Source organism: Pseudoalteromonas rubra, from assembly GCF_000967655.1.
Classification (GTDB): Bacteria; Pseudomonadota; Gammaproteobacteria; order Enterobacterales; family Alteromonadaceae; genus Pseudoalteromonas; species Pseudoalteromonas rubra_A.
This window is the reverse complement of record NZ_JXYA01000036.1, coordinates 1-57671: the sequence shown is the minus strand read 5'-3', so window position 1 is coordinate 57671 and position 57671 is coordinate 1. Positions and strand designations below refer to the sequence as shown.

Annotated in this window: 43 protein-coding genes (1 of these 43 running past the window's edge); 23 read left to right on the top strand and 20 right to left on the bottom strand. The window is 50.8% G+C overall.

What is annotated here, in order from left to right; genetic code table 11:
* The 3 genes from TW77_RS15230 to TW77_RS15220 all read left to right on the top strand — a co-directional run.
* Window positions 1-2068 carry the 3' portion of an ATP-binding protein gene (locus TW77_RS15230; RefSeq protein ID WP_046005840.1) on the top strand. Its footprint begins 89 nt before the window's first position, so 2068 of the gene's 2157 nt are visible here — the last part of the coding sequence; the start codon falls outside the window, past its left edge; the stop codon is at window positions 2066-2068.
* Window positions 2069-2206: 138 nt separating this feature from the next.
* Complete coding sequence (locus TW77_RS15225; protein ID WP_046005839.1) at window positions 2207-5536, top strand: amidohydrolase family protein; 3330 nt, start codon at window positions 2207-2209, stop codon at window positions 5534-5536.
* Window positions 5537-5811: 275 nt separating this feature from the next.
* Window positions 5812-9120: a methyl-accepting chemotaxis protein gene (locus TW77_RS15220; protein WP_046005838.1), complete on the top strand. Its 3309-nt coding sequence runs from the start codon at window positions 5812-5814 to the stop codon at window positions 9118-9120.
* A 61-nt stretch (window positions 9121-9181) separates the two neighbouring features.
* Here TW77_RS15220 and TW77_RS15215 read toward each other — a convergent pair whose 3' ends face one another.
* Together TW77_RS15215 and TW77_RS15210 are read right to left on the bottom strand one after the other, a co-directional pair.
* On the bottom strand, window positions 9182-9967 hold the full coding sequence (locus tag TW77_RS15215) for an amidohydrolase (RefSeq protein ID WP_046005837.1): 786 nt from the start codon (window positions 9965-9967) through the stop codon (window positions 9182-9184).
* Window positions 9955-11049 carry a methionine aminotransferase gene (locus tag TW77_RS15210; RefSeq protein WP_046005851.1) on the bottom strand — a complete coding sequence of 365 codons (1095 nt, stop codon included), beginning with the start codon at window positions 11047-11049 and terminating at the stop codon, window positions 9955-9957. The genes TW77_RS15215 and TW77_RS15210 overlap by 13 nt, the downstream gene beginning before the upstream one ends.
* 572 nt (window positions 11050-11621) lie before the next feature.
* Between TW77_RS15210 and mtnK the strand changes: the two genes are divergently transcribed.
* On the top strand, window positions 11622-12824 hold the full coding sequence (gene mtnK / locus TW77_RS15205; protein WP_046005836.1) for an S-methyl-5-thioribose kinase: 1203 nt from the start codon (window positions 11622-11624) through the stop codon (window positions 12822-12824).
* A gap of 7 nt (window positions 12825-12831) precedes the next feature.
* Here mtnK and TW77_RS15200 read toward each other — a convergent pair whose 3' ends face one another.
* The gene (locus TW77_RS15200; protein WP_046005835.1) at window positions 12832-14595 is read right to left on the bottom strand and encodes a DUF885 domain-containing protein; all 1764 of its coding nucleotides are present in this window, start codon (window positions 14593-14595) and stop codon (window positions 12832-12834) included.
* A 320-nt stretch (window positions 14596-14915) separates the two neighbouring features.
* Here TW77_RS15200 and TW77_RS15195 point away from each other — a divergent pair, with 320 nt between their 5' ends.
* From TW77_RS15195 to TW77_RS15140, 12 genes are all read left to right on the top strand, one after another.
* Window positions 14916-15923 (top strand): GGDEF domain-containing protein, encoded by a 1008-nt coding sequence (locus tag TW77_RS15195; protein ID WP_046005850.1) that lies wholly within the window; start codon window positions 14916-14918, stop codon window positions 15921-15923.
* 141 nt (window positions 15924-16064) lie between these two features.
* Window positions 16065-16820, top strand: a complete 756-nt coding sequence (gene ubiE, locus TW77_RS15190; protein ID WP_046005834.1) for a bifunctional demethylmenaquinone methyltransferase/2-methoxy-6-polyprenyl-1,4-benzoquinol methylase UbiE — start codon at window positions 16065-16067, stop codon at window positions 16818-16820.
* Window positions 16821-16842: 22 nt separating this feature from the next.
* Entirely contained in the window at window positions 16843-17460 is a 618-nt protein-coding gene (locus TW77_RS15185) for a ubiquinone biosynthesis accessory factor UbiJ (RefSeq protein ID WP_046005833.1), read from the top strand.
* A gap of 10 nt (window positions 17461-17470) precedes the next feature.
* Entirely contained in the window at window positions 17471-19081 is a 1611-nt protein-coding gene (ubiB, locus tag TW77_RS15180; RefSeq protein WP_046005832.1) for a ubiquinone biosynthesis regulatory protein kinase UbiB, read from the top strand.
* A gap of 60 nt (window positions 19082-19141) precedes the next feature.
* A complete protein-coding gene (tatA, locus tag TW77_RS15175) occupies window positions 19142-19387 on the top strand; it encodes a Sec-independent protein translocase subunit TatA (protein ID WP_046005831.1) in 246 nt (81 codons plus the stop codon).
* Between the two features lie 12 nt (window positions 19388-19399).
* Window positions 19400-19726 (top strand): Sec-independent protein translocase protein TatB, encoded by a 327-nt coding sequence (gene tatB / locus TW77_RS15170; protein WP_235414376.1) that lies wholly within the window; start codon window positions 19400-19402, stop codon window positions 19724-19726.
* A gap of 18 nt (window positions 19727-19744) precedes the next feature.
* On the top strand, window positions 19745-20491 hold the full coding sequence (gene tatC, locus TW77_RS15165) for a twin-arginine translocase subunit TatC (RefSeq protein ID WP_046005829.1): 747 nt from the start codon (window positions 19745-19747) through the stop codon (window positions 20489-20491).
* Window positions 20484-20975, top strand: coding sequence for a hypothetical protein (locus TW77_RS15160; RefSeq protein ID WP_046005828.1), 492 nt, complete (start codon window positions 20484-20486; stop codon window positions 20973-20975). Before tatC ends, TW77_RS15160 begins: the two co-directional genes overlap by 8 nt.
* Window positions 20976-21764, top strand: a complete 789-nt coding sequence (locus tag TW77_RS15155; RefSeq protein WP_046005827.1) for a TatD family hydrolase — start codon at window positions 20976-20978, stop codon at window positions 21762-21764.
* Complete coding sequence (locus tag TW77_RS15150; protein WP_046005826.1) at window positions 21764-23605, top strand: sensor domain-containing diguanylate cyclase; 1842 nt, start codon at window positions 21764-21766, stop codon at window positions 23603-23605. Before TW77_RS15155 ends, TW77_RS15150 begins: the two co-directional genes overlap by 1 nt.
* Before the next feature lies 1 nt (window position 23606).
* A complete protein-coding gene (gene hemB / locus TW77_RS15145) occupies window positions 23607-24617 on the top strand; it encodes a porphobilinogen synthase (protein WP_046005825.1) in 1011 nt (336 codons plus the stop codon).
* Window positions 24618-24758: 141 nt separating this feature from the next.
* The gene (locus TW77_RS15140; protein ID WP_046005824.1) at window positions 24759-27491 is read left to right on the top strand and encodes an ExeM/NucH family extracellular endonuclease; all 2733 of its coding nucleotides are present in this window, start codon (window positions 24759-24761) and stop codon (window positions 27489-27491) included.
* A gap of 105 nt (window positions 27492-27596) precedes the next feature.
* Here TW77_RS15140 and TW77_RS15135 read toward each other — a convergent pair whose 3' ends face one another.
* The 3 genes from TW77_RS15135 to TW77_RS15125 all read right to left on the bottom strand — a co-directional run bounded on the left by TW77_RS15135 (window position 27597) and on the right by TW77_RS15125 (window position 31987).
* Window positions 27597-28019 carry a hypothetical protein gene (locus TW77_RS15135; protein ID WP_046005823.1) on the bottom strand — a complete coding sequence of 141 codons (423 nt, stop codon included), beginning with the start codon at window positions 28017-28019 and terminating at the stop codon, window positions 27597-27599.
* A gap of 269 nt (window positions 28020-28288) precedes the next feature.
* Window positions 28289-30376: an elongation factor G gene (gene fusA / locus TW77_RS15130; protein ID WP_046005822.1), complete on the bottom strand. Its 2088-nt coding sequence runs from the start codon at window positions 30374-30376 to the stop codon at window positions 28289-28291.
* Between the two features lie 309 nt (window positions 30377-30685).
* The gene (locus TW77_RS15125; RefSeq protein WP_046005821.1) at window positions 30686-31987 is read right to left on the bottom strand and encodes a GntP family permease; all 1302 of its coding nucleotides are present in this window, start codon (window positions 31985-31987) and stop codon (window positions 30686-30688) included.
* Window positions 31988-32115: 128 nt separating this feature from the next.
* Between TW77_RS15125 and TW77_RS15120 the strand changes: the two genes are divergently transcribed.
* Complete coding sequence (locus tag TW77_RS15120) at window positions 32116-32997, top strand: hypothetical protein (RefSeq protein WP_046005820.1); 882 nt, start codon at window positions 32116-32118, stop codon at window positions 32995-32997.
* A 9-nt stretch (window positions 32998-33006) separates the two neighbouring features.
* Here TW77_RS15120 and TW77_RS15115 read toward each other — a convergent pair whose 3' ends face one another.
* Entirely contained in the window at window positions 33007-33708 is a 702-nt protein-coding gene (locus TW77_RS15115; protein ID WP_046005819.1) for a hypothetical protein, read from the bottom strand.
* Window positions 33709-34557: 849 nt separating this feature from the next.
* The gene (gene ylqF / locus TW77_RS15105; RefSeq protein WP_046005817.1) at window positions 34558-35511 is read right to left on the bottom strand and encodes a ribosome biogenesis GTPase YlqF; all 954 of its coding nucleotides are present in this window, start codon (window positions 35509-35511) and stop codon (window positions 34558-34560) included.
* 201 nt (window positions 35512-35712) lie between these two features.
* On the opposite strand from ylqF, the gene TW77_RS15100 reads away from it, so the two are divergent.
* Window positions 35713-36252: a YaeQ family protein gene (locus tag TW77_RS15100; RefSeq protein ID WP_046005816.1), complete on the top strand. Its 540-nt coding sequence runs from the start codon at window positions 35713-35715 to the stop codon at window positions 36250-36252.
* Between the two features lie 30 nt (window positions 36253-36282).
* Window positions 36283-36888, top strand: a complete 606-nt coding sequence (locus TW77_RS15095) for an alpha/beta hydrolase (protein ID WP_046005815.1) — start codon at window positions 36283-36285, stop codon at window positions 36886-36888.
* On the opposite strand, the gene TW77_RS15090 is transcribed toward TW77_RS15095, so the two are convergent.
* Both TW77_RS15090 and TW77_RS25965 read right to left on the bottom strand, forming a co-directional pair.
* Window positions 36882-37091 carry a hypothetical protein gene (locus TW77_RS15090; protein WP_010384994.1) on the bottom strand — a complete coding sequence of 70 codons (210 nt, stop codon included), beginning with the start codon at window positions 37089-37091 and terminating at the stop codon, window positions 36882-36884. The genes TW77_RS15095 and TW77_RS15090 overlap by 7 nt on opposite strands.
* Window positions 37092-37375: 284 nt before the next feature.
* The gene (locus TW77_RS25965) at window positions 37376-37498 is read right to left on the bottom strand and encodes a hypothetical protein (RefSeq protein WP_275041936.1); all 123 of its coding nucleotides are present in this window, start codon (window positions 37496-37498) and stop codon (window positions 37376-37378) included.
* Window positions 37499-37562: 64 nt separating this feature from the next.
* Here TW77_RS25965 and TW77_RS15085 point away from each other — a divergent pair, with 64 nt between their 5' ends.
* Window positions 37563-38030 carry a Dps family protein gene (locus tag TW77_RS15085; protein WP_046005814.1) on the top strand — a complete coding sequence of 156 codons (468 nt, stop codon included), beginning with the start codon at window positions 37563-37565 and terminating at the stop codon, window positions 38028-38030.
* A 64-nt stretch (window positions 38031-38094) separates the two neighbouring features.
* On the opposite strand, the gene TW77_RS15080 is transcribed toward TW77_RS15085, so the two are convergent.
* The 7 genes from TW77_RS15080 to TW77_RS15045 all read right to left on the bottom strand — a co-directional run bounded on the left by TW77_RS15080 (window position 38095) and on the right by TW77_RS15045 (window position 51570).
* Window positions 38095-40152 (bottom strand): S9 family peptidase, encoded by a 2058-nt coding sequence (locus TW77_RS15080; RefSeq protein ID WP_046005813.1) that lies wholly within the window; start codon window positions 40150-40152, stop codon window positions 38095-38097.
* A gap of 158 nt (window positions 40153-40310) precedes the next feature.
* A complete protein-coding gene (locus tag TW77_RS15075) occupies window positions 40311-43466 on the bottom strand; it encodes an efflux RND transporter permease subunit (RefSeq protein ID WP_046005812.1) in 3156 nt (1051 codons plus the stop codon).
* 15 nt (window positions 43467-43481) lie between these two features.
* Window positions 43482-44648: an efflux RND transporter periplasmic adaptor subunit gene (locus TW77_RS15070; protein ID WP_046005811.1), complete on the bottom strand. Its 1167-nt coding sequence runs from the start codon at window positions 44646-44648 to the stop codon at window positions 43482-43484.
* A gap of 88 nt (window positions 44649-44736) precedes the next feature.
* Window positions 44737-47130 carry an ABC transporter permease gene (locus tag TW77_RS15065; RefSeq protein ID WP_046005810.1) on the bottom strand — a complete coding sequence of 798 codons (2394 nt, stop codon included), beginning with the start codon at window positions 47128-47130 and terminating at the stop codon, window positions 44737-44739.
* Window positions 47131-47144: 14 nt separating this feature from the next.
* Window positions 47145-47861, bottom strand: a complete 717-nt coding sequence (locus TW77_RS15060; RefSeq protein ID WP_046005809.1) for an ABC transporter ATP-binding protein — start codon at window positions 47859-47861, stop codon at window positions 47145-47147.
* A gap of 55 nt (window positions 47862-47916) precedes the next feature.
* The gene (locus tag TW77_RS15055; RefSeq protein ID WP_046005808.1) at window positions 47917-49161 is read right to left on the bottom strand and encodes an efflux RND transporter periplasmic adaptor subunit; all 1245 of its coding nucleotides are present in this window, start codon (window positions 49159-49161) and stop codon (window positions 47917-47919) included.
* Between the two features lie 279 nt (window positions 49162-49440).
* On the bottom strand, window positions 49441-51570 hold the full coding sequence (locus TW77_RS15045) for a calcium-binding protein (protein ID WP_046005806.1): 2130 nt from the start codon (window positions 51568-51570) through the stop codon (window positions 49441-49443).
* Window positions 51571-52163: 593 nt separating this feature from the next.
* Between TW77_RS15045 and TW77_RS24360 the strand changes: the two genes are divergently transcribed.
* The 3 genes from TW77_RS24360 to TW77_RS15030 all read left to right on the top strand — a co-directional run bounded on the left by TW77_RS24360 (window position 52164) and on the right by TW77_RS15030 (window position 54800).
* Complete coding sequence (locus tag TW77_RS24360) at window positions 52164-52496, top strand: helix-turn-helix transcriptional regulator (protein WP_239398590.1); 333 nt, start codon at window positions 52164-52166, stop codon at window positions 52494-52496.
* 507 nt (window positions 52497-53003) lie between these two features.
* Window positions 53004-53141: a hypothetical protein gene (locus tag TW77_RS25215; protein WP_156158685.1), complete on the top strand. Its 138-nt coding sequence runs from the start codon at window positions 53004-53006 to the stop codon at window positions 53139-53141.
* 495 nt (window positions 53142-53636) lie between these two features.
* On the top strand, window positions 53637-54800 hold the full coding sequence (locus TW77_RS15030) for a tetratricopeptide repeat protein (protein ID WP_046005804.1): 1164 nt from the start codon (window positions 53637-53639) through the stop codon (window positions 54798-54800).
* Between the two features lie 260 nt (window positions 54801-55060).
* On the opposite strand, the gene TW77_RS24355 is transcribed toward TW77_RS15030, so the two are convergent.
* The 3 genes from TW77_RS24355 to TW77_RS15015 form a co-directional block, all read right to left on the bottom strand.
* A complete protein-coding gene (locus TW77_RS24355; protein WP_052713213.1) occupies window positions 55061-55564 on the bottom strand; it encodes a CC0125/CC1285 family lipoprotein in 504 nt (167 codons plus the stop codon).
* Window positions 55565-55743: 179 nt separating this feature from the next.
* On the bottom strand, window positions 55744-56565 hold the full coding sequence (locus tag TW77_RS24350; RefSeq protein WP_052713212.1) for a hypothetical protein: 822 nt from the start codon (window positions 56563-56565) through the stop codon (window positions 55744-55746).
* Window positions 56562-57410 carry a hypothetical protein gene (locus tag TW77_RS15015; protein WP_156158684.1) on the bottom strand — a complete coding sequence of 283 codons (849 nt, stop codon included), beginning with the start codon at window positions 57408-57410 and terminating at the stop codon, window positions 56562-56564. The genes TW77_RS24350 and TW77_RS15015 overlap by 4 nt, the downstream gene beginning before the upstream one ends.
* Window positions 57411-57671 lie beyond the last annotated feature (261 nt).

Here is a 57671-nt window from a genome sequence, read left to right as displayed (position 1 = left end):
AGACACCCCCGGCACGGTGTTATACATTTTTTATCCTATGGTGTTGTTTGCCGGCATTATTGGGTTTGCGCTGCACAGCCATTTCCAGCAGTGGCAGACCATAGGGGTCGCCAACGGTCTGTTGTTTGCGGCATCCATGCTCCATTGCTGGGCGATCAGCCAGTTTCTTGGTGTCCGGGACAAAGCCTTTCAGTTTTATCTGATTATCACCGGGATATTGTTTTGCGCCCTGGTCTATTTCAGCGCCGTTGCACCGGGGCTCAGACAGCGCATCCTGATCTCCGATCTCCAGCATATCGCCGAAGCATTATTGCTGCTGTACTATTTTATCCGCTATGCCCATCCCCTGTATCCCAATGGCAGCATCGTCTATCTCATTGTGCTGAGCTTTATTCTGTGTGTGTTTACCGGCCGTACCTTATTAATGGGTGAGATCAACCATGCTAACCTCCTCGACAGCCCCTGGTTCACCATCACGCTGTTTTTCAATGGCGTACTGGCCCCCATTTTTTACGCCACCGGGATGGCCATACTATGTAACGAGCGGCGCGAACATAACCTCAATCGCCTGACTGAAAAAGCCCAGCAAGACCTGGAGATCCGCGGTTTGTTTCTGTCCACCGTCAGTCATGAGATCCGCACACCTCTCAACGGGATACTGGGCAGTGCGCAACTGGTGCTTAACCGTATTGGAGATCAGGCCAGCAAAGCCTACTGCGAAGCCATTATTAATTCTGCCGAGTCCCTCAATTTACTCATCGACAAGGTACTCGACTACGCCAGTCTGGAGCAAAGTGACGAGGTGCTGGCTGCCGAAGACATTGAATTTAAAAGCTGGCTGAACAACCTTTGCCTGCTGATGACCCCAATGGCCGAGCAGCGCGGGCTCACCTTTACGCTGGTATACGACATGCCCGAGCAGGTTTGCTATTACTGTGACCAACAAAAACTGCGCCAGATCCTGCTCAACCTGGTCGGTAACGCCATCAAGTTTACCGATCAAGGTGAGGTCAAGATCTGTGTCGAGCTGGTCAAAGAAGGGAATATGGAGCACCGGGTGCGTTTTAGCGTGATAGATACCGGCCCTGGCATTGAAGAAGAGGACATAGAAAAACTCACCGAGCCTTATGTGCAAAGCAGTGCCGGAAAAACCAAAGGCGGCACCGGTCTGGGACTGGCTATCACGGCACGTTTGCTGGATAAAATGGGCAGCCAGCTGGAGATCATTAGCGAGCTGGATAAAGGCAGCTCCTTCAGCTTTGACTTAACCTTAACCGTCGGAGAACTCAGCCTGGTTGAAAAGCGCCATCATAATGTCGACTACGCAACCGGTCTGGACGTTCTGTTGGTTGAAGACTTAGACCTCAATCGCAAGATTGCCATCGAATTTATGGCCATTGATGAGCACAGGATCAAGCTGGCCAACGATGGTCAAAGTGCCATTGAGCAGCTCACTAAGCATGCCTTTGATGTGGTGCTGCTGGATATGAACCTGCCAGATTTAACGGGTCAGGAGGTGCTCAAGCGCCTCAAAAACATAGCACATAAAAATCGCCGTACGCCGTTCTTAGCCTTTACCGCCAGCCTCAGCCCGGAAGAAATTAAGGAGTATCTGGCACTGGGGATCCGCGACGTTGTGGGTAAGCCAATCAAACAAGATAAACTGCGTCAGGCCATCAGTAACTCACAAAAAGCGCAAACGCCGGACATCAGCGTCGAGCTCAGTGACACTTTATATGATGAAAGCGCGGTCGCGTCGCTCAGTGGCTTTAGCGAAGATGAAGTGTCGTCGATTTATAATGAATTTGTGTTATCCGCACGCACTAAACTGCGCCACATTCAGCAGCTACTGGATGAGGACGATCAACAGTGCATCAAACTCTTGCACCGCCAGGCCAGCACGGCCTTGCAGCTTGGCTTTAATCGCTATGGCCTGACGCTTAAGAAAATTGAACGCCGACTGCTGGACAAGAAACGCTGTGACGAGGAGCTGGCAGATGCCATGGTCTTGTGGCAACAGAGCCTGGAAGCGTATTTGCAGTATGTGCGCCACCAGACCGTCGGCTGACACAAGAGGCCTAAAAGCAAACGCACAAAGCGGTACTTTTATCGCCACAAAGTCGACTTTATGGGAAAATTTGTTCATCCTAGCTGACACAGGGTGCCTGACTACCCAGATAACAAGAAATCTGAAGGAAATTTCACTATGACACTACTTAAATCGCCGCTGGCCATTGCCATCGGTGCCGCCATGATTGGCCTGAGCACGCCTAGCGTAGCAGCCACCACAGATAAAGCAGACGCTGCCAGCACTAAAGAGTGGAGCGTGCTGAACCCGCCGGGTGACAAGCAAACCATTACCATAGACACCAATGAAACCACCTGGAGTAACCTGGATGTCAGTCCGGATGGACAATCCATTATCTTCGATATGCTGGGCGACATTTACGTGATGCCCATTAGCGGTGGTAAAGCAACGGCTATCACCAGCGACAGAGCCTGGAACTTCCAGCCTAAGTTCTCTCCGGACGGCACTAAAATTGCGTTCATTTCAGACCGTGAAGGCGCTGAAAACCTGTGGGTGATGGACATTGACGGCAGCAACATGCGCCAGGTGTCTGATGAGTCTCACAACCTGCTGCATAACCCGGCCTGGTCGCCGAATGGCCAGTACATCGCGGTAAAACAAGGTCAGGTAACCGGTCGTACTATTCCAGGTGGTTCAATCCGTATGTACCATATTTCAGGTGGTAAAGGCGTGGTTGTACGCGATCGTTTGCACGGTGCAAAATCGCAGAAGAATATTGCCGAGCCTGCCTTTTCTACCGATGGTAAGAAGCTCTATTACTCAGTGGATGCCACCCCTGGCGTACGCTGGGAATACAACAAAAATGCACTGGATTCGGTATTTGAGATCCGCTCCTGGGATCTGGCCACAGGTGAAGAAGAAACCGTGATCCGTGGCTCAGGCGGTGCAATTCGCCCAACGCCAAGCCCGGACGGTAAATCACTGGCATTCGTAAAGCGCATTGAAAATGGCAAGGTCATGCAAAGTGCCTTGTACATCAAAGATCTGAAGTCAGGTATCGAAACCGAGATCTTTGCCGGTCTGGACCGGGATCTGCAAGAAGCCAATGGTGCACAGGGTAACACCCCGGCATTCGCTTACACGCCGGATGGCAAAGCATTGGTTTTCTGGGCCGGTGGCGTCTTCCACAAAGTGGATATTGCCAGCAAGCAGGCGAAGGTGATCCCAACCCGCGTAGTAGCTGAAAAAGAAATTACCCCGGCACTGAAGTTTGCTGTTGATGTGGCACCGGATACCTTCAAGGTCAAACTGGCGCGTTGGTCACAGCTCTCTCCGGATGGTAAAACCGCCCTGTTCCAGGCGCTGGGCCATTTGTACACCAAAGACATTGCCTCAGGTAAAGTACGCCGTGTAACAACACAAAACGACCACTTTGAGTTTTACCCAAGTTTCTCGCGCGATGGTAAGTACATCGTATACACCAGCTGGGACGATCAGGACTTAGGCGCCGTGCGCGTTGTCTCGGCCAGTGGCGGTAAAGGTCGAGTGATCACTCAGGATCCGGGTCATTACATCAACCCGAGCTTCTCACCAGATGGTAAGCACGTGCTGTATCGCAAAGTGACCGGTGGCTACCTGCTCAGCGGTGACTGGTCAATGGAACCAGGCATCTACCTGACCAGTGCCAAAGGTGGCGAAGCCAAGCGCATCATCAAACGAGGCGACAACCCGCACTTTGGGGCGGAAAAAGACCGTATCTATTTCAGCGCGATGAGCGATGAGACACACCGCGAACTGAAATCCGTTGACCTCAATGGTGAAAAAGAGCGTTCACACTTTAAAGGCGACTACATTTTTGATTACCGCGTCTCGCCAGATGGTAACTACGTAGCCTTCATCGAGAACTTCAATACCTTTGTTGCCCCGTTCGCCAGCACAGGTAAAACCCTGTCTATCAATAAAGGGTCTAAATCTTTCCCGGTGCAGCAAGTCTCTAAATATTCAGGTGACTTCCTGAACTGGAAAGCAGACAGCAGTGCGTTAACCTGGGCCTTTGGTCCGACTTTATATCAGCGTAAGCTGACCGACACCTTTGCATTTTTACAAGGTGCCGCAGCCGAAGCCGCACCATTAACTGCCGAAGGGATCGACCTGAGCTTTGAGAAAAAAGCCGACAAACCAGAGGGCATTCTGGCCCTGGTTGGCGGTAAAGTCGTGACCATGCGCAATGCGGATGAGCAGCAAGAGATCATCGAAGATGGTGTCGTGTTAATTGAGGAAAACCGCATTATCGCAGTGGGCACCCGCAGCGAAGTCGAGATCCCAAGCAAAGCCAAGGTAATGGACATCACAGGTAAAACCGTGATCCCAGGTCTGGTCGATGCCCACGCGCACGGCAGCTATGGCAGCTACAACCTGCAACCTGAGCAAAACTGGAATCAGCTGTCGAATGTGAGCTTTGGTGTGACCACCATTCACGATCCGTCGAATGACTCCAACGAAGTGTTCTCTATGGCGGAATTACAACGTGCCGGCCTGACCGTCGCACCGCGTATTTACTCCGTAGGCCGGATCCTCTATGCCGGTAATGCACCTGGCTACAAAACGCCGATCAGCAACCTGGAAGATGCGCAATTCCACGTTAAGCGTCTGAAAGACGCTGGTGCGATCACAGTTAAGAGCTACAACCACCCCCGTCGTGATACCCGCCAGCAAGTGCTGGAAGCGGCAAAACAGATGGAGATCATGGTGGTACCGGAAGGCGGCTCTAAGTTCCAGCAGAACATGAACATGATCATCGACGGTCACACGGGTCTTGAGCACGCCCTGCCAATCCCGAATATTTACTCAGACATAACGCAAATGTGGAGCCAGACCAAAGCCGGCTTTACCCCAACCTTTAACGTGGCTTATGGCGGTATTAAAGGGGAAGACTACTTCTACGACACCACCGACGTGTGGAAGAATGAGCGCCTGGCAAGCTTTGTTCCGGACTACATTCTGAACCCACGCTCTGTACGTCGTGAAAAAGCACCTGAGCACCACTACAACCATATCAATGCGGCGAAATCTGCCAAGCAGCTACGCGACAAAGGCGTTACTGTGCACATTGGTGCACACGGCCAGCGTGAAGGCCTGGGCGCCCACTGGGAGTTGTGGTCAATGGCACAAGGTGGCTTTACGCCTTGGGAAGCGCTGCGCAGCGGCACCATCGACGGTGCCAAATACCTGGCCATGGATCACGATATTGGCACCATTGAAAAAGGTAAACTTGCTGACTTAGTGATCATCGACGGTGATGTGCTCAGCGATATCCGCGAATCAGAAAAAGTTGCCTACACCGTTCTGAATGGCCGCATCTATGATGCCGCAACGATGAACGAAACCGGCAACTACAATGTGAAGCGCCAGCCGCTGTTCTTCGAAAATGGTAGCAAAACGCCGATGCATCCGGCGACCGAAGCTTATATGGAAGAAAAAGCACATAAATATCACTGGAAACACTAATATCCGGTCATTTCATTCATAAAGCAGCCGAAAGGCTGCTTTTTTTTCGTCAAATGCCCCTTCTGTGCATTTATTCTCTGGCAACAAAGCCTTACACACCTGACCCTGTCCCGATCCACGTTCTGGATAATATCGCGAACTGTTCTAAACTGTGTCACTGAATAGGATACTCTGTCGTCAGGCACATGCTATGATGGCGGCGCAGCGAGGCCACTTGTGCAGATGCGACCAGTCCAGCCTCACGGGTATATCAGCTAACACAAGGAGCAGGGAGCATGTCTGATCTCAGCCACTTCTTTAAGTCACTTAACCTGACACAAAAATTGATCTCGGCCTTTTTACTGGTTGCCCTGATCCCGACCGCCATCATTATCGCCATGACCCTGATGCAATCATCCGACGCCATGACCCGTCAGGTGTATGCCCAACTGGGCGCGGTGGGCGAAATTAAAGAAAGCGCCATAGAGCGCCATTTCAGCGGCGTGCAGGACGAGCTGGTTTCACTGGCGGTGAACCCCTATGTAAAACAAGCCGCCACAGAGTTTATTCAGGCCTATGGCGAAGTCGATGATACCGTTGCCGTTCCCGCCAGCCTGCAAGGCTTTTATCGCGACCAGTTTGCACCCCGCTTTAAATCACTGAATGAGCAGGCCGCACCACCAGCGATATTGTTATCGGAATTGTCCCCTCAGGGGATCACACTACAAACCCGCTACCTGGCCGACAACCCCCACCCGCTGGGCGAAAAGCTCAACCTGATTAACAGTGGAGCTGGCGACGCCTATGATCGGGTCCACCAGCAGCACCATGCCTTCTTCAGTAAAATTGCTGAAGTCTATGAGTTTTACGATATTTTTATCGTGGATAATCTGAGTGGCAATATCATTTACTCAGTGTACAAAGAGAGCGACTTTGCCACCTCTTTGCTCTATGGCCCCTACGCACAAAGCAACATTGCCGAGGCCTTCAAGGCCGGGCGGAAGTTAACCCGCGAAGGGGAAATCGCCTTTGTGGATTACCAGCAATACTTGCCTTCTTATAACGCTCCGGCCAGTTTTGTTGCTGCGCCACTGCTCATCGATGGTCAGGCACCAGCCACCCTCATTGTTCAACTTTCGATAGACGCCCTGAATGCCATTATGACAGAGCGTCAGGGATTGGGAGAAAGCGGTGAGACTTACCTGGTTGGCCCGGAAGGCCTGATGCGTTCAGACTCTTATCTGGACCCGGTTCACCACTCAGTGACGGCCTCGTTTCGCCACCCGGACAAAGGCACAGTGAACACGGAAGCCTTCCAGCAGGCCATGCAGGGGCAGCAAGGGCAAAAAGTAGTACTCGACTACAACGGTAACCCGGTGCTGTCAGCTTATACTTCGGTGGACATTTTCAACGTGCGCTGGGCATTACTGGCAGAAATTGACGAAGCCGAGGCCTTTGCCCCAATCAATACCTTACGCACTCAGTTGCTGATCGTGCTGGGTGCCTGTGTACTAATGATAGTACTGGCCGCTTGCTGGTTTGCTCGTACCCTGACCCGTCCGGTGCACGCGCTGGTGAACACCATTCGTAAAGTGGAGCAAGAAGGCGACTTCGCATTGCGCACTGAGATCAATACTCTGGACGAAATTGGTCGCTGCGGCCAGGCGTTTAACTCCTTGCTGGACGCCCTTCAGCTGTCTATTTCAGAGACCAATCGGGTGATGGACCGCATGGCGGCCGGGCGCTTTGATGACAGGATCAGCGTGCCATGTAAGGGCGAACTGGATAGCCTCAAACGCGCCACCAATGATTGCGCCCAGAGCCTGCAAAGTGCACTGAGTGACATAGGCCAGGTGATCCATGCCATGTCACAGGGCCAGTTTGATAAACAGCTGGAATCCGAGATGTGTGGCGATCTGGCCACCCTGAAATCCCATATCAACAGCTCAATGCACTCTATCAATACCACCATGACGGAAATTGTCAGCGTGATGTCGGATATGGAGCAAGGCCATTTTCAGGGACAAGTGCAGGTTGAAGCGCAGGGCAGCCTGCAACAGCTCAAAGTGAGCGTGAACAATTCAGTAAGCAGCGTTGCCGGGGCCATTGATGGACTGGCAGCCATGATGAGTGCATTGCGCCAGGGCGACTTTAGCCAGCGCCTGGAATTACCATTGCGCGGCCAGCTGGAAGAACTCAAAGAAGACACCAACTCCAGCGTGGAGAATCTCGCCGCCATTATTGAAGACATCGGCCACACCATGGCAGCGGTCAGTGAGGGCGATTTTAAACAGGCCGTCTCGACGCCCGCGCAGGGCCAGCTGGGGGAATTAAAAGAACACATTAATGTGTCGGTACGCAGTGTCGATGAAGCCATCAGCGAAATTTCCTCAGTGATGATGGCCATCAGCCATGGCCGCTTCGATAGAACCATTAATTCGCCCATGCTGGGCCAGCTGGACACCCTCAAAGCCGATATCAATCATTCAGTGAATAACCTCAGCCGCGTGATTGAAGAGCTGGCCAGCGTGATGTCAGCCATGAGTCAAGGGGATTTTACCATTCAAATAGAATCCGACCTGCAGGGTCAGCTGTTACAGCTCAAACAAGATGTGAATACGTCGACCACCACAGTTTCCGACGCCATCAATGAAGTTACCCGGGTGCTGGGGGCGCTGGCCAAAGGACAGCTCAATGAGCAGATCAATGGCCATTATGAGGGCGTTTTTGAAACCCTGCAGCGCGATGTGAATGCCACCATCGCCAAACTGACCGAAGTGATTGAAGGGATCCAGTATGCGGCAGGCCAGGTTACGCAAAGTGCCGGTGAAATTGCCGCCAGCAACACCGAGATCAGCCAGCGTACCGAAGAGCAGGCTGCTAACCTGGAAGAAGCCAGTGCCAGCACAGGTCACATGCTGGAAGAGCTGACGCAGGTGGCCAAACAATCCGGCACCGCCGTAGAGCTGGCCAGCAATGCCGAGACCATCGCCAAAGAAGGTGGCTCGCTGTCGCAGGACACGGTCGCCGCCATAGGTGAAGTTAATCGGGCCAGCAAAGACATCAACGAAATAGTGTCAGTGATTGATGCATTGGCGTTCCAGACCAATTTGCTAGCTTTGAACGCCGCCGTCGAGGCCGCCCGGGCCGGCGAAAATGGTCGTGGCTTTGCGGTGGTTGCCAACGAAGTGCGCGAGCTCGCCGGTCGCAGTGCCGCCTCAGCCAAGCAAATTAAAGAGATCATTGCCAACAGCAACGAGAAGGTAGAACAAGGCACCCAGCTGGCAAATGATTCGGGAGATAAGCTCAATCAGATAGTCGAAGCCGTTGCCGATGTCAGTCAGAACATAGTGAAAATCAATATGTCGACGACCACACAGCAACAGTCGATCAAAGAAGTGGATATCGTGGTACAGCGTCTCACCGACTTAATTCAGGAAAACTCGGCCATCACCGAAGAAACCATGGCTGCGGCGAGGCAAATGGCGGAGCAAGCCAATGCCATGCGTGAACTGCTGGGTTATTTTGAAATTGCGTCACATCCGCAAAGCGCCACAGCACAGCCTGAGCAGGAGCTGCTGATCCACAGCTATAACGCTTCTTAGGCCCGCATCAGGGTGAGTGTTACGACAGCGCGCCGAGGTACTCAGCGCGCTGTACACAGGCTTATTGCAGGGTAAATGGATCAGCATCCAGATGGGCAGGAAAGCCCTGCTTAAAGCTCTCCAGCGGCGCTTTTTCCAGGCTCACCACCAGCACATCAGCTTGATTATCCGGAGTGCTCGAAAGTAAGGCGCCGGTATAATCATAGGCCGCCGTGCCACCATTGTGCGCCGTGCCATAACCGTCATCCCCAACCCGGTTACAGCCCAGTACATAACACTGATTTTCAATCGCCCTGGCCTGCAATAGCGTATCCCAAATGCGACGGCGTGCAGCAGGCCAGTTGGCGACATTGATCATGAGGTCATAGTCATTGCGGTTACGCTGGAATACTGGAAAACGCAGGTCGTAACACACCTGAGGTAAGATCCGAAAGCCATTCACCTCAAACACCACCCGCTCCTGCCCGGCAATCACATGCTCCCCCTCTTTACCCAGACAAAACAAATGGCGTTTATCGTAATGGCGCACTGTGCCATCCGGCCAGCACCAGTAGAAACGATTGGCTTTTTTCTCACCCTGTGCGACCAAGACACTGCCTGCCACAACCGCCTGCCAGCGCTGTGCCTGACGCTGTAAAAAAGCCAGCGCCTCACCGTGATGTGGCGATTCTGCACAAGGCTCCGCCAGCGCAAAACCGGTTGAAAAAGTTTCCGGTAGAACAATCAAATCACAGCCGTTAAGCTGCGCCTGCTCGGCACTCAACTGCGCATCCAGCTGAGCAAAATTGTGCTCAGGTGCCAGCCACTCAATGGCCTGCTGCACCAAAGCGACGGTTAAAGTTGACATAATCGCTTCGCGGCCTCCAGTAAGGTGTTATCTTCTTTGGCAAAACACAAACGGATCACTTTATCTGAGCTACCGTCTGCATAAAACACACTGAGCGGAATAGCGGCAACACCGATGGCTTCGACCAGGTAATCACAAAAGCCGACATCATCCAGTGACGAAATAGCGCTGTAATCCAGCAACAGGAAGTAGCTGCCCTCGCTGGGGAGAATAGTGAAGCGGCTGCTTTGCAGTGCCTCAATCAGCAGATCGCGCTTGTGCTGATAGAAATCAGCCAGTGCATCCACGTGCTCCGGCTCTTCATTGAGCATATCAGCCAGCGCCAGCTGCGCCGGTGTAAAGCAAGAGAAAGTCACATACTGATGAATTTTACGAAACTCACTGGTGAGTGCCTCAGGCGCAATACAATACCCCAGCTTCCAGCCGGTACAATGGAAGGTTTTACCAAAGCTGGCCACCACCATAGCGCGCGCTGCCAGCGTAGGGTCACGCAATGCACTTAAATGTGGCTGCGCATCAAAGGTGATATGTTCATACACTTCATCACTGATCACATACAGGTCGTGCTCGGCCACCAGTGCTTTTAGCGCCGCCATATCAGCAGCCTTTAATGTCTTGGCACTGGGGTTGTGGGGTGTATTGATAATAATCCCACGCGTTTTTGTCGTCACAGCGGCTGCAACCTGCTGCCAGTCAATCCGGTAATCGGGGGAGCGCAGCGCGATATGTACACTGCGACCACCGGCCAATTCAATGGCGGGCGCATATGAGTCATACGCCGGGTCGAACACGATGACTTCATCCCCCGGGCGCACCAGCGTCTGAATGGCTACAAACAGAGCCTCCGTGGCCCCGGCGGTCACAGTCACCTGAGCCGCAGCATCAACCTGAGCACCATATTTACGCTCTGCCAGCAACGCTATCTGCTGCTGTAAAGCCGGCATTCCCGGTGAAGGTGCATACTGATTCATGCCTGCCTGGACATGCTGGGTCAGGCGCAGTTTTAGACGCTCCGGGGCGTCAAACTCAGGAAAACCCTGAGACAAATTCAGTGCGCCATGCTGGTTGGCCAGCGCGGTCATCTTAGAAAAAATACTGGTGCCTACATGAGGTAATTTGCTTTCCACGACCTTTTCCTCGTTTATATGTGGTGTCACGGCTCAGGCGATACTATCAGTACCTAAAATAAAAATGGAGCCGGTTAAAGTTATCCACGATGTTATTCGTGAGAGGTAAGCGTATGCAATCAGCACAAGCGAAACATGCCCTGATAAACGCCGGACACTGACTCAGAGCACAAAGCTAAGTACCGGCAACCAAAGGCAACTTTGTCATTAGAGCAGAGCATAGCTTTGTTGTCACGGCCAGCGTTCAAGGCAGCTGAGCCTGACCCGCATTTTTCATGACCCGCATTCGAATAACAACACACAAAACCTTATAGCTGCTGCGTTTACACAAGTCGATATCCACTTTGAATCATGACAGGCTGCTCAGCGGAATAGCCTGTAAGCCTTTCAAGACGGAGTTCATGACACTGCCAGCCACGCACACTCAATGACCAGACTAGGCCAAACCAAGACCAAAGGATGTATAGACTTCCAAACGTTTAAGGGTTTAGAATTCCACTTTAATTTATTCTGAGTGGATGATCCGGATGAGTGCTTATCAGGCGTTTGATAACGACAGAGCCATTGAATACATCAATAATCAGGGGGACCTGTTCCCACCGGATGCAAACCTGAGCTGCAATAAATTTAGCAATGACAAACTGTATCTGGTTTTTCGCATCACGGATCAGCATCAGCGCAGTGTGATCCTCAAGCAGGCCCGGCCAGATGCCCATGACACAGGAGCAAGCTGGCCTCAGGCGCTGGAGCGAGCGCGTATTGAAGCAAGCACCTTACGTCGCCATGGCAAGGTGTGCCCGGCCCAAACAGTGAGAATGCTGCACCATGATAGTGAGCAGGCCATTATCATACTGGAAGACCTCGGTCATCTGCACGTCTTGCGCACAGAACTCAATGCCGGACGCACTTTTGCCAACCTGGGCCGGGATGCCGCTCGCTATCTGGCCACTACCAGTTTTTATCACAGCGACTTTTACCTCACACCTGAGGGCAAAAAAGCACTGTTCCTGTCTTTTAACAACCCACAAATGCGTTCCATCGCCGAAACGGTATTTTTTGATGACCCATATCAGGACTCAGCGCGTAATCACTACCCGGATGCACTACACAATGAAATCAACAAGCTGCGCCAAAACACGGCACTAAAACTGGCTGTCGCCCGACTCAGGCAAAGTTTTCAGTCGTCATCGCAGACGCTGGTGCATGGTAATGTCCACAGTGGCAGCCTGTTTGTTGATGACACAACGACCAAGTTTACCGACCCGAAATTGGCTTTTTTTGGCCCCATCGGCTTAGATCTGGGCTGTTTCATCGGCAATCTGCTGCTTAACTTCTGTTCCCAGCACGGCCGCATCAAGGCAGCATCAAGACGCCGTGATATGCATACCTACTTATTGCGCACCATAGATATCTGTTTGAGTGAGTTTGAACAGCAATGGTTCGAGTTATGCGCACAGCATGGCACAGGCAACACACCAAAGACCGCAGATCATGTTGAACACTTTGTCCGTGCAGCTTTGCAAGATGCCGTTGGCTACTGTGGCAGTGAAATGATCCGCCGTATCACAGGGCAGGCCCAGGTAAGCGATCTGGATAAGATTGAAGATGCGCAGGCACGACTGCACGCTCAGCGACTGGCGCTGGAAGTCGGGCAGCAGTTGATCCTGCACGCCCGTAGCTGTCAAAGCAAAAGCGCCTGCTACCAGCTGATCATCAGCGTATTACTGTGATCGGCTGTTAACCGGCCTGAGTGGCGCGTTGCGCCGACGCTATATACTTATCGATCTGCGTTTCCAGCACACTTAACGGCACAGAACCATGGCGCAGGATCTGGTGATGGAACTCACGAATATCAAAGTCAGTCCCCAGCGCCGCTTCGGCCTTGGCGCGCAAGCGTTTAATCGTCAGCTCACCCACTTTGTAAGACAGTGCCTGACCCGGCCAGGAAATATAACGGTCTGTTTCTGTCTTCACATTGTGCAGTGATAAAGCCGTATTATCGCGCATAAAGTTCATCGCCCGCTCGCGGCTCCAGCCATACATGTGCATACCGGTATCCACAACCAGGCGCGCAGCACGCCACATTTCATAGGTCAGACGACCAAAATTGCTGTAAGGGTCCTGATAAAAACCCGCTTCCAGGCCCAGATACTCAGCGTACAGTCCCCAGCCCTCACCAAATGCCGAGATATAAGACTCACGACGATAATCTGGCAGATAGTCTAATTCCTGATTCAGTGAGATTTGCAAATGGTGACCAGGGACTGCTTCGTGCAGAGTCAGGGCCTCAAGCACATACAGGGGACGCTTATTTAAGGCATAGGTATTAACCCAGTAATAACCCGCATCTGTGTCTTTGCTTGCGCCCACATACCGCCCTGTGGTGTATTTAGGTGCAATCGCATCGGGTACTGGCGCAACACCATAAGGGCGGCGCGGCAGAGTATGAAACAGCTTAGGCAGCTGCGCATCCATTTTCTTCGCAATATAAGCGGCTTCTTTCAATAACTCTTGTGCACTGCTGGCATAAAATTGCGGATCGGTTCTCAAAAATTGTACAAACTCAGCAAAGCTGCCGTCAAATTCAGTCTGCTTAATGATCTCCATCATCTCGCCCTTGATCCTGGCAACCTCTTTCAGTCCCAGCTCATGGATCTCTTTCGGAGTCATTTCGGTGGTGGTGAAGTGCGCCGTACGGTTGCGGTAAAACTCAACGCCATTAGGAGTGCTGGAAATACCAATGTCATCACGGGCACCGGGGCGATACTGCTCGACGAAAAACGTCAGATAGTCGCGATACGCTGGGATCACCTGCTCTGCCAGTACCGCTTTTGCCCGTGCCTGGATCGCTGCAAACTCAGACGCAGGCAAATTATGCTGATTCTTTGCAAAAGGCCTGAAAAACTGCGACTGCGTCACATCATCAACAATAAATGCCGTTATCGACTCTTCATAGCCAGCCAGCACTGCCTTTGGCTGGGTTAGCCCAATGGCCAGGCCTTCACGCATCCAGGCCATATTTTGCGCAAAATAACGCGGTACCTGAGCGAGTTTTTGCAGATACAGGTCATATCCCTCAGGCGTGCTCAGGTCCACATCACCGAACAGCCAGGGCAGGCTGCTGTGAAAACCGCTTTCCGACTTAAGCGGCATATAATGGGCTTTGAAACGGTAGCGGTCGACCTGATCCTGGACTTGGGCGCGCAAAATAGTCAGGTTAATTCGATTTTCTTCACTCAATTTTGCTTTATCCAGCGCGTCTAAACGTTGTAAAAACGCCACGCGTTCTGCGTTTTTCTCGGCCAGATTTTCTGCACTCAGGTCCGGTAAATGGGCTTGCATGCGCGTCTCATTGTCGCCGCGAAAGGTCATCACCTGCTGAACCACAGTGGTGAATTGCTGATCGGCACTGACTTGAGTCAGTTCACATCCTGCCAGACCCAGTGCCAGCGTCACTGCGCACAAAGAGCGGGATAAAGTCGTTTTAAGTGAGGTGCTCACGAGTGTGTTCCTTTAACAATCTTGTGAAATTTACGCAACACCTAATCATGCCGATGAAGGGCTTGCAACTTAATACGACCAGTGGTCGATTGATACCAGTGGTGCCGCTGTATCACATCAGCCAGGGCACAGCGAAAAAGTGCCTATTTATTCAGCAATGGCGTAGAAAAAGCCATAAATTTGTCTCATTGCGCTGATTTTTGCTTTGCAAAACCCAGGAGAGCGATTAATGTAGCCGCAGCGAAACCGGCAGCGTGGTAAGTGCCATATCGGGCGCGCTAAGAGATGTACAACAGCAACTGATTATTGTGGTAAATAAAATGATGTTCCATGATCCCATGGCAATAGCACAAGAAAAAATGACTAAAGTTTGTCAGTTTCTGGAACAGAATCAGCTGCCGCCTACCCCACTGAATTATCACATTGGCTATGTCTATATCAGTCAGACCCACCGCGAGCTGAATGAGCGCCTGGACCGTGACCTGCGCAATCGCGTCAGTATCGACAGCATCTATATCGAGCAGCTGTATTACGAGTTTCTGCAAAAAGAACATCAGACCGAAGCGGCACTGGTTCAGCAAGTCGGCGGCATGATAGATCATCTCAATGACTCGGCGCAGCAATCCCAGCAGAGCCTGATCGGCTTTGCCAGACAGGTAAGTCACTGTATTCATAATCTGGATGAGCACAATGTGATCAAAACCCGGGCGGCTCTGAGCGACCTGAGTGTCCATACTGATCAATTGCTTAAGCAGCACCAGCAGTTTAAAAACGCCCTGCGCAAGGCCCGTGAGCTACATGAAAAGCAGCAAAAGCAACTACTTTTGCTTCGCAAGCAACGCATTTTAGACCCGCAAACCGGACTTTATAAGCGCCATTATCTGGGCCACAAAACCCAGCTATGGCTGACTCAGGACAAGTCCATCTGCGCCATTTCGGTGTTGGTCGAAAATCTCGATGCCTTTAGCCAGGACTTTGGCGAGGTGGTCGGTGAAACCGTACTGCAACGGGTGGCAAAAAGAATTAAAAAATACGTACTACACAGCGGCTTGCCAGGGCGCACGGGCAGACAGGAGTTCACCATTATACTGGCCGACTGTGAAGCCGACACGGCTCAGGTCGTGGCAGAAAAGATCCGCACCGGCGTAAGCCGCCTGAAATTTGTCAGTGCCAAGGGCGATGTCTCTTTTCCTGACATCGACCTGGCCATTGGCATTGCCCAGCATCAACCTGAGCATGATTTTAATACCCTGGCTCAGCGCGCCGCGTTCGCCGCTAAAAAAGCCCAGTCACTGGGTCAGAACTTTTATATTTCTGCACCGAATTAAGGTTACCACTGAGCACCGCTATACTGCGGTTCGCTCTATCATGGCCTGTTGATTAATCTGCTTAAATTGCTGACACCGATTGCGCTCACTGAGTGCTATCAAGTACACTATTGACACCCAGATCCGGCACAAACAACACACATGAAAGAAGCAAATCGCGACACCACTCATTTTGGCTATAAAACAGTAGCAACTCAGGAAAAGGCCTCCATGGTGGCCGACGTTTTCCACTCCGTGGCTGCAAAATATGATGTGATGAATGACCTGATGTCATTCGGGATCCATCGCCTTTGGAAGCGTCAGACCATTGCCTGCTCAGGTGTCCGACAGGGCCATAAAGTCCTGGATCTGGCCGGTGGCACGGGTGACCTGACCGCGAAGTTCAGTGAACTCGTGGGTGAATCAGGCCAGGTTATTCTGGGCGATATCAACGACTCTATGCTGCGGGTTGGCCGCGACAAACTGCGCGATCTGGGCCGAGTTGGCAATATCGAATATGTGCAGATGAATGCCGAAGCCCTGCCCTTCCCGGACAACAGCCTGGATGTGATCACCATTGCTTTTGGCCTGCGTAACGTCACCGACAAAGACAAAGCGCTGCGCTCTATGTACCGAGTACTGAAGCCCGGTGGCCGTTTGTTGGTACTGGAATTTTCAAAAACCGACAACGAAGCACTGTCTAAACTCTACGACTTTTACTCGTTCAACATTTTGCCAACCATGGGCAAGCTGGTTGCCAACGACAGTGAATCTTATCGTTACCTGGCGGAGTCAATCCGTATGCACCCGGATCAGGAAACGCTGAAGTCAATGATGGAAGAAGCCGGATTTGAACAGGCAAGCTACCAGAATCTGACCGGCGGCATCGTGGCACTGCACCGGGGCTTTAAATTCTAATTACAAAGACAAGGGAAACCGTATGTGGATCACGCTGCTCACAGCCGTTGCTGAAAGTGCACTGGAACAGCTGCTGAACAAAGAACCGGCTCTGGCTGTTCAGCTGGCTGCCACACAGCATAAAACGCTGGCGGTCACCCTGACCGATCTTGAGCTGTGCTGCGCACTGCATTATGTCGGCGAACAGCAGGGCAAAGCACGCTGTTTCGTTTACGGAAATTACCAGGATCAGGCCGACTGCCACATTACCACGACCTTATCGACGCTTCAGGAACTCTCCGACCCCAGTCAGCTTACGCGCCTGATCCGGGAAGAAAAACTGGACCTGGAAGGGGATTTACAGCTGGCCCAAAGTTACAGTAAAGCCTTTGCAGGCCTGAATATCGACTGGGCCGAGCACCTGTCCAATCATCTTGGCGATGCCCCTGCTCAACTGTTGGTCGCACAATGCGAACGGGCCAAACAACGCGGTGCCAGCCACCTCGGCATACTCAAGCGCACGGTCACGCAACTGTGTCAGGACGAACTGAACGTCGCCGTTCATCCACTGGAAGTTCGCCAGTTCAAAACTCATACGCGACAGCTGGCACAACAACTTGCCGCCCTGGAACAACGCATCAACGCACTCAGCGAATTATAAGGAGCTGGATTTGTCCATCGCTCGTCTGTATCAAATCGGTAAAACGTTTCTTAATTATGGCCTGGATGATCTGCTCCCCAGGCAAAAACAACCCTGGTATGCCCGGGCGATAAGACGCAGCCTGTTCTGGCTACCCAACCAGCATCGCGACAAACCCGTGGGTGCGCGGCTCAGACTGGCCCTGCAAACCTTAGGGCCGGTGTGGATCAAGTTTGGCCAGATGTTATCCACACGACGCGACCTGCTGCCGCCGGATATTGCCGAAGAACTCGCCCTGCTGCAGGATAAAGTGGCACCGTTTCCCGGCGAGCAGGCACAGGCGCTGATAGAAAAAGCACTGGGGCTGGACAGCATCGACGACTGTTTTGTCGAATTTGAGCAAACCCCACTGGCTTCAGCCTCCATCGCTCAGGTGCACTGCGCCAAGCTGCTGGTCGACGATCAACTTAGAGAAGTGGTCGTTAAAGTCATTCGACCCAATATCGAGAAACAGATCCTGGCAGACTTGTCTTTGATGGAACGCTTTGCCCGTCTGCTGGCAGGCCTCATCAGCGCCGGACGTCGTCTGCGCCCGGTTGAAGTGGTGCGGGAATACCGTAAAACGCTGCTCGATGAGCTCGATTTAATGCGCGAAGCGGCCAATGCCATCCAGCTGAGACGCAATTTTGAAGGCTCGGCCTCTTTGTATATTCCAGAAGTATACAGCGATTATTCAAGACGCAATGTGCTGGTTATGGAGCGCATTTACGGCATTCCGGTGTCGGATACCGAAGCGCTGCTGGCGCAGGGCACCAACATGAAAGTGCTGGCTGAGCGCGGTGTTGAAGTGTTCTTTACCCAGGTATTTCGTGACAGCTTTTTTCATGCCGACATGCATCCGGGCAATATTTTTGTGTCGCGCGAAAACCCCCACAACCCCCAGTATATTGGTATTGACTGCGGCATTGTGGGCACGTTGAACCGCGAAGACAAACGCTATCTGGCAGAAAACTTCATCGCCTTTTTCAACCGGGATTATCGCCAGGTTGCTCAGCTACACGTTGACTCTGGTTGGGTGCCGGCGGACACCTGTGTCGAGGAGTTCGAATTTGCCATTCGCACGGTGTGCGAGCCTATCTTTAATAAGCCGCTGGCCGAGATTTCGTTCGGTCACGTACTGGTCAATCTGTTCAATACCGCACGGCGCTTTAACATGGAAGTGCAACCCCAGCTGGTGCTGTTACAGAAAACCCTGTTGTATGTTGAAGGCCTGGGCAGACAGCTTTATCCGCAACTGGATCTGTGGAAAACCGCAAAACCCTTTTTAGAAAAATGGGTGCAGGATCAAGTCGGGCCACTGGCAGTGGCAAAAAAGCTCTATACCAATTTGCCATTTTGGGCCGAAAAAATGCCCGAGCTGCCCGATCTAATTTATCAGAATTTAAAACGCAGCCAGCGCCAGGGGCCCCCCGTTACGCAGCAACGCCCCACAGACACACGTGCATTACTGCTTGGCATCGCCGCCGCAGCGCTTACTATCGTGGCCGGTTTATGCTTTATTGACGAACGCCAACTGGCCAGCAGCGTCTGCGCAACACTGGCAATTGCAATATTTATTAAAGCATGGCGCAAAACAGGGTGATATTTTACACACTCGGCGTATAATCTTTCTTAATTCAATAACACATTAAATGGAGTAGACATGGGTTTTGGTGGTATCAGTATTTGGCAGTTGCTTATCATTCTGGCCATTATCGTGCTTTTATTCGGGACGAAAAAACTGCGTGGTATTGGCAGTGACTTGGGCAATGCGGTAAAGGGCTTTAAGAACGCAGTTTCTGAAGACGAAGAAGAAAAAAAGTCGGATAAAACGGATAGCAAAGAACAGCTGACTGATCAGGCTGCACAAGCTAAAACAACCAGCGAAAAAGAAAAAGACAAGGTGTGATCTGACATGGGGATGTGGGAACTCGTCGTAGTGCTGATCGTTGGCCTGGTGGTACTTGGGCCAGAGCGCCTGCCGGTTGCAATCAGAACGGTCAGCCGTTGGATCAACACGGTCAAATCGGTTGCGAACTCCGTCAAAGCGGAAGTGAGCGAAGAACTGAGAGTCCACGAGTTGCATAGCAACCTGAAAAAAGCCGAAGAGCAGGGCCTGGATAATATTTCTCCGGGCCTCAAGCAGTCGGTTGAAGAGTTGCAACGCGCGGCAGAGTCTGTGCGCCACAGCTATAGCAAGTCTCCAGATGCGTCGAAAAACGATAAAGATCCATCCTCTCAAAACTAACCGTTTACGAGTTTTTGCATGTCAGATATGACAAACAGTGGCTTTATTGGCCACCTTATTGAGCTGAGAAACCGCCTGATCAAGGCACTGCTGAGTATCTTAGTCATCTTCGTTTCTTTGGTCTATTTTGCCAATGATATCTACGCGTTTGTAGCTGCACCTCTGGTTGAGAGCTTACCTGCAAACAGCACTATGATAGCCACGGATGTCACGGCCCCGTTTTTTGCCCCTTTTAAACTGACCCTCTTTGTGTCGCTGTTTCTGGCAGTGCCCATGATCCTGCATCAGATCTGGGGATTCCTGGCGCCCGGCTTGTATCAGCACGAAAAACGTATGCTGATGCCCATCCTGCTGTCCAGTATCCTGCTGTTTTACGGCGGGATCGCCTTTTGTTATTTTGTCGTGATGCCCATCATACTCGGCTTTTTTACCGCCGTAGGCCCCGATATGATGACCCTTTCACCAGACATCAGTAGTTATTTGGGATTCATTTTAAAGCTGTTTTTTGCCTTTGGCGTCGCGTTTGAAATTCCGGTCGCCATTATGTTGCTGTGCTGGAGTGGCGTCACAACCACCGAGAGCCTGGCACAAAAGCGCCCCTATATCGTCGTGGGGGTATTTGTAGTCGCTATGTTTTTAACCCCGCCAGATGTGTTATCGCAAACACTGCTGGCGGTCCCCATGGCACTGTTGTTTGAACTTGGCCTGTTACTGGCCAAACTGTATTCACGTACACCGACCCCTCAGGATAACAATAATGAATAACTTACTTAAGACCCTAGTGGTCGCCCTGGGCACACTTACTGCTGTGCACAGTCACGCAGCCCCATTGAATGAGCAAGCGCTCAAAGCATGCACTATGGTCGAGAATGACTTAAAACGACTGGGGTGCTTTGATCAAGTAATGGCAGGCCAGGCGCCTCAAGCAAGCAGCCTTAAAAGTAAGCCTGCTGATGCACCGGCTCAGGCTGTTGCAGCCAACACTCAAAACGACTTTGGTCTGGAACATATTCCCAAGATTGCAGAAAACAATAACGAACTTGAAGGACGTATTACCAAAGTAAGCAAATCGCCACTTGGGAAAATCACCGTGACGTTAGACAACGGCCAAGTCTGGAAACAAACCGGTGCAGAGTCGCTTAGATTGCGTTCTGGAGATGAAGTCGTCATCAGCCGCGCCGCTTTGAGCTCCTTTCTGATGAGGAAAGTGGGCAGCAATCGCGCGACTCGCGTTAAGCGACAAAAATAAATGGCAGGCCTTATTGATGCTGGCGTTAACCTGACCAGCACCCAGTTCGATACCGACCGCGACGCCATCCTAAGCCGTGCCGCTGACCAGGGCGTTGAGTCTATGTTGCTGATTGGCTGCGATTTGCTAACCAGCGAGCAAAGCCTGGCACTGGCAAGGCAGCATCGACAATACGCCACCGCGGGCGTGCACCCTCATGATGCCAAAGATGTATCCGAGGATTTTATTGCGCAAATGCGCCATCTGGCCGCGCAGGACGAAGTGGTTGCCATTGGCGAGTGCGGGCTCGATTTTAATCGCGACTACTCGCCCCGTCCAATACAGCAACTGATCTGTGGCGTTCAGCTGGAACTGGCTCAGGAACTGGATATGCCAGTCTATCTGCATGAACGCGAAGCCTTTGATACGCTCAGCGCTATGCTGGATGAGTTTTCGCTGCGAGGCGTTTTACATTGCTTTACCGGGAATAAGCGCGCTTTACGCTACTATCTGGATTATGGCCTGATGATTGGCCTGACTGGCTGGCTCTGCGACGAGCGCCGGGGTGAAACCTTACGGGAGCTGGTACGCTATATTCCCGAAGATCGGATCCTGCTGGAAACCGATGCGCCTTTTTTACTGCCCAGAACACTTAAGCCCAAACCTAAATCTCGTCGCAATGAACCCGCTTATCTGCCAGAGATCGCGCGTCATGTTGCCGAACTTAAGAATATCCCTCTGGCACAGCTGGCCCGGCAAACCACCGAGAACTTTAATGCCCTATTCTTAGGCTCGGAGAAAACCGGCTAATGCTGTGGCGCACGGTGCTGCTCCTGCTGTGCTTATCTGGTGTCGCTCAGGCACTGGAGGTATCCGCTGAGTTTAAGCAGCACCAGTCGCTGACTTATCAGTATACCTTCAGCGAGGCCGACACTATCCAGGCGTTACTGGCCAGCGATCCGCAGTGGCAATCAGGTCAGCGCCAGGCGTTAACCCCCCCCGCGAATACCCAGGCCTGGCTCCGCGTATCCTTGCATAACCCGGGTCCCATTGAAGTGCCGCTGCTACTCAGCATAGACAACAACTTACTGGATAAGATCACCGCCTACATTCGCCATGATGACGCGTCTTTTTTAACTCTGGCACTTGGCGATGCCCTGCCGCTGCTGCAACGCCCCATCAAGCATGAGGCGCAACTGATTCCGCTGGAATTACCCGCTCACAGTGACAGCCAGGTCTATTTGCAAGTCAGCCACCATGGTACGCTGAACGCTCCGCTGAGCCTCTGGCACCCAATTGAATATCTCAAATATAAAAGTAAATTTAATCTGGTCTACGGTATTCTGGCCGGGTTTATTCTGGCCATGATCGCCATTAACTTTACCCTCTACAGCTTTACCCGCCGACGTTACTTTTTGCATGGCACGCTCATAATTGGCCTCTTCTGGCTGCTTATTGTGCATTTATATGGCTTTGGTTATCGTTATCTGTATGGCTCCAGTGTGTGGTTACAGCAATATGGACAAAGCCTGCTGGTGATGTGCTCCACGCTGGCCCTGATCCCCATTCAGCGCAGTAAAGCATTGCCCAATCTGGTTGCGGCAAAACATAACCGTAAGCTCAGCCAATTATTGATAGTGGGCCTGACTCTGACCTTGCTCAGTGTGCTGCTGCCAGTCACGCTGGCAACCTTTGCCGCCTACAGCATGGCATTAACCCTGGTACTGGGTTACATCATCTGCACCCTGCGCAGCCGCTATCGCCGCACAACCAAAGCTACCGCCTTGCTGATCTATGTCATCATGCTAGTAACGCTGAGCTACCAACTTGGTTTTGAGCTGGGTGTGTTTGGCGGCGCACAACTGGACCGCCCGGTGACTTATGTCTGCTATCTGATCCTGAGCCTCTACATCAGCTTTGTGCTAACCCGCCAGTTTATCCTGGAACGCGAAAAGCACATTAAAACACAACAGCATAAACTCGCTCGTACGCAGGCAGAGGATGCCTTGCTAAAAGAAAAACTCAAGCTCCAGGAGCAGGCCCAACAGGAGCTGGAAAACAGCATTGACGAGCGCACCTTTGAACTACAGGTCACTCTCAGGGAACTCGAAGAGAAAAACCATGAGCTGGAGAAGCTCAACATGGAAGACCCAATGACCAAAGTAAAGAATCGTCGTTATTTTGATAAGCGCCTGATGATGGAAGTACGTCGCTCACGCAGGGAGCAAACCACGCTGAGCCTGATCATGCTGGACATCGACTTTTTCAAAAAGGTCAACGATAACTACGGTCACCTGGCTGGCGACCACACCATTTGTGCCTTTGCGCGACTGATAGAGCAGCACCTGAAGCGACCGCTCGACGAGGTATTTCGTTATGGTGGTGAAGAGTTTGTGATCCTGCTGCCCAATACCTCAGAGGATGGCGCGCTGGAGCTGGCCGAGCAGATCCGCCAGGACACTGAAGCGCACGAACTGAAAGTAGCCGGTCATCAGATAAAATTTACCACCAGTGCGGGGGTGTACAGCGCCATCGCACAAGATACGAGTAACCCCACATTATTCACCGATATGGCTGACAAGGGCTTGTACATGGCCAAACAACAAGGCCGTAATCGGATCTGTATTTACCAACCTAAGCAGGAGACTTAACGTGGCTCAGTCAGGACTGGATCTTTTTCCCTATACGCGTATGCGCCGTATGCGCAAAGACGACTTTTCCCGCCGCATGATGTGTGAAAACACACTGACGGTAAACGATCTGATCTATCCGGTGTTCGTACTGGAAGGCAAGAACCGCAAAGAGGCCATCCCTTCTATGCCAGGCATCGAGCGCCTGTCGATCGACCTGTTGGTGGAAGAAGCCAAAGAACTGGTGGCACTGGGCGTACCTGCCATTGCTATTTTTCCGGTGACCCCTGGCGACAAAAAATCCTTGCATGCAGAAGAAGCCTACAACCCGGAAGGACTGGCACAACGCACTGTCCGTGCGCTTAAGAGTGAATGTCCGGAACTGGGTGTGATCACCGATGTGGCACTGGACCCGTTCACGACTCATGGTCAGGATGGCATCATTGATGATGAAGGCTATGTCATCAATGACATCACAACTGAGATACTGGTTAAGCAGGCCTTATCTCATGCCGACGCAGGCGCTGATATTGTCGCACCATCTGATATGATGGATGGACGCATTGGTGCTATTCGTGATGCACTGGAAGAAGCCGGACACATTCATACCCGCATCATGGCCTACTCTGCCAAGTATGCCTCCAGCTATTATGGCCCATTCCGTGACGCGGTCGGCTCAGCAGGCAACCTTAAAGGGGCTGACAAGAAGACCTATCAGATGGATCCGGCTAACTCAGATGAAGCGTTACGTGAAGTCGCACTAGACCTTCAGGAAGGCGCCGACATGGTGATGGTCAAGCCGGGCATGCCCTATCTGGATGTGGTGCGTCGCGTTAAAGATGAGTTCGGTGTGCCGACCTTTGCTTACCAGGTCAGTGGTGAATACGCCATGCACAAAGCCGCCATTGACAACGGCTGGCTGGCAGAACAACCGACCATTATGGAGTCATTACTCGCTTTTAAACGTGCCGGCGCCGATGGCATTTTAACCTATTTCGCAAAGCAAGCCGCTATCTGGTTGAATGATAAATAATTAATAGGTAATTATTAAAAAAGGAGCAATAAATTGCTCCTTTTTTGCATTTTACTGATTAACATCGTGTCATTTTTGTGTAACATACCCCCCGTAAGCTTATGTACCCATTTGGGTTTAAACTACACACGGGAAAAACCAATGATAAAAACAAAATTCACTCCACTGGCGCTCCTTGTGGCCGCCGCAACCGCACCTGTGCAGGCGCAGGTCATCATGTCAGAGTACATTGAAGGCAGCTCCAACAACAAAGCAGTCGAGCTTTTCAATACTTCAGAAAACGCAATATCACTGGCCGGTTATACGCTCAGCTATTATTCAAATGGCGGTACAGATGCGTCAAATACCATAGAGCTAAGCGGTGAGATCGCAGCCGGTGGTACTTATGTCATCGCAAACAGCAGCGCAGTTGATACTGTACTGAATGCCGCACAGCTGACAACCGGTGGCAGCTGGTACAACGGCGACGACGCGATTGTACTGCGTAATGGCGATACCGTATTAGACAGCTTCGGCCAGGTTGGCTTCGACCCGGGCAGCAACTGGGAAAACAATGGCGTTGCAACAAAAGACAAAACACTGCGTCGCAACCTGGACGTCACGAGCGGCCGCACAGCCTTTGACGCAGCCTTTGATCCAAGCGCCGAGTGGACCCAATTCGATAAAGACGATTTCAGTGGCCTGGGCAGCCACAGTGGCGACACCGGTGGTGGTGACGATGGCGGTGATGATGGTGACAAGCCAGAACCGCTCGTGTGTGGTGAAGCTGCCACAGCCATCAACGCAATTCAGGGCAGCACTGATGAAAGCCCGCTGAAAGACCAAATCGTCACGATAGAAGCCGTTGTCACGGCCGACCTGCAAGAAGATAACCAGCTTAAAGGTTTCTTTGTTCAGTCGCTGGCAGCCGATATGGACGAAGACAACATGACCTCAGAAGGTCTGTTTGTTTATTATAAAGATGTCGACGTAAAGGTGGGCGATCAGGTCCGTGTTCAGGGCACAGTCCAGGAGTTCTATAACGCAACTCAGCTTGGCAATGTAACCCAGCTTGAGGTCTGCGGCAGCGCCGATGTTCAGGCACAAATGCTGACTCTGCCAGTCAATGAAGTTAGCGATCTGGAAGCAGTTGAAGGCATGCTGGTTAGCCTGTCAAATCAAATGGTCGTTGCAGACACCTACAACCTGGGTCGCTATGGCGAGGTTGGCCTGGCAACAGAACGTCTGTACCAGGGCACCCAAATCGCTATGCCGGGCGATGCAGCCAACGCATTAGAAGCTGAAAACAAGAAAAAATACTTGTTGGTAGATGATGGCTCAACCGCCCAAAACCCAGAAGTTATTCCTTATCCAAGTACAGGTCTGGACGCTTATAAAACCATCCGCCTGGGTGACACAGTTACCAACCTGGAAGGGGTGATTGCGTACAGCTTTGGCCAGTACCGCCTGAATCCGACGAAGGCACCGACTTTCAACAACACCAATGAACGTACTGAAGCACCTGAGCTTAAAGGCGAAGGCGATCTGCGTATTGCCAGCTTCAACGTGCTGAACTACTTCAATGGCGACGGTCAGGGTGCAGGCTTCCCGACTCCTCGTGGTGCGGACACCGCGGAAGAATTGGTGCGTCAGGAAGCTAAGCTTGTATCAGCTATCACTGCACTGGATGCCGATGTGATTGGCCTTATGGAAATAGAAAACGATGGATTTGGTGAGCACAGTGCGATTGCCGACCTGGTGAAAGCGATCAATGCAGAATCTGAATACACCTATGCATACGTCAATTTCAATACTGACATGATCGGCACCGACGATATCACAACGGGTATTATCTATCGCACCGACACTGTCGAAGAAGCGGGTACTGCCAGCTTCACAACCGCTGTGCCATTTGATTACAGCAACCGCCCACCAACGGCGCAAAGTTTCCGTAAACTGGACAACAACGAAGAGTTCACGGTTGCGGTCGCCCACCTCAAATCCAAAGGCTGTAGCAAGTCGGCTGAAGGGGATAATACGGATCAGGGCGATGGCCAGGCTTGTTGGAATGCCATTCGTACCCAAGGTGCTAATGCGTTCGCCGACTGGCTGGCAACCAACCCTACAGGTAACGACGATGCAGACGTTATTCTGGTCGGTGATATGAATGCCTACGCAATGGAAGATCCAATGCGTGCCTTCGCGGATAAAGGTCTGAACAATGTGATGACTCACGTGGATGGCGATACACAAAGCTACTCTTACAACTTCTCAGGCCGTTTGGGCAGCCTGGATCACGCTGTGGCTTCTGCTTCACTGCTTGCTAAAGTAACCGATGCGACGGACTGGCATATTAATGCAGATGAGCCGCGTATGCTGGATTACAACACGGAATACCGCACAGATGCACAAATTGCTGAGTTATATGCGACTCATGCTTATCGTGCTTCTGACCACGATCCTGTAATTGTAGAAATTAAAACGGTTGCTGCTGAGCCGCCGGTTGACCCACGTCCCGTGATTGAAGCCGGTCAACACTTTACGGTAGCAGAGAATACGCAGCTCAATACTATTATTGGTATGCTTGAATTCTCCGATGCTGATGCGGATGTCACACCCGTTGAGCGCTTTATCGTAACGGGCACCAATATGATTACAGTCAACCAAGCGGGCCAGGTTGTTGTTACAGGTGAACTGGATTATGAATTCGACAACCGTATCGAGTTTATGGTTCAGGCACAAGACACCGCAGGTAATCTGTCAGAACAAGTGCAGGTTGTCGTCAATGTGACGGACGTCAAACGAGGCGATGACAATGACGATGACTCGGGCAGCTTTGGCTGGCTGGCGTTGTTCGCCGCACCTCTGGCACTGCTACGCCGTCGTAGTAAATAACGCACCGGATAAGTGGCGTTAGCCAGGTAAAAAAAATGCGCCGTACGGCGCATTTTTTGTTTGCTCTCAGTTTAATACCTATTCACTCGGTGAATGGATATACCATCAGGCGCTTGCATGATGGCCTTTTTCTGATATCGGCACTGATAATATCTGAGCAGCTCTACTTAGCTCATCATTATCAATAGACCAATACGGAAAGGATAACCTGCGGCTATTCTTAAGCGTGACCTTTAAACACCGCAACGGGCCTAACTTCTGTAGCTCCAGTGACGATATTTCGTCTGCGTGCACATAGCGTATTTTTACCCATGTGCGATAACAAATTCCTGCTTTATCAATATGTACAAATCGCTTGTTGGTGAGCGTCAATAACACAATCAAGCCAACACTCGCCAGCGACAGAACCATCAGTGATGAGGCAACACCATTCAGGGCCATAAAATTCATCATCACATAACACAGCGAAATACCACACACGGTGGCTAAGACGGCAAACCAGCTGATATCCAAATCTATGGTTCTCATGAGTACCTCCCAATTTTACTCAATGTTTAGCAGAGTCGACTGACTCTGAGCGCTAATGATAAAGTCGCAAAGTTCCTAAATCAAGTCCGTTTATGTAATTTTTAGCAACAGTTTAGGGCGCTGACTGGTGACTCAGTGGACACATGAATTTATTTATATTTTGACCCAAAAAGAACCCGGTAAAGGGATGGAATAAATGGCGAAGAAAAACTACAGGGGCATTAAAAAAGGCCGCGAATGCGGCCTTTTTTCAGAAATCAGTCAACTAATTACTTAGCTGCTTTTTTCTCTTTCTCAGCTGCGATTACTGCGTCAGCAACGTTTGCCGGGCAAGGTGCATAGTGAGAGAATTCCATTGAGAACTGACCACGACCAGACGTGATAGTACGCAGGTGACCAATGTATCCGAACATTTCAGATAGTGGTACTTCACCCTTGATACGTACGCCAGTTGCGCCAGCTTCCTGGTCTTTGATCATACCACGACGACGGTTAAGGTCACCGATTACGTCACCTACGTTGTCTTCTGGAGTGAACACGTCAACCTTCATCACAGGCTCAAGAAGCTGAGGACCCGCTTTAGGGATTGACTGACGGAATGCGCCTTTCGCTGCGATTTCGAACGCGATTGCTGATGAGTCAACTGCGTGGAAACCACCGTCGAATAGTTCAACTTCAACGTCTAGTACTGGGAAGCCAGCCAGAACACCTTCGTCCATCATCATCTTGAAGCCTTTCTCAACTGCTGGCCAGAATTCCTTAGGAACGTTACCACCAACAACTGAAGATGAGAAAGTGTAGCCAGAGTTAGGCTCACCAGGCTTGATGCGGTAGTCGATCTTACCGAACTGACCAGAACCACCAGACTGCTTCTTGTGCGTGTAGCTATCTTCAACTTCTTGCGTGATAGTTTCACGGTAAGCAACCTGAGGCTGACCAACAACTAGTTCAACACCGTAAGTACGCTTAAGGATGTCAACTTTGATGTCAAGGTGAAGCTCACCCATACCTTTAAGGATGGTTTCGCCTGAATCTTCGTCAGTTTCAACCTGGAATGACGGATCTTCTGCAACCATCTTACCAATCGCGATACCCATCTTCTCGTTACCACCTTTATCTTTAGGTGCTACCGCGATAGAGATTACCGGATCAGGGAAGATCATCGCTTCAAGTGTACATTCGTGCTTAGGATCACACAGAGTGTGACCAGTTTGAACGTTCTTCATGCCTACAACCGCGATGATGTCACCCGCTTGTGCTTCAGTCAGTTCGTTACGCTCGTCTGCCTGCATCTCAACCATACGGCCGATACGCTCTGTTTTACCAGTTGCAGAGTTAAGTACTGTGTCACCTTTTTTCATGCGACCAGAGTAGATACGGATAAAGGTCAGGGCGCCGAAACGGTCATCCATGATCTTAAACGCAAGCGCTTTAAGCGGCTCATCAGCAGAAACAGTTGCTACTTCACCAGTAGGCTCACCTGTGTCTTTGTCAGTCAGAGGCTGAGGATCAACTTCTGTAGGCGCAGGTAGGTAATCTACAACCGCGTCTAGTACCAGCTGCATACCTTTGTTTTTGAACGCAGAACCACAGAAAGTTGGGAAGAACGCCAGATCACGAGTACCTTTACGGATACATGCTTTGATCTGCTCAAGAGAAGGCATTTCACCTTCCATGTACGCTTCCATCAGGTCGTCGTCTTGCTCAACCGCAGTTTCGATCAGCATTTCATGGTATTCTTCAACTTTGTCAACCATGTCTGCAGGAACGTCTTGTACTTCGTAGTTTTCTGGAAGACCTGTTTCGTCCCAAACGTACGCTTTCTTTTCAAGTACGTCTACAACACCACAGAACTCGTCTTCGATACCGATAGGCAGAGTCATAACCAGCGGGTTAGCAGCAAGTACTTTCTCAACCTGACCAACTACGCGGTAGAAGTCTGCACCCATACGGTCCAGCTTGTTTACGAAGATTACACGAGCAACTTCTGACTCGTTCGCATAACGCCAGTTAGTCTCTGACTGAGGCTCAACACCGCCAGATCCACAGAATACACCGATACCACCGTCTAGTACTTTCAGTGAACGATATACTTCAACTGTGAAGTCAACGTGTCCAGGAGTATCGATAACGTTTAAACGGTGGCCTTTCCACTCACACGTTACCGCTGCTGATTGGATTGTAATACCACGCTCAGCTTCCTGCTCCATGAAGTCAGTCGTAGACTCACCGTCATGTACTTCACCCGTTTTGTGGATTTTACCAGTAAGCTTTAGAATACGCTCAGTGGTGGTAGTTTTACCCGCATCAACGTGCGCGAAAATACCAATGTTTCTGTATTTCGATAAATCTGCCATTGTTTTACTCTATTTAAAGTAGAAAAATTATTCGGCGGGAGTATATCACCTCTTTAGGCGAACATCATCCTTCACGTCGTCTAAAATGCAATCAATTTGAGAAAAAAGTGGTTTATAGTGGAATGTATTTTGCAAAGGCCGTCTTTAGGGGGCGCAAAACGCCGTCAGATAAAGGGTGTCCCCCTTTTTACAGGTAGCAAAAGCCCATTCCTCGCCCGGCAAGTTTGCCAATTCAGCTAGCCTGAACAGCTAAAAAGGTGCCAGCTGACAGTGCCACTTCCTTACACCGTCACTGGCACTTGGGGCCGGTTAAAACCAGATAAATAGCCCGAGGATCAACGCAACGCCCAATAAGGGTACACACACCGTCAGTACCGCCAAAGGCCAGTAGGCATCCTGATGTTTCTCTCCACAGATTGCCCGCACTGTGGTCACGACATAGCCATTGTGCGGCAAAGTATCCAGCGCGCCGGAGCTTATCGCCACAACCCGGTGAAGCTGGCTGGCGTCCACACCCAAATCCAGATAATGCGGTGCGACCAGGGGTAACGCGATGGCCTGTCCGCCCGACGCCGACCCCGTCAGTGCCGCAATCACACTCACCGCAATCGCGGCACCGAGCAGTTCGTTGCCGGGAATACTGGTCATCAAAGCAACGGCCTCATTAAACGCCGGCGTGCCTTTGGCCACCGCACCGAATCCGACTACCGCTGCTGTGTTCCCGATGGCCACCAGTGCCCCGGTGGTGCCAAAATTGACCGCCTGAGAGAGATTATGAAAGTGCTTGAAGTTAATTGCCAAAATCGTCAGCACCCCACCCAATAAGGCAACTATCAAGGCGTTTTGTTGAAGTGTGCTGTGTAAGGTAAATGACAAAATCAGCACCACCAGCAAGGGCAACAAGCCGGTGATCGGGTGCGGCAAATTACGCTGGATCTGCTCAGGGTCATTATCTCGCGCCACAAAGCACTCACCGTTGGCCACTGCCCGGCGGATCATCCAGCTCAGTAAGAAGTAGCCCAGTCCCGCCATAAATAGGGCCACCACCAGGCTCTCCTGCCAGGCGGCATACGGCGAGGTGCCGAGGTATTTGATGGGGATCCAGTTTTGGATTTCGGGCGAGCCTGCCGATGTCATGGTAAAGGTCACAGAGCCAAATGCCAGCACCGCCGGAATAAAGCGTCGGGGCAGATTGGCGTCCTTAAACAAACTCAAAGCCATGGGATAAACAGAAAAGGCGACAATAAACACGCTGACGCCGCCATAGGTCAGCAAAGCACAAGCCAGCACCACGGCCAGCACCGCGTATTTCATTCCAATTTTGCCAATCACATAATGCGCAATGGCATCAGCCGCCCCGCTGTCTTCCATAAACTTGCCAAACAGAGAGCCCAGCAGAAACATTAAAAACCAGGCTTGCAAAAACCCGGCAAATCCGGCCATATAAAGAGACACAAAGGGTTGCCCTGCGGTGGCGTTAAAAATGGCAATATCACTCGTCAGCGCGACAATGAGTGCGCACGCAGGCGCTGCGATAAACAAGTTGACCCCGCGCAGGGTCAGGCCAATCAGCAATGCCAGCGCACCGATTAAGCCAAGCAAACTCAGCATAAATATCCTGTTTATTTTTTGTTATTTAAAGTTAGTTATACGGCAATTTAGCACTGGGATCGAGTATCCACCATGGAATATGTCTGACACACCTGCCGGCGATAAAACAATCAACAAGGAGTCTGATAATGTCTACAGGATACATTTTTCTCGCGACAATACTGATGCTTACAACAAGCGTTTGTGCTCAGGCAATAGAACGCGCAACCTGGCTATGGAAAAAAGGCGGCGATCCGCTGGGCGCAACGGCCATGATCACCACTCAGTCAACCCAGCAAACGCTGATTGATTTGTTGCAGCAACAGGCGATATCTGATGTTTATGGCTCTTACGGACAATATACGCAGACACATTCCCAGGCGGTTGCACAGTGGAACCAGACACTGGTAGCGCAAGGTATTCGGTCGCACTATCTGATGGCGCAAAATACCTGGGTTTTCCCGTCCAATCACGACAAGATGTTGGGCAAGTTACAAACCCGTTTTATCGACTATCAGCACAGTGCGGCGCCAGATGCTGAATTTGCCGCACTGCACCTGGATATTGAGCCCCATGCGCTTAATGAGTGGAAGCAAGGCACAGCCCAGTCGCGCCAGGCTCTGTTATGGCAACTCGTTGCTACATTTCAGGCAATCCGAACTTTGCTGGACGAGCAGAACATGACCCGGGTAAAACTATACGCGGACATTCCCACCTGGTATGACAGCTCAAATAAAATCGACTGGCCAGATCAGGGCGCGGCCTTTTTTGCGGCGCTGAGTGAGGTATTGGATGGTATCTCTATAATGGCCTACGAGCGGGATAACAGCGCTTCTATATTGAATGCGACCGCGATGGAACGTGCACTGGCCTCACCCACATTTTCGGTAAGACTGGCCGTGGATGTCAGCACGACCTGGCAGAACCCGGCGCATTTTCACCGGATCATTACCGAGCTTGAAGCGGCGCAGCAGCGCATCGATATTCACGATGCCACTGATTACTACTACTGGCTGCAAGCACATCAATAAACCCGCTTGTTATAAACCCTGATGTTCGCACGTTAGTGTCACTCGTACGTGCGACGCCATAGTGTCTGCCTGCTCTTTACAATGATACCCATTCCTGTGGGTAAACCGGTGCAGTGCCTGTTCATCCTCGCGCTGATCCGCATCATTCCAGTTTGCTTCATAGGTTACCGAAAATGACGTTGGGCCGAGCGTAGTAAATTCAAAGTTCTCGTTCATCAGACACGTACCCGCCGTTGCTTCATAGTTGCAAGCCTGTAACGGGAGCGCCGAACTGGCTCCTGAGGTCGCAGACACAACCAGTAAATCAAAGATATTCAGGTCAAAGGACATCCACTCCTCGAGTGACACATTGGTCTCGAGCAATACCCGGGCGGCTTTAAGATTCGACACGCACCCTTTCATCACATTCTGACAGGGCAACACATCCACTTTGTTTAAAACGCCAAAAGCGTCTCGCGGCATTGCCGATTCCAAGTCGCGGATCATCTGCCGCTGAAAACGCGGACCACCACATTGCTGATCTTTGCACTGCGCCCAAAATCGCAGACGCATGGCTTGCTCTGTATGAGGCACAGGCGCAGCCTCCAGATAAATTGTGTGGTCCTGAGAATCGAATGAGAGCAACTGAGCCTCTAAATCAATAGACGCCAAAGCCAATGCTGGCATGCTGAGTGTCGCGACTGCCGCAACCGGTAACAAATAGGAGGTCAAAATAAATTCCTTTTAACAGTTTGAAACAAAGCCAGATTAACAGCATTTTTGTGTTTAATACAGATACGCTTTATGCGTATATTCATAAGTTCATACAGCGCTACAGCATGCAACACAGCAACTATGGTAATGAGAATTATTTTCAAAAAGTATTTGACAGATACGCCAATCTAATTGATAATCAATCTCAACAAAGTGCTCGACGGTGCATTTTGTTACTCTAATTGTTTCTCGACCCTGAAACGCGTGTTGCGCACGATAACAGCACTGGTTGTTACTGAGTTACATTGACGCCCCTTGGTGTAACTCAACAACCGCCTTATAGTTTACTTGCTACATTGCTCATATCGGTGACGGTAGATATGAAATAAAAAAGTCCTCCTCAGGGCTTTTTTCATTTCTGAACACTGATCCATTCCCAGACCAAACTCACCCGGGTAACTGAAATAGTGTTATGACACCTCCAACACACACGCCTAAGCGACGAGCCTTGCTCACAGTGTTACACCAGCAGCTATTGGCATGATTAGTGGGATTTAAACTAAATGAGAATTATTTTCAAAAATGGATTGACAGGCAAAAAGATCTAACTGATAATCAATCTCAACAAAGCGAGATTGACGGCTCATTTTGTTTTAGTACTTAATTTGTTTCTCGACTCAGAAGTACGTGTTGCTTACGCAAAAAGCTCTGGTTGCAGGTGAAAAGCATTAACGCCCCTTGGTGTGGCTTACCGGCAACCAACTCACATTTTACTTGCTACATTGCTCATATCGGTGACGGTAGATATGAAATCAAAAAGCCCTGCCCCGGGCTTTTTTTATGCCTGATTTTTACGCAAAGCAAAACTTAACGGCGGTTTTTACGCGCACGGGCGCGACGCTGGCGTTTTTCTTCCTCTTTGGCCGCTTTCTTTGCTTCTGCCGCCTGGCGCAGCTGAGCCACCATTTCTTCTTCCTCATCGCGCATTTGCGGGGTTTCCATGGTGATACGGCCGATCACGGCATCGCGCAATTCGTTGATCAGGATCTCCGACATTTTATGGGTATCGACCTGGTTGCCGCCACGAATACAGCCACGCTTGCGTCCGGCCATTTCAATAAAGGTCCAGTCGCAGTCGGGCAGCTCGTCAATTTTATAGCGCGCCTGTAACAACTGAGGATACGCCTGTAGCAGGTATTCGGCGGTATAACTGGCCACTTCTTCATAGTTGATAGCAGTATCACGAATGGCACCGGTGGCAGCCAGGCGATAGCCCGAATTTTCGTTTTCAACCTTAGGCCATAACATGCCTGGCGTATCGTACAACATAATGCCGTCTTCAAGCTTAATGCGTTGCTGGGCCTTAGTCACAGCCGGTTCATTGCCCGTTTTCGCGACAATCCTTCCTGCCAGAATATTGATCAGCGTCGATTTGCCAACATTGGGAATGCCCATGATCATGGCTTTAAGCTGCTTATCCTGACCGACCTTTTGCGGTGCCAGCTTTTTACACAAGGCGTTGATCCGCTGCACTTCATTGCCTTTATCATGACCAAACGCCAGGGTTTTCACGCCATCTTCGCGCTCAAAATACTCCATCCAGGCCTGAGTCAGCTCCGGGTCGGCCAGATCGGCTTTATTGAGAATTTTGATGACCGGCTTATCACCACGCAGCTGCGCCACCATGGGGTTTTCACTGCTGTAAGGTATGCGGGCATCCAGCACTTCAATAATCACATCCATCTGCGGCATGATCTCTTTGATCTCATTGCGCGCCTTGTTCATATGTCCGGGAAACCACTGGATACCTGTTCTGCTCATCGTTTTTTACCTTATTAAATCTGGCTGTGTCTGACTCAACGACCAGGGCACACACTATCGACTTTGCCCGGCCACACGACACATGAATAACGCATAGTGTACTATAAACGTGGATATTGGGGGATCAAAGATACCCTCACTTTCCCCGCACAAACTCCATGTTTACCGATATAATGGCGTTTTTGCTAACTTGGACAGGCAATGGCACTCAAAGCAACTATTTTAAAGGCCAACCTTTCGCTAAGCGATATGGACCGTCATGTATATCAGGACATCAGTGTCACACTGGCACAACACCCCTCGGAAAACGCCCAGCGTGTGATGGTGCGGCTACTGGCATTTGCGCTGGAATATCAGGACGGGCTCAGCTTCAGTAAAGGTTTGTGCGTCGAAGATGAGCCGGATATCTGGCTAAAAAATTACAGTGATGAAATCGAGCTGTGGCTCAGCGTTGGCTTACCGGAAGAGAAATGGCTAAAAAAAGCCAGCAACCGCGCTAAACAAGTGGTACTTTATACCTATGGTGAGAACAATCAGGGACCCTGGTGGCAAAAGAACCAAAACACACTGCGCCAGTATACTAACCTCAAAATCATCAGCCTGCCTTATAGCGCAACCAGCGTGATGGCAGAGATGCTGACCCGTACTATGGCATTGACGGTGACGGTACAGGACGGCGAGATTTGGTTCAGTGATGAGCAACACAGCGTCCACCTTATCCCCGAAACTTTGCAGGGATAAGCTCACCCGGGTGCATAAGAGGAAACCACAATGGCAGTAACCAGAGTTGTTGTATTACATGGACTATATATGTCAGGATTTGTCATGCGCCCACTGTGCGAGCGGCTGGAAAAGCTTGGCTTTGAGATCCTCAACCTCAGCTACAACACGCTGACACCCGACAGACACACTATTTTTGAGCAAATTGATGCCTTTGTCGCAGGTCACGAGGCCGCGCTGGTGTGCCATTCTATGGGTGGCCTGGTGGCCCGGGATTACCTCACCCATAACTCAGAAGCAAGCTCTGCCATCAGCAAAGTGATCACTCTGGGCACCCCGCACAAAGGCAGTTACATTGCCAAACATATGCATGACCGCGGCTTTGATATGCTGCTCAAAAACAGCGTGGAATATCTGCTCAGCCAGCAGCAAAACTGGCCGTTTAAAGCCAAACTTTACAGCATTGCCGGCGATCTGCCGATTGGGCTGATGCCGCTGCTAAAAAAGGGCAGCCGCTCAGATGGCACTGTGCTGCTGGATGAAACCAAACTACAGGGCATGGCCGAGCACAAAATCTTTCGCCTCAGCCATACCACCTTGATTTATTCCCGCACCGTCCTCGATTACATCGTTGAGGTGCTCAAGCGCGATCAGTGATCGCCATTAGCCGCAATTTTGTAAGCCACCAGCGCAATGATCCCCACAATTAATGGGATCGGTGCAGCAATATAGCCAAATGCATCTGAGTTTGCATAGCTGGCACCAGCCAGGTGACCGACCAGACCAACCACAAAGGTCAATAATGCGATAACAACCACAGCGATTTCGGATTTATGTTGAGAAGGGGTTTTACCTTGCATGATACGCTCCTTGGGTGCGGCACCTGTACTCAGTGCTCCGACACGCCTCTATAAACACCTAAATAAATGGCTCAGATGTGCGCTGTTATACCCTGGCATTGCGTTCACACCTTGTGCCTGCTGGGTTCATTATGCGCCTCTGATACGGGGAAATTTTGACCTAAATCAAAGTGCCACAGCGGCGAAAAAGCAACCCAATTGCCATTTGAGGTAGATCAACTTAGTGCGCGTTGTTATCGTTTCGAGTGGCAAAGTGGCAAACTTTAAGCATCATTAAGTCTGGATTAAGCCGCTGTTGTATAAGCTTTTCCCTCATAGTGTGGCGCGGTCAGTGCAGCACCGCCTTCAATAATGTCGATGTCTGCAATCGACTTTTCCCATTTGGCATCTGATGCGTTTTTAGCCACACTAACAATCAATCAGACGCCCCAACTCGCGTCTTCTTTTTTAACCACAGTACAGGAGTAAACGATGAGCAACAGCATTGGATTAGACAGTCAGAAAAGTCAGGCATTAGTAAGCAACCTCAATACCCTGTTAAGTAGTTACCAGATCCAATACATGAACGCCCGCAGTGTGCACTGGAACATCAAGGGCCGTAACTTTTTCGAGTTACACGTTAAGTTTGAAGAGATTTACAACCAGCTGCTACTTCAGGTTGATGAAATTGCAGAACGTATTTTGACCATTGAAGGCACCCCTTTACACGCCTTCAGCGATTACCTGGAGCACAGTAAGATCAATGAAGCCAAAGGGATCAGCGATGGTCAGGAAGCTGTAAGAAGTTTGCTGGATGGCTTTACCACGTTAATTAAAATGCAGCGCGACATTCTGGAACAAGCCGGCGATGCCAGCGACGAAGGTACCGCCGCGATGATGAGCGATTACATCAAAGAGCAGGAAAAGCTGGTGTGGATGCTAAAAGCTTATCTCGCTTAATATAAATCAAAAGTAACTAACACAGTCACCGGTTGAGCGTTATCAACCGGTGACTGCTTTCGTATTAGCCCTCAAGCAAGCCAATAAAGAAGGCCATTTCCAGCGCCTTTTCGTGCAGGCTCTTAAAGCGACCTGACGCACCACCATGACCGGCATCCATATCGGTTTTAAACAACAGCAGGTTACTGTCTGTTTTTAACTCACGCAATTTGGCCACCCATTTCATCGGCTCCCAGTACTGCACCTGAGAATCATGCAAACCGGTTGTGACCAGAATATTGGGATAATCTGCCGCACGCAGGTTGTCATAGGGCGAATACGCCAGGATGGTGTGATAATCCGCCTCATCATTGGGGTTGCCCCACTCGTCGTATTCATTGGTGGTCAGCGGAATGCTTTCATCCAGCATAGTGGTCAGCACATCCAAAAAGGGCACATGGCAGCCAATACCACGATATAACTCAGGTGCCTGGTTTACCACCGCGCCCATCAGCAGACCACCGGCACTGCCACCTGATGCAAAAATCTTATCCGCTGCGCCATAGCCTTGCTCCACCAGAGCACGGGTGACGTCTTCAAAGTCGTTAAAGCTGTTTTGCTTGTGCGCTTTTTTGCCCTGCTCATACCAGTGACGGCCAAGCATTTCGGAGCCACGAATATGGGCTATTGCATACACAAAACCGCGGTCCAGCAGGCTCAGCGTGTTGCTTGAGAAGTTCGGGTCTATGGTGATCCCGTACGCGCCGTAGCCATACTGCAACAAGGGGTTGGTGCCGTCTTTATTAAACCTATCTTTGCGATAAACCAGAGACACAGGCACCTCAACGCCATCACGCACACGGATATGTAAACGCTCAGACGCATAATGCTCCGCATTAAACTCACCCAGCACACGTTGCTGCTTCTTCAGGGTCTTCTTGCCCCCCGCCAGTGTAAAGTCATAGATGCTGCTTGGCGTGGTCAGGCTTGAATAATAAACCCGAACGGTCTCGGCTTCGGGCTCGGGGTTATAGCCTAATCCGGCATAAAAGCAGGCATCGTCGAATTTTAGCTGATAACTGCTCCCGCTGTAGTCGTGCACCACAAAGCGGATCTGGCCAAGCTCTCGCTCTGTGACCACATAATGACTGTGGAACAACTCCATGCCTTCTAGCAGCACGTGCTCACGGTGTGCAATTAGCTCTTGCCACTGCTCAGGTTCACTCAGTGTCTCTTTGGTGGCGCGTAACAGGCGGAAATTTTTCGCTTCGCGGTTCGATACCAGATAGTAGTACTCTCCCAGCTTATCCAGTCCATACTCATGGCCCGGTGTGCGCGCCAGTAAAGGTGTAAATTCACCCAGAGGCTCATCAGCCGATAGCGCCAGAATGTCGGTGGTTTCGGTCGCAGCCAGATGAATATAAATCTCGCTTTCGTCGCGACTCTTACCCAGGCCCATGTAAAACTGGCGGTCCTGCTCTTCATAGACCAGCTGATCATCACTTTGTGGTGTGCCCAGAACATGACGATACACCTGATAACCCAGCAGAGTTTGCAGGTCTTTACGGACATAAAACACGGTTTTGCTGTCGTTAGCCCAGACCACTTCCCCTTCGGTTTCAGTCAGTACATCTGGCAGCATCTCGCCGCTTTGCAGGTCTTTAAAGCGCACCGTATAAATGCGGCGGCCGTCGATATCTTCACTATAGGCAAGCAAGCTATCGTTGGGGCTGACTGCCATATCACCGAGTTCAAAGAACTCGTATGCCTCGGCCAATTGGTTGACATCCAGCAGTAACTGCTTGTCGCTCATGGCCTCATCACAGCCCCGATAGTGACGTGCATATTCATCGTCGCCACTGACCTCGCTCATATACCAAAAACGCCCGTCCTTCACCGGCACCGTGCTGTCATCTTTAACAATGCGCCCTTTCATTTCTTCAAATAACTGGTCCTGCAAGGTTTTGTGATCATTCATCAGCGCCTCGCAATAGGCGTTCTCAGCGTGTAAATGATCCAGGATTTGGGCGTCCTGACGGTTATCATCACGCATCCAGTAATAGTTGTCTGTCCTTTGATGTTGGTGGTGTGTCATGGTGTGTGGCACTTTCTTAGCCACTGGCGGGGTCAGCGTTTTGGTCACTCACTTGTTCCTAATTTGTTAAAAACCATTGTGACCCTAACATAGCAAATAAACGCCTGAGATGTCATGTAATTCACCGCGAGCAGCGCAGACGTTCTGGGTAAAACGCAAAAGGCCAGCAAATGCTGGCCTTTAAAGCGTGTTGTTATGGCAAACCGTTAACCTTGCTGCTGGCTCACCTTGTTACGGTTGAACACCTTCCCGGCTTTACCAAATACACCGAACATTTTGCCGAATAGCTTGCCGATATCCACCAAAATGATATACAAGCAAGGCACCAGCACTAAGGTGATCAGGGTTGCAAACAGCACCGCAAAGCCCAGCGATACCGCCATGGGGATAACAAACTTGGCCTGTAGGCTGGTTTCAAAGATGATTGGCATAACACCGGCAAAAGTGGTGATAGACGTCAGGGTTATCGCCCTGAAACGCGCACATCCAGCCTCGACCACTGCATCTTTGAGTTTCACACCTTCTTTTCTTACCTGGTTCACATAGTCCGTCATGACCAGCGAGTCATTAATTACCACACCGGCTGCGGCAATCAGACCATAGGTCGACATCATGCTCATATCCAGACCAAAGAACCAGTGGCCCCAGATGGCACCGACCAGGCTGAACGGGATCACCGACATAATGATTAAAGGCTGACCATAGCTCTTCAATGGCACCGCCAGCAGAATGTACACAATGAACATACCAGCAATAAAGAACATCATTTGCTCGTTGGCCTGCGCCTGATCTTCTTCAATATCACCACCCAGCTCAGTCTTCACTTCAGGGAACTGCTCCAACAGCTTGGGCAGCAGGTTGTCTTTAATGTTGTCGACCACCTCATTTGGTTCGATCACTTGCTCATCGATATTGCCGTAGATATATACAGTGCGATAGCCGTTTTCACGACGAATGTAGCTCACACCCGGGCGCTCCACGAACTCAACCACATCGCCCAGCATCACATCTTTGCCCTCTGGCGTTGTGATGACCGTGTGTTTCAGTGACGAGAATGCTTGGCGATCCAGGCGCGGATAGCGCACCATCACTCTGATCTCTTCACCTTCGCGGATCACGCGCTGCGCCTCACCACCGTAAAAGCTCATGCCCACCTGATTGGCGATATCCGACAAGCTCAGGTTCAGGTCATACGCAACCTGTTTAAGTACCAGCTGTACTTCTTTACTTTCCGGGTCGATACTTGAACTGACATCGAACAGTCCCTTTTCTTGTTGCAGCATGGCAATAAACTGACGACCTGCCGCATTGAGCATATCAATGTCCGGGCCATACAGCAGATAACCAAACTCCCCCTGCCCCTGACCTTCATCGTTCACATCATCAATCACCAGCAAAGACTTCACACCGGCAATATCCGGCATGTTTTCACGCCAGCGACGCGACAGCTCAAAGGCATCAAAAGGACGGGCCTCTTCTTCTACCAATACTGCCAACACGTTCCCTTCGGTACGACCTTCATTCCAGACCATAATATTCTTGATCATGCCCCGGCCGTACTCTTGCTCTATTTCCTCTTCCACTTCCAACATCATGTTTTCAATGGTAGCCAGAGCTTCAAGCGTCTGAGAATCCGAGGCATTGTCGTTCAGGGTCAGTTTTACCACCGGATAATCATGAGGCACTTTGGGCATTGCCACGAAGCGTACCTGATTAGAGGTGATCAGCGATACGCTCAGTATCAGCATACCAATAAAGCCACACAGTACGGTCCAGCGCCACTGCACACAGGTTTCGATCAGGTTGCGATAGGGCCCATTTACAAAGGCAAAGAAACGTTTATTGAAATTAGCACGCCAGCTACCCTCGCGCAGTGGTGCAAACTTAGTGTGGCCAATGTGTGCAGGTAAGATCCACTTAGATTCAATCAGGCTGAACGCCAGACACAGTATCACCACAACCGCAATCGACTTAAAGAAAGCCGCTTCCGGACCGCTGGACATCACCATAGGGGCAAACACCGCCATGGTGGTCAACACCCCGAATGTGGCCGGGGTCGCCACCCGTTTGGCACCGATGACCACGTTATTGACTCCGGGCCCTTTGCGCTCAATTTCGGTGTAGGCGGCCTCGCCGATGACAATGGCATCATCGACTACGATCCCCAGTACCATAATAAAGGCAAACAAAGAAACAATGTTTATGCTGATACCAAACACTGGCATCATCATAATGCTCCCCAGGAAACACACCGGCAGACCGACCATCACCCAAAACGCCAGCTTAAAGCGCAAGAAAATGCTCAGCATAATGGCAACCAGAATAGCGCCCTGGAACATGTTCTTTTTCATCATGTCCAGGCGTGCCTCAAGGTAGTAAGTCATATCGACAAAGGCCGTTAATTCAACCCCTTCCGGCAGCGACTCATTCTTCGCTTCGATGTAAGAGTGAATAGTGCTCGCAATCGGCACCATGTTTTGATCATTAGTAGCTTTCACCGACAGATAAGCGGCATTTACCCCATTCAGTTTGAAGTAGAATTCGCCTTCGACAAACGCATCTTTAATCTCTGCCACATCCTGCAACAGCACCTTAGCACCGTTCGCTCCCACTTTAACCGGGATACGGCGGAATTCATCACCACGATATTTCTGGTTTTCGACCCGCACTGAGATCAGGCCCGCATTGGTACGGATCTGACCGGCAGAGACATTGGTTGAATAACGGCTAATGGCAGCGGATACGTCAGCCATCGACATGTTGTAACGGCGTAGCGCATCCGGATTGACCTCAATGGCAATTTCATACTCTGGCATATTGCGCTCTACCAGAGAAATATTAGACAACTGCAACAGCTCGTCTTCGATTTCTTTGGCCAGCGGCTTAAGCTGTGTCAGCGGCAGGTCTGCAACCAGCGCCATTTGTACAACATTTTGTGTAAACTCAATTTGCTGTACACGGATTGGTTCCATCGATGCGGGGAAAGTGGCGATGCCATCCACCCGCGAGCGCACTTTATCTGCCACATCGGCCAGCTCAGCACTGGTGTCTATTTCCAGTTGTACGCTGCCACCGTTGCGAAATGCGCGATACACGGCCTTGTCAATCTCGGTCACATCCTTGAGCGCTTCTTCTACCTTTATCAGGATACTTTCTTCGATTTCCTGTGGAGAAGCACCGGGATAGGTTGCATTGACTGAGATCAGGTTCAGCTCAATGGCGGGAAACATCTGCCGTTGGATAGTAAAGTAGCTGATGATACCCATGATCAGGATAAAGCCCATCATCAGGTTCGCAGCCACGGAGTTATGGGCAAAGTAGGCTATCAGCCCCGTTTGCCTGGGTGTGTGTTGATCACTCATTGTCCGTCCCTGCCGTTATAGCTTTTCCAGGCTCGCGCCCTGCGTGTTTGACTCATCGGCACCTGCCACTTTCACCGACATGCCACGCTGTGGATACTCAGGTAAAGTAACAACCACCTTGTCGCTGTTATTCAGGCCAGCGCCAACCAGGAAGTATTCACCCTCTTCACGGACCACTTGTACCTCTCTCGGTTCAAGCTCGGCATTGTCATTCAGCAACCACACGGTCTGGTTATTCACCAGTTCTTGTGGCAAGCGGTAGATTTGCTTGAGGGTTTTGCCTAAAAAGCTCACCTGAACATAAGTGCCAAACTTCACTTTCGGCTGGTCGCTGTTCAGCGCATAAGGGTCATCAACCCGTACTACCAGATTGCTCATGCGCGTCTGGGTATCAACGGTGCCCAGGTCGCGGTGGATCTGCGCTTCGCGGCTAAAGCCATTCACCCCTTTATTAAACAGGGTGGCTTTGGTGCCGCTGATGGTCTCAGGTAAAAAGACAGAGTCGAAACCGGCAATGGGGATCACAATTTCGGCTTGCTCTATGTTGTTCAGCTTAGCAACCACACTACCTGTTGATACAAACTGACCCAGGCCCACATCACGAGAAACAATCAGGCCGTTAAATGGCGCAACCACATCGCAGTTTTCCAGGTCGCGCTGGGCACGCATTAATGCCGCTTTGGCCGACTTAACCGCCGCCTTGGCGCTCATCACTTGTGGTTTACGTAAAAACAGATCGGTGTGTTTTTTGTTTGGGAAGCGTTTGGCTTCATCCGCTGCCACGTCTGCCTGCGCCTGCTCTTCGATCAATGCCGCCTGGGCACTGGCCAGCTGAGCTTCGGCCTGCAATACCGCCGCCTCGTAGTTGTCCTTTTCAATGCTGAGCAAGATGTCACCTTTAGCAACCACACCGCCCGCAACAAAGCCGGGATGCCAGTAAACGACTTCTCCGGCAACCTGCACAGACAACTGAGTTGTTTCAAGTGGCATCACTTCGCCATAGCTCTGAATTAAAACTTGATGATCCTGTGCCTGAACAGACTCGACCTGTACCACGGGGCGCGTATCTACGACCTGCTTTTCTTCCTCGCCCTTTGCGACCGCGTTGACAGCTGAAAAGCCTGCCACCCCGAGGCCCAAAGCCACAGCGGGAAAGATCCATTTTAGTGCTTGTGCTTTCATGACTTTACCTATTGATATTTTCCTACCGCCTATCTTACCAATATAGAGACGTTCAATAACGTGACATTTGTAAGAATCTGTTACTGATTTAGCAAAAATCTTTCAGTAGTCTGTTAGTGTGGTAGTAATCTAGCAATAAAACCATTAAAAACATAAAAGTAACAGCCAAACTAAAGCTGACTAACAAACCCATTAAGGCCAGTTTAAACACCCAACACACGCCAACAAGTAACAAAAATGCCACAAAAGAAACTGGTAAGACCTTACAAACCCGAATAATCAGGTGCTCTTTCAATAGCGTGCCTGCCTTAGCTCCCAGCTGCCACTTTATTCGCCAGACCGGTGCAGTTAACAGCGTCAGGTACCCCAGTACGCCATACAAGCCCGCTCCCACCAGCAACATCATCAGGCTACTGAGCGCAATACCTGTGTAGGCACTGAGCCTGGCCGATTTACTCATGGCCCCTGCGTGCGCGGTCATACTGGTTAACTGAAATACACTTTGCGTAGGATCTTGTACGCGCAGCAGCGCATTGAGATCAGGTTTTGTCAATGATTGCCCTGGTGCCAGTTTGATCATCAGGTTAGTGATAAAAAAGTTGTGCGGTAAATACACAATGTCAGGGGTGCCAAGCGCCGGAGAATACACATCTGCCACAATGGCTTGCAACCTGACCGGGCGCTGATTACGCGAATACAGGGTAACGCCAACGTCTTGTAATGTCAGACCAAGCTTGCTGGCCAGACCCTGATTAATGATCACCGCCTCGCCTGGGGCATCCAGCGTCATTTGCTCGGCGCTGTATTCACTGCCTGCCAGTACGCGTTGCCCAACGGTGGCAAAATAGTCCACTCCACTCCATTGGCCAAAGGCTGTCAGCTGCCGGGCACTGTCTGGCACCGTACTGATAGGCTCCACCCAGGACATCTCCAGCGGATGATTTGCCGCTAAGCTGACGGCTGCTATCTGGGGCTGAGCCAATAATGCCTTGATATTGGCTTCACTCAGCTGGCGCCGGGCTTGCGCTTTTGCTTCACTGCGCTCAAAGTCCAGCTGCTGCATTTGCACTTGCACTAATCCAGTGTCATCAAACCCCTGCGCTTTGCTCATCTGCGCGCCGTAATGACTTAACAGCCAGAGGCTAAAGCACAATACCACCATGCCGATGACCAGCTGGGCGTTGATCAGTAGCTGGCTTAGCCAGCCCGGCAGTTGCTTTACCTGTCCTTTACCCGAGCCACTGAGCTGTTGCCTGAGGCCGTGCAGCTCAACAAAGGCAAACACACTGCGGGCAAATCCCCAGGCCAGCAATAACGCCACCAGCCACATGCCCAGATAGGCCTGCCAGGATAAATGCAACCAGGTGATACTACCCAGAATATCTTCACCCCAGTATTGCACCAGCGCCAGCAGGCCTGGCGCCAGTCCCGTTGCCACCAAAGCAGATAATCCGAACAAGGCCACAGCATGACACAATACCTGGCGAAACAGCCGGGACGGGCGGGCACCCAGCGCCAGATGCAGCGCCAGCTGTGCCTGACGGCTTTTAAAATCCAGCAGATATAACGCAAACAAGTTACATAAGGTCACCACTATTACGCCAAGTGCGGCACCAAGCAACCAGCTGCCCGTTTCCTGTAAGGCACCTTTAAGCTTGCTGTCGAGCGGGCGAAGAGTCAGCCTGAAACTGGTATCGCCAAAACCATACTGCCTGGATAATTCATTAATATCCGCACTCAGTTGCAAGGCCTGGGTTTGCAACACGGTGTTGGCCCCGGGCATGGTCCGGCCAACCAGCATCAGATTATTGCGGATCGCCATGTGAGCAAATGGGGTGATCTCGGTCGCAGTATGGCTAAAAAAAGGTAAAAACACGTCGCTGTACTGCGCCGCCCGAAACAGCTCCGGTTCGCGACTGTCCGGGGCCAGAATACCCACTACCTGAAAGCGCCGATCGTCCAGCTGCACAACCTGACCAAGGGCATCTTGCTCTGACAGGTAGCGCCGGGCAAAGCGTGCACTGACTACAACCTGGGTTGCACTTTGCGCCTGCTGCCCCTGCAGTGACGAAGCCGCAAAATAATGGCCACTTTGCAGCGTCATATTAAACAGCGAAAAATAGCCCGGTTCGACCAGGGCCGCCGAAATACGCGGTTGTTGCGGATGGTTTGCATAAAGCATATCGGTGTAATACACGGGCGAGGCCTGCTCGAACAGCTCAGGGGTCCGGTGCAAATCCCAGGCAGCGGGCGCTGAGAGCGACTCACTGAGGGCCACCTCCCCTTGTTCATTGCGCAACTCGCCATCAACCCAGGCCAGCCGCTCAGCCTGTTCATAGGGCAATGGACCATGCGCCTGCCAGGCAAGCACACCCGCCACTAAAAGTGCCGCCATGGCACTGGATTGCAATAGTACAAAGCAGGCGGTCATCCGCCAGCGACTAAATAACGCCCTCAGTGCATCCTGAATATCTGACCACATTTCACCTTACTCCTTCAGGCAATCGCGCTGTGCGTTGTATCACGTGTGTGACTGCTGCCCACTATCTCACCGTCCAGCAGACGGATCTGCCGCGGCGCCATATCGGCATATCTGGGGTCATGTGTCACCATACATATGGTGGTGCCCTGCTGGTGTAACTGTGCAATCAGCTGCATCACTGCATCGCCGCTTTTTGAGTCCAGGTTGCCCGTTGGCTCATCCACCAGCAAAATACTCGGGTTGGCAACCAGCGCCCGGGCAATGGCAACCCGCTGTTGCTGTCCGCCAGAGAGTTGGTCGGGCTTATGTGCAGCACGGTGCGACAAGCCCACTTTATCAAGGCAGCTTTGCACCCGCGCTTGCACCTCATCGCGCGACAACCGGGTGGTGCTATAGCGCAGCGGCAACGCCACATTATTAAACACCGATAACTCGTCGATCAGATTAAATGACTGAAAAATAAACCCGATGTGGCGGTTTCTTAACTCCGCACGCTGATCGGCGGTTAGTGTGCCTACCTCTGTGCCTTGGATCAGGTATTGCCCACCGCTTGCTTCATCCAGCAACCCCATAATGGACAATAACGTGGACTTACCACACCCGGACGGGCCAGAGACAGACACAAACTCCCCCTGCGCTATGCTCAGACTCACCTGTCTCAGTGCGTGTGTTTGTAGTTCTTCGGTTTCGAACACCTTACTGATGTGCTTCATTTCTATTATCTGTGTCATACTTTCCCCGCTGACAAACCGGCACCCCATTGTGCCATAATTGACCCTTAAAGCCTTAATTCAGCGCGACCTGCGCGCCCTGTTGTGCCAGATTGCTCAAGTCAGAAATAATCCAACGCTGATTGTGCTGCGCCCCCTGTTCAATTACCACATAGCGCCCAGCCAGTGCCCCAAAGTGCACAGTGGCAAGTTCCGTAGAGCCATCTTCGGCAAGTCGATATAACTGGGCACTCTGTTGCTCGCGCACATTCGCCGGACGACGGATATACAAGGCCTGCTCCAGCTCAGCGACCGTGATACTGGCATCAATGCTGAGCATAGGACGCGCCGCTTTGGGCAATGCCTGAGGTAAAGTCACTTCCACTTTCACACTGTTATCGACCACCACGGGATCAACCCGCCCCACGGTGCCTGTGACCTGCTGGTCGCGGATCCGTACCGTCACCGCCTGCCCCGGCTGTACTTTTTGCACCTGAGATTGCGCGACCCGCAGTTCGGCAAGCAAATGTGTCTGACTGCCGATCAATGCGGTTTCGTCACCCACACTGAGTCGCTGACCCACAGCCAGCGGCATACGCTCTAAAATACCCGCAACGGGCGCCGTGATCGTCAGTGCAGCTAACCTAGCACGGCTGCGCGCCAACTCCTGGCGCCGGATAACAATACGCTGCGATGCCAGCTGCTGCGCACTGGCATGTAGCTTTTTTAGCTGCTCCAGACGCTGTTGTGCGCTTTGCATTTGACGAGCCAGGTTGGCGACGCGCGACTGAGTCTGGGCAAACGCCAGTTGCGAGATGATCCCTTTTTCGGCCAGTCCCTGCTCGGCCTGCAGTCTCAGTCGGGCAGTTGCCAGATCCCCGGTTAGCTTATCCAGTACCGTTTGCTCGCTGAGAAACTCCCGCTGCTGATTGAGTGTCAGCTGTTGTAACGCCATGTCGCTGTCTTGCAGTGCCTGCTGTGCCTGCGCAACCGCCAGTGACAGGTCCGGATTATCGAGCGTGGCAATCACGTCGCCCACCTTCACCGCAGCCCCGGCTTTAAGATGAATGTGCTTAACTACCGCATCGCTCTCTGCGCTCAGCAAGTGTTGTTCGGCGCTGCGCAGCACGCCAAAACTGTCGACCCCTATGGCCAGCGGCCCGTATTCTACGGTTGCTATCAACACATCCTGGCGGGCCAACCGGGTGATAGGCTCACCCGAGCCAAATTGCCAAAGCCCTGCCAGCAAAAAGACGGGCACCAGTGCCCAATACCAGCGGCGCCAGTATTTGGTGGGTTCAGGTGGTTTGATTAGATCCATTTTCAGCTCCATTTACATTCACGCTGTAACGCCTGGAGCGAGTTTCATGCCAGATATTTTTAGCAATAAAATCATAAGCTTAAACATTTTAAATCATGCAATTGGGCGGGAGCGGACAAGTTGTCCGGAATTGGAACTGGTATTTGGGTTACTTACTGAGCAGTATGGTACAGGTTTGCAGTTCACCACTGAGACAAAAAAGGGGAAGTCACAGACTTCCCCTTTGCTCGGGACGGATCCTTTAACAGACCCTAAGTTTTTTCTAAAGACGCAGTAAAGTTACTGTAAGTCGTACACACTCTTACTACGATTTTTCAGCCAGGCCTCAAAGGTGTCTTCGTCAACCAGCTCTGCAATGCGACTTTTGAATGTGCTGTAGCCACGCTGCTCATAAAACTGCTTCAGTCTGAGCACTTCTTCGTGACGCGATGACATACCGCTGCCCGCTTTGCGCACCGCACGGTCAAAGTAGCCCGATTTATGCTTCACACTGCTCAGATAGCCACTGATATCACTGTCATTCCACTCGTTATAAACAAAGTCGTTACCACTGCCACCGGTACCCAGTGGGATCTCATCGCCGCGCACGAACAGAATATCGCCACCACCGCCACCGTACAGACCGATGTTAGAGAACGTGGAAATGGCCGCCAGGAAGTCCTTACTACCACCACCACTCAGCTCACAACTGCCTCGCTCACAGACCAGAATGTCCTGACCACTGCCACCCCAGGACTTAGCCCGGTTGCCCCATGAACCGCCGCCGGAATCAACAATGATATCGGCCCCTGAGTTACCGTATAAACGGTCTTTGTTACCATCATTACCAAAGATGATGTCTTCCCCGTCACCCCCTGAGATATTGTCGCCATCGCGGTTACCAAACAGCACGTCGTTGCCATTCTCACCTTTAATGTCGTCAGCGCCGTCGTTGTTGTAGCCACTGATACGTACGCGATGTACCACGCCGCGGTGATCGGTCGCAATATCCGAGCCACCGGCAACCCAGTCGTTGCCGTCGCCTGCGCGGATCTTGTCTTTACCGTCACCACCAAAGATCAGGTCATTACCACGACCAGTCTGGATAGTGTCATTACCATTGAGGCCATACACCGTCATATCGCGACCAACACCGCTCGCCAACAGGGTATCGTTACCGTTCGACAACTGCACCTCAACGGCTTCCACCGCATTGCTGAATGCACAGTGCTGATAGCCCGCGGAGTAAGCAAACACATACTCAGCGTGTTCTTCGACAAACAGGGCCAGATTGCTGTCGAGCGCGCGTAGTTTCCACACCCCGTTATTCAGCTCACTGTCAAAGCTGCCGGTTTGCATATGACAACGCGCGTATGCGGTGGTCAGGCTGTCCGGTACATTGCCCGCTGGCGTACAAGAATATTGCTCAATGCCGCTGATGTTGCTCTGGATACTGCCGCTTGAGCCTTCGGTCAGACAGTCCATACCGGTACCACCGTCGACTTTTTCGAAGTCGCCGTAGGTATAAATAGTGTCATCACCCTTACCGGCATACACATAATCCACTTTATTACCGGTTAAGATGGTGTCGTTGCCATCGCCGCCGTACACCAGCTGGTGCCAGTTCAGCGCCGTGCCGTCGTATTCTTCACCGCTATCGGCCAGGTTTACCTGGAAGCCGTTGTAGTTGCCCACATCGAAGGTTTCACAGCTGCCTGCGTAATATACGGTTACCAGGGCATCGTCACCTTCTGCCGTGAGCTTCTCACCGCTCACATTAGGAGACACCGCCAGGTAAGTCATATACGGATTAGCAGAGTTATCATCCGCTACGCTGATCTTGCTGCGGTCCAGGCCCTCACAGCTGGCAGGGGCATAGTTGGCACAACTGTTTGCTTCTGTATTTTGAATGTTACTTGAGATCGCACCTTCATCGCCCTGCTCAACACAGTCTGCACCAGCGCCACCATCTACACGCTCAAAGTCGCCAAACGAGAAGATCTGATCGTTACCGCCATTGCCGTAAATGTAGTCGACTTTATTACCGGTGCGGATCTCGTCATTCCCTTCGCCCCCGAATACCTGCTGGTGAAAATCCAGTTTACTGCCATCGTAGTATTCACCGCTGTCTGGCAGGTTCACGTGCAGTCCGTTGTAGTTGCTGCCGTTTAGCACTTCACAGCGGCCATTGTACGACACCACAATTGAAGACTGGCTGCCTGAAACAGTCAGCGCGGTATCGGCCAGCTTGGGGCTCAGTGCCAGATAAGTCATATATTGATTTTCAACATGCTCGCCGACTTCTATCTGGGTCCGGTCCAGACCACTACAGAAAGTGCCCGGCGCAGCCAGACGGAGGGCCTGTGCATTGTTTGGCAGCCAGGTCAGCGAGAGCGCCGCTGCCAGTAGTGCCTTTTGATAAACCACCATGTTAGTCTCCATGAGTTGAGTAAGAGTTTGCGCAAAGAAATCTGTATGGTGGAAGTTATAAGCCACAATTGTGCAATGACTATGGACTCAGACTGGGTAATAAGGATGAGTTTTGCCGCCAGCAAAACGGGTAAGAGCACAGACCAAAAACAACTTTCAGGCCTGCCCTGTGTGGTTGCCGCATCAGTAAAACGAAACCAATAGCGAAAAAACACCGCAAAAACTGTGGCGTTTAATTTACATTTTGCCAGCGCATACAGGCAGTTGAAAAAGCTTCATGGATTAAAAAACCACCATGGCGGGTTACGTTTGTTTACATAATGACGTAAGCGCACTATGAATCGATTCATAAAGTACCCAGGTTTCTTCAAACACTCAGCCAGCCGTGTTGCAATATAAACCCCTTAAAATTCATGATTTTTACTTAAAACCCTGTAAATAAAGCAAACTTTAATGCCAACATCCGAAAGTTTTCGGGTACAAATTAACACATTGACACTTTACATTTTTTAAACAGCTGTTAAATTACACCGACATAATAATAAGAAACAAAATGTAACTTCACTGTTTTAATATTCATATACGGATGTACAATGAATACACGTCAAAGATTGAACTGGCTAAACAGCGCCCGACGGGACATTCAGGCGTCAATGCGCACTCTGCGAATACAGCAAAAAATGTCGCAAGCAGAACTGGCTAAAAAAATGTCCGTCCCGGTTGACCAGTCCACTATCTCAAACTGGGAAAGTGGCAAAACCATTATGGATCTCGAGCAACTGCTGGATATCCTGATGATCTTCGGGAAAGACTGGAAAAGCTTTTTTGGTCTGCTGGCCGACAACGCTGAAAGAAGAACAACGAAAAAACCGCTACAGAAAGAACCGCCTATGGAACCAAACGCAGAAGACAAGGGAGAAGACTGATGCATATTGTTGATATGATACTTTCCTCTGCTGTTTTTATCGGGTTAGTACTTACATGGAAAGACTACAACGCTAGGTGGATGTTTTTACTACTTAGCTTTTTCCAGCTCGTTGATGTTACGTTCAACCCTATAGCTATACAATGGACTAGACATTACTACTTGTGGTGTCTCGCATTGAATACATTCTTTTTATTTCTAATATTGACGCGAGGGGTGCTCGCTGGTTTAGTATTCAGAACCACAAAGCTTACATTTTTCAAAAAGGCTAGAGAGCACTATTGCCTTACGATACCCGAATGTGCAGTTTGCATTATTATTTTCTGTTCTATGCTCTTGAACGTTTCAATATGGATAGAAATCCAGTTGTATTATTATGAAGTGCTCAACTATCCATTTATATATCATCATTTGTGGTCCCCTGCTCAATATACGTTTCATATTTTAGATACACTAGCGCTGTTTACTTTTATGATTAGATCAATGCGCTCAAAAGGAGAGCTCGTATATGAAAGAAATTAAAAACAACATTCTTAATACTATCAAAGGTGGAATAGTCCCAGGAGGAGAAGGTAGACCCCAATTACCTCGATCAGTTAATTTAGTGCTTGAAGATAAAAAGAAAAAAGCTACCTTTCCTGGTTAATTTGAAATGCTTTATTAATCAATTCATACTTTAATTTGGGACTAACATATGGCAAGCCGAGTAAAGATAGCGCTCATGCATGACTTATTACACATGGTTGTTGGAGGCGCAGCAGGTGGAGGCAGGCCAGGACTACCAGAACTGAAGGCGATAGAACAACCTCAAAAGTTTGGTAAGAAAGTACAATAAGCTACGCAGAGTTATGAATTGATTCATCAAAGACAGCCCGGCTGTGGCTATTAAGTCACGCCTGTTTCAGCTCCCCTATACCAATTTCGCGTTGGTACTTGCAGGCTTGTCACCACCCAAAGCCCGCATTCATTACGGGCGACTCTTTGCAGTGCCCACAAAGCGGCTTACTCTGAACCAGCCCGCGCATATCCTCCCCCCATAAATCCGTTGGCAGGTCGCCGGGATAAGTGTAAAGTCGGGTAAAAATAATAACAAAAACCATGACCATACGGGCACGCTGAATGCGTGTTTTAAGGAGTCTTTATGCCTGTCCGCCTGTGGCTTATTTGCCTGTTTACTGTGCTGCTCAGCGCCTGTGCCACTACTACAAAGCGCCCGACTACACCGCCGCCTCGTCCTGATATGCCCTTTAATCATGCTCTGTTTAGCCCCGTTGCGGTGATTGACGAGCAAGCGATTTTTGCCTTGCCAGCGCAAGAGCAGCAGGCCTTTTTGCGCTTTTACCAGCAACAGGTTGCAGCCGGCACGCGTGGCGACAGAGTGATTTACGACTATCTGCATGGTCAGCTTAACGAGTTTCACTACCGCGGCGAAACCTACAGCGCCAGTGCGTCGTTACAACACGGTGGCGGCAACTGTATTTCACTGGCGGTGCTCACCCAGGCTTATGCCTTTGTGGCCGGGATAGATACCCGCTATCGCAAAGTGGCCTCGGCACCTGTGTATCAGCAGGTGGCCGATACCATACTGATCTCCTCACACTTTAAAACCAAACTGCTGGCCCCAGAAGAGGCGGAAGACGAGAACTGGATCACTCTGGTGCGGCCCGGCACGGTTATTGATTACTTTCCCGCTCAGGATGCCATTTTTGTTGCCTCGGCCCAGTACCAGGATCTGGTGGCTAAGTTTTACGCCAATCTGGCGGTCAAGGCCATGCTGGCAGAGGAGTTTGACCTGGCCGCCGCGCGTATTTTGCGCGCCCGCAGCTATGCGCCGGACGACCCGGAGCTGATCAATATTGCTGCCGTTTTGCATCGCCGGACGGGCGACCGGCGCAGTGCCGAACGCATTTACCAGTATGCGCTGGAACATCGCCTGATCAGCCACAATCTGCTGTCGAATTACCTGGTGCTGGCCAAAGAACAACAGGCCACGGACCTTATCGAAAAACTTGAGCAGCAGCTCCTCAGCGAGGCAAAAACCCCGTTCGATTTTCTGATGAATGCCCGCAGCGCCATTGCCAAGGGCCACCTGAATAAAGCCACACGTATCTTGGTTAAAGTGGTGGAACAAACCCCTTACCTGCCCGAGCCCTATTTTGAACTGGCCAAAATCAGTTACCTGCAAGACGACCACGACACAGCCCGTCAACTGCTTGAGCTGGCAATAGAGAAAACCTCAGATCCGGAAAAAAGCCGGGTGTTCACCGCCAAACACAGCATGTTGCAACAACTAGCCGAACAGTAAGCCCAGCCGCGAGGTGCAGCGCCATGAGTTGTGAGGAGAGACAGCCCCAATTTCTTATATCAATTCTGGGCAATTTAAACTGCACGCGCGCCTGTTTTTAGATGGATGTTTTTGAAAAGCTTCTCTGCCAGTGCGCAAGGCTGTGACTAAAGAGTTTGGTATGTTGAACAACACCAGCTGGATACTTCAAAGGCGCTCACCCACTTTGAGGGAGCGCCTCTGATAACCCCTTACAACACCTTGTTTATAAGAGGATTGGGCTATATTTTGTCAAATATCTGCTGCTCTGTGAGCTGATACTTGGCCTGTATTTCGTCAATACAGGCCTGAGTATTGTGATTGAAGGCACGGACCTCGTTTTGCAATGTCATCAGCGTAAACAGACCACTAAACTGGCCACAGGCCAGTGTTTCTGTGTCACTTTGGGCTGCTGGCACGGCAATATCCAGATACACGCTGGGCTTGCTCACATACACACCCGGTGTGCCAGCATAGGAGCGCGATACATTGGCTGCATGGTTTGAACTGGTGAAGGTATCGGCACCGTGCTGCTGAGCAATTACCGCACTGCGCAATAGCGCAAAGTCGATGGCCTGCTCCAGTGAGACACTGCCATTACCTGAGTAATGTACCCGGTAGCTAGTATCGTTTAATTTTTTCTCGGAATATCCGCCCCGAATTCCCATCGACTGATACGACACGGCGCTGCATCCCACAGCGGCCAAGGTAATACATGCCAAACTTAAATTTTTTAACTGCTTCATTATGTTACTTCTTTTCTTTTAAAATGATGGACAAACCAATTGGCTTGCCCGCTTCCTTTTCTGCTAAACCGCATAATTAATTGATTATGCGGTTTAGTATCATGCCTGTAGCGCGGTTTCCTCATCAAAGCCCTGTGCGGCAAACGTGATTGGGCTCTGATGAACAAGTTACAGCTGCGCTAACGCACCGGGGGCTGAAACTCGCTGAGCATTTTAAACTCCGGGTCGTCGGTGTGAGGGGACTGACCAAACAGCAGCTTTCTGAGTTTAATTTGCAGCTCACGTTGCTCTCCCACATCGCTATCAAAAGGCTTATGGTACGCCTTGATATGGGTGACATTGCCCAGCTCAGTGACCTCCAGCCAGTCCACGTCATACAGAGCCTGTTTATCCAGCCCGACATGCCTGAAGAAGTGTTGACCTAACCACATTTCAGACGACACCCCCTCAATATAGCCAGGTTTAAAGCGCCAGTGGCCGGGATTAACCCGGGTATCAATGACCATTTCATTAATCGGAGGGGGTTTTCCGTTACTGATTTTAGGGAGGTGATCATGAGCCCAGCCGTAAGAGTCATGTACCATTAAGCTTCCTGAGCTTTGTCGGATATCAAATAATTCCGACATCAGCCGCGCCATAACAAATCCAGGGTGCTGCAATACAGGTTGCCACCACTGCTCACGCTGCTCAATTAATTTATCAAACCCCCATATAAATAGCTGATCAAAGTCCCAGTCACTCATAGGCATAAAGGACATGCCATGAGTACCTTCATTACCAGTATCTGGATGATCAATTGAAAAAATATCAGACCGGGTACGAGCTTTGTCTTTGCTCTTTACAAAGTTTTCGATCTTGATGGTCCGACAGGTGTCGATATTGACCAGCCTGGTTAGCCCCTCGAGGTCTGTCAATGCCTGACTAAAATCAGCCAGCTCCCAGAGCGTTAAGGCTCTGGGGAACTGGTTGGGCAAAAAATTGATATTTAGCTTTAAACTCATTTTCCAGAAAACTCCTTAACAATAACCTTTATGCCGAGTGATTCGCCGTAAGTAGCTAACCCTCTAGCCTGACTGAGCCCTCCCGGTTGTACCCGAATATCCAGCATTCGATTTTCCTTAGGTACGGGATTACCGCTGCTGCCGATAATACCACGCTTCGATAAATCGTCTATATGGGCCCTCGTTCGCCTCATCCAATCAGACCCATTGGTATTAATAGACTTCAGGCTGACCACTTCATCGCCGCGATGAAAGTCAATCAGCGGGAAGTTTTGGCCTTTAACCTTGATATACTTCCCCTCTTTGTCGCTCCATACTTCATACTTATCAGTGTCACCCCACCCATGCGCTTTATATTCATTTTCGTACACTGAGTGCTGGATCTGCCTGCCTCGCTGAATAGGCTTAACTCCCGGCGCCCACACATCATCTACTTTATGGAAGTCGCCGTACTCTCTGGGGGAGCGTATATCGACTTGTTTTCCATCACTGCCAATGTAAAAGTAGCCGCCGGAGCTGCGCTGGAAAATAGGGTAGCCATTTTCTGAAGTGTACCCTGAGTCCGTAAAGATACCGCCTTTAGGGCCTCTAAAAGTGCCATCGGGTAGCTTCTCATATTTTTCCGGGAAGTTGTGCCTGTCATTGTCTACTTCCGGGCCAGGGTGTGTTTTACGGCCCTGACCCTGACCTGGCTTGTAGTCTTTCAGATTGCCTTCGGTCATGCGATTGTAAATCGCAGCTGCCTCATCCAGGGCATCATCAGGCAACAGTCCACTGTCGCGCGCTTTTTTGATGAGAACAGTAAAACCGAAGACACCCACCCTAAACTGTAGAGGCGTATCCAATACAGGCCCAACTTGGAAGTGCACCACTTCGTTATAAATTGAAGTGCACCACTATCGTTTAAGTTAACGATGCAGCAGGTAGGCAGGTTCAGCTTGGAAATGTAAATTATCAGGCTTCGTGCACGCTCTGAGCTGTGAAAGTAGTCAGATTAGAACAATGCGAATAAGCACCCAGACCTGAGTTTGGATGAGTCGAAATTACATCAAATGAACACTATTAGCCCAGCAACTGCTCACTCTGAGTTAGATTGGCTCTTCTCT

Coding starts and splice junctions, on each gene's coding strand:
- TW77_RS24355 (WP_052713213.1), bottom strand. CDS start 55,564: ATGAAGCAGTTAAAAAATTTAAGTTTGGCATGTATTACCTTGGCCGCT.
- TW77_RS15140 (WP_046005824.1), top strand. CDS start 24,759: ATGATAAAAACAAAATTCACTCCACTGGCGCTCCTTGTGGCCGCCGCA.
- tatB (WP_235414376.1), top strand. CDS start 19,400: ATGTGGGAACTCGTCGTAGTGCTGATCGTTGGCCTGGTGGTACTTGGG.
- fusA (WP_046005822.1), bottom strand. CDS start 30,376: ATGGCAGATTTATCGAAATACAGAAACATTGGTATTTTCGCGCACGTT.
- TW77_RS15220 (WP_046005838.1), top strand. CDS start 5,812: ATGTCTGATCTCAGCCACTTCTTTAAGTCACTTAACCTGACACAAAAA.
- tatC (WP_046005829.1), top strand. CDS start 19,745: ATGTCAGATATGACAAACAGTGGCTTTATTGGCCACCTTATTGAGCTG.
- TW77_RS15120 (WP_046005820.1), top strand. CDS start 32,116: ATGTCTACAGGATACATTTTTCTCGCGACAATACTGATGCTTACAACA.
- TW77_RS15150 (WP_046005826.1), top strand. CDS start 21,764: ATGCTGTGGCGCACGGTGCTGCTCCTGCTGTGCTTATCTGGTGTCGCT.
- TW77_RS15070 (WP_046005811.1), bottom strand. CDS start 44,648: ATGAAAGCACAAGCACTAAAATGGATCTTTCCCGCTGTGGCTTTGGGC.
- TW77_RS15095 (WP_046005815.1), top strand. CDS start 36,283: ATGGCAGTAACCAGAGTTGTTGTATTACATGGACTATATATGTCAGGA.
- TW77_RS15045 (WP_046005806.1), bottom strand. CDS start 51,570: ATGGTGGTTTATCAAAAGGCACTACTGGCAGCGGCGCTCTCGCTGACC.
- mtnK (WP_046005836.1), top strand. CDS start 11,622: ATGAGTGCTTATCAGGCGTTTGATAACGACAGAGCCATTGAATACATC.
- TW77_RS24360 (WP_239398590.1), top strand. CDS start 52,164: ATGAATACACGTCAAAGATTGAACTGGCTAAACAGCGCCCGACGGGAC.
- ylqF (WP_046005817.1), bottom strand. CDS start 35,511: ATGAGCAGAACAGGTATCCAGTGGTTTCCCGGACATATGAACAAGGCG.
- TW77_RS15155 (WP_046005827.1), top strand. CDS start 20,976: ATGGCAGGCCTTATTGATGCTGGCGTTAACCTGACCAGCACCCAGTTC.
- TW77_RS15125 (WP_046005821.1), bottom strand. CDS start 31,987: ATGCTGAGTTTGCTTGGCTTAATCGGTGCGCTGGCATTGCTGATTGGC.
- TW77_RS15090 (WP_010384994.1), bottom strand. CDS start 37,091: ATGCAAGGTAAAACCCCTTCTCAACATAAATCCGAAATCGCTGTGGTT.
- TW77_RS15160 (WP_046005828.1), top strand. CDS start 20,484: ATGAATAACTTACTTAAGACCCTAGTGGTCGCCCTGGGCACACTTACT.
- TW77_RS15195 (WP_046005850.1), top strand. CDS start 14,916: ATGATGTTCCATGATCCCATGGCAATAGCACAAGAAAAAATGACTAAA.
- TW77_RS25215 (WP_156158685.1), top strand. CDS start 53,004: ATGAAAGAAATTAAAAACAACATTCTTAATACTATCAAAGGTGGAATA.
- TW77_RS15030 (WP_046005804.1), top strand. CDS start 53,637: ATGCCTGTCCGCCTGTGGCTTATTTGCCTGTTTACTGTGCTGCTCAGC.
- TW77_RS15215 (WP_046005837.1), bottom strand. CDS start 9,967: ATGTCAACTTTAACCGTCGCTTTGGTGCAGCAGGCCATTGAGTGGCTG.
- TW77_RS15100 (WP_046005816.1), top strand. CDS start 35,713: ATGGCACTCAAAGCAACTATTTTAAAGGCCAACCTTTCGCTAAGCGAT.
- TW77_RS15060 (WP_046005809.1), bottom strand. CDS start 47,861: ATGACACAGATAATAGAAATGAAGCACATCAGTAAGGTGTTCGAAACC.
- TW77_RS15075 (WP_046005812.1), bottom strand. CDS start 43,466: ATGAGTGATCAACACACACCCAGGCAAACGGGGCTGATAGCCTACTTT.
- tatA (WP_046005831.1), top strand. CDS start 19,142: ATGGGTTTTGGTGGTATCAGTATTTGGCAGTTGCTTATCATTCTGGCC.
- TW77_RS15185 (WP_046005833.1), top strand. CDS start 16,843: ATGTGGATCACGCTGCTCACAGCCGTTGCTGAAAGTGCACTGGAACAG.
- TW77_RS15225 (WP_046005839.1), top strand. CDS start 2,207: ATGACACTACTTAAATCGCCGCTGGCCATTGCCATCGGTGCCGCCATG.
- TW77_RS24350 (WP_052713212.1), bottom strand. CDS start 56,565: ATGAGTTTAAAGCTAAATATCAATTTTTTGCCCAACCAGTTCCCCAGA.
- TW77_RS15135 (WP_046005823.1), bottom strand. CDS start 28,019: ATGAGAACCATAGATTTGGATATCAGCTGGTTTGCCGTCTTAGCCACC.
- TW77_RS15055 (WP_046005808.1), bottom strand. CDS start 49,161: ATGGATCTAATCAAACCACCTGAACCCACCAAATACTGGCGCCGCTGG.
- TW77_RS15065 (WP_046005810.1), bottom strand. CDS start 47,130: ATGTGGTCAGATATTCAGGATGCACTGAGGGCGTTATTTAGTCGCTGG.
- ubiE (WP_046005834.1), top strand. CDS start 16,065: ATGAAAGAAGCAAATCGCGACACCACTCATTTTGGCTATAAAACAGTA.
- TW77_RS15085 (WP_046005814.1), top strand. CDS start 37,563: ATGAGCAACAGCATTGGATTAGACAGTCAGAAAAGTCAGGCATTAGTA.
- TW77_RS15210 (WP_046005851.1), bottom strand. CDS start 11,049: ATGACCGCGCTGGCCAACCAGCATGGCGCACTGAATTTGTCTCAGGGT.